Raw genomic sequence first — 50,776 nt, 5'->3', positions numbered from 1 at the left:
GGAGCTGCCGGAGGCATAAGGCCAGCTTGAACGCCTGAAGGTTCAAGGCATGAACTTTGTTTACCACCTATTATTTCCCTACGTTGCCCCGCTTCCCCGGCGGGGCAATTTTAATATCGAAAGGAGCAAGCACATTCATGGAAGAAAAGCTTTTATCCGCCATTTCTACAGTGGGCTTCCCCATCGTTGTCTCCTGCTACCTGCTGGTAAAATTCCAAGCCACGCTGGACAGGTTTTCCAACAAAGTGGATGAGCTGATACTGGAACTGCGCAACGGCTATTATTATTTCAATCGCCCTAACACTGCTGCATAAACAGCAAAAAATTTAAAGCATGAAAAAAACTGGTATTTTCATTAACATATGAAAGTACCAGTTTTTTATTTTCTAGGGCTCAATTACAATTTTTTTAATCTTTTTAATCAGCAGACCTGATCAGCTTCAAAAGCTCCTCCGTCTTTTCCTGCAGCATCATCCTATCCCCCCGTGTCTCCACATTCAGCCTGATGACCGGCTCCGTGTTGGATTTCCTGATGTTGAATCGCCAGTCAGGATACGCTACAGACAATCCATCCGTATAATCCGCCTGCCCGTCAGCATATTTGGCCTGCACAGCACCTATGATTTCCTCAGCCGCCTGAACGCTGTCCACCTTGCTGTTAATCTCACCGCTGCATGGATACATCGCCATGCGCTCTGCCAAAAACGCGGAAAATTTCCGGCTCCCCTGCTGCAAAAGCTCCAGTACCAGCAGCCACGGAATCATGCCGCTGTCACAGTAGGCAAAATCCCTGAAATAATGATGGGCACTCATCTCGCCGCCATATACGGCATCAATCTCCCTCATCTTTGCCTTGATAAAGGAATGTCCGCTGCGGCAGAGCACCGCCTCACCGCCAAGGCTCCGGCAAATATCCCGGGTATTCCAGTACACCCTCGGGTCATGGATAATCCTCGCCTGTGGGAATTTTTTCAAAAATGCCTCTGCCAGAAGCCCCACCATGTAGTAGCCCTCAATCATGCTGCCATTTTCGTCAAACATAAAGCAGCGGTCAAAATCACCATCCCAGGCAATTCCCGCATCTGCCTTGTATGCCACTACCGCATCTGCCGTAGCGGCACGATTTTCCATCAGCAGGGGATTTGGCACCCCATTAGGAAAATTGCCGTCAGGAGTGTTATTTAGCTTGATAAATTCAAAAGGCAGCCTGCCTGCCAGGGCATCAATTACCGGCCCCGCCGCACCGTTGCCAGCATTGACCACGATGCGCAGCCGCCTGCCGCCTTCCTCTGCCCTGCGGCACATACCATCCATATCCACATAACTCAGCAGATGTTCAATATAATCCTGCAAAATATCAGCTTGCTCTACCATGCCTGCCTTCTCAGCAGGAGATTCTTCCTTCTGGTTCTGCTCCGGCTCCGCCCGGCAAAAACGCTCCAGCTCTTTCAGTCCGCTGTCCTTGGAAATAGGCCGTGCCCCGCCGCCTACCAGCTTAAAGCCATTGTAGGATTTGGGATTGTGGCTGGCCGTCACCATGATGCCGCCATCCAGCTTCCCATGGGCGGTGGCAAAATAAATCATCTCCGTGCCGCACTGACCGATATCCACCACATCACAGCCTGCTTCCGTCAGCCCCCTGACCAGTGCTTTCTTCAGTGACGGCCCTGACAGGCGTATATCATGCCCCACGGCAATCCTGAGCTGCCGCTTCTTTTCCCCATCACAGCCATCATTGCCATCTGCACCGCTGTTTATGCCACTGCTTTCGCTGCCATTTACAGCACTATATACATCATGTGCATTGCTATTTGCAGCACCGGCATCACCCTCCCCGGGCAGGGAGAGGATTTTTCTGAAATACCTGCCTATCCTATATGCCAGTTCCTCATTTACCTGAGTTGGGTAGATGCCGCGGATATCGCCACTGCCAAAGCAGCTTGTATCAGGCTCAAAATCATGCTTTATCTTGTCCCCAACGCTGATATCCTGTCCCAGCTGCACCTCCAGAAGCTTCAAGTCCGTGTCGGCAAATACCGTATGCTTGCAGCCGGACGGCAGCTTCACCACATCCCCGGGCTTGATATTCTGCATTTCCCCATCAATCACGGTGCGCCCGTAGCCTGACAGCGCAGTCCAGACCTCATCGCGGCACTGGTGGCTGTGGTAATTCATGCTGTGCCCCTGCTTCAGCATAACCAGCACAGTGAGGCTGCCAGCTTCCACGTGCATTACCCGGTAGCTTCCCCAGCTTTTTTCTGCAAACATCACCTGCTGGCTGATGCCATCCACATACGGCTTGATATAGGCACTCTGCTCCTTGTCGCTGACCAGTATCCCCTCCGGGGAGGCGGACACAACCACATTTTTCAGCCCCATGGCCAGCACCGGCACATCCAGGGCATTGATAACATGCACATTTTCGCAGGTATCATTGGTGATAACCTCGCCGATGGACTGCTCGTCCATAGCTTCCGTCAGTGTATTCCAGGTACCCAAATCCTTCCAGGTGCCTTGAAAGCGCATGACCTGAATCCGGGTCTCCTGCTCCACCACTGCATAGTCAAAGCTGATTTTCCTGAGGCCAGCGTACCTGTCCAGCAAATCACGATAATCCGCAAACTCAATCAGCTCATGAGCCTTGTCCATCAGATACCCCAGCCGGAAGGCAAAGACGCCCCCATTCCACAGCGCCCCCTGGCTGATGTACTCACCGGCAGTTTCCTTATCCGGCTTTTCCTTGAAGGTGCGCACCCTGCTGACCGCCTTGCCGTCCTCCGGGATGATATAGCCATACTTCTCGCTAGGATAGGCAGGCTCAATGCCCATCAGCACCAGATTGGCTTCTCCTGCCAGCACCTGCTCACAAAGCCCTGCAAAAGCGGCAAAATACTCATCCTCCACCAAAGGGTCCACCGGGCAGACCACCACCGGCTCATCCAGAGGCACCTGCCTGACATCTGCCAGATAGGCAGCAGACAAGGCAATAGCCGGAAAGGTATCCCTGCGGCATGGCTCCACGGAAATCCCCACCTTCTCCCCCAGCTGATTCAGTATAGAAGAAACCTGGGATTTCGAGGTAGCAATAGTCACATCCGCCTCAGGCAGAACACGCTTAATCTGTCCATACACCCGCTGCACCATGGATTCATACTGACCGGATTCATTTTTAAAGATTTTTATAAACTGCTTGGAACGGATGTCGTTTGACAAAGGCCACAGCCTCTTGCCCGAACCGCCAGATAATAAAACTATATGCATGCCACAAGCCTCTCATTAAATTAAACTATACTTTCACTATTCCCCTGTCTCATCGCTCCGCCCGGACAGGATTGTGCAAAAAATCCTCATATGCCAACCTGATGCCATCTTCCAGCTCCGTCCGATAAGTCCATCCCAGCTGTGCCGCCTTGGATACATCCAGCAGCTTGCGCGGCGTTCCGTTAGGCCTGGAGGTATCCCACAGGATTTCCCCCTCATAGCCCACTACCTTTGCCACCAGCTCCGTCAGCTCCCTGATGCTGAGTTCCTTGCCGGTACCTGCATTGACGGTCTCGTTGCCGCTGTAATTGTTCATCAGGAACACACAGAGATTGGCCAAATCGTCCACATACAAAAACTCACGCAGGGGGCTGCCGTCACCCCAGCAGGTAACGCTGGCCGCCCGGCTTTCCTTGGCCTCATGGAACCTGCGAATCAGCGCAGGCAGCACATGGCTGTGGGTAGGATGATAATTGTCATTTGGCCCGTAGAGATTGGTGGGCATTACCGAGATATAGTCCGTGCCGTACTGCTTATTCAAGAACTCGCAATATTTCAGGCCGCTGATTTTGGCCAGTGCGTATGCTTCATTGGTCTTTTCCAGCTCACTGGTCAAAAGGCAGCTTTCCTTCATAGGCTGGGGTGCCAGGCGTGGATAGATGCAGGATGAGCCCAGAAATTCCAGTTTCTTGCAGCCATGCTGCCAGGCGGCGTGGATAACGTTCATCTCCAGCATCATATTTTCATACATAAAATCAGCCAGAGCCTCGCTGTTGGCTACAATGCCCCCCACCTTGGCAGCCGCCAGGAAAACATATTCCGGCTTCTCCTCAGCGAAAAACGCCTCCACCTCTGCCTGGCGGCACAAATCCAGCTCCCTGTGGGTGCGGGTAATAATATCCGCATATCCCTGCCGCTTCAGCTCCCTGACAATGGCAGAGCCCACCATGCCCCTGTGACCGGCCACATAAATTTTTGCATTCTTTTCCATCACAAACTGCATCCCCCAATTACCAACACACCATCATTTAATAATGCCTTTTTCCAAAAACTCAGCCAGATTGGCATGCTCCCTGATTCGCTCATCCGCCACCTTTTCCATATCGTGCCTTACCATGATGGCCACAAGCTCCTCAAAAGTGGTCTTCTGGGGATTCCAGCCCAGCACAGTTCTTGCCTTGGTCGGGTCCCCCCAGAGGTTTACCACATCGGTAGGACGATAAAAATCAGGTGACACCTCAATCACCACCCTGCCGGTGGCCTTGTCGATGCCTTTTTCCTCCATGCCGCTGCCGGAAAATTCCAGCTCAATGCCGGCATGATGGAAGGCCAGCTGGCAAAATTCCCTGACGCTGTGCTGCACGCCGGTAGCTATCACAAAATCCTCCGGCTTTTCCTGCTGCAAGATCAGCCACATGCACTCCACATAATCCTTGGCATAGCCCCAGTCACGCAGGCTGTCCAGATTGCCAAGATACAGCTTGTCCTGCTTGCCCTGGGCAATGCGGGCAGCAGCCAGGGTAATCTTTCTGGTAACAAAGGTCTCACCCCTGCGCTCCGATTCATGGTTGAACAAAATGCCGGAGCAGGCATACATGTTATAAGCCTCACGATACTCCTTGGTAATCCAGAAGCCGTACTGCTTGGCAACAGCATAAGGACTGTATGGGTGAAATGGCGTATTTTCATTCTGGGGCACTTCCTCCACCTTGCCATAAAGCTCTGAGGTGGATGCCTGATAAATCCGGCAGGTAGCAGCCAGGCCGCATAGCCTTACTGCCTCCAAAATGCGCAGTACCCCGGTGGCATCCACATCTGCCGTAAACTCAGGCGCATCAAAGCTGACCTGCACATGGCTCTGTGCCGCCAGGTTGTAAATCTCATCAGGGCGCACACTGCTGATCACAGCCATCAGCCCCATGGAATCCCCCATATCCCCATAGTGAAGGTGGAATTTCTCTTTTCCCTCCAAATGAGCAATCCTCTCCCGATAATCCACCGAAGAACGGCGGATTATGCCATGCACATCATATCCCTTCTCCAGCAAAAACTCTGCCAGATAAGAGCCATCCTGGCCGGTAACGCCTGTAATCAACGCTTTCTTCATCCCAATACCTCTTTTCCAATTTTTCCCAAAATCCCGCTGTCCTGGCACTAATAGCACTAATATGGCACTCACATGACACTCACATGACGCTCATAGCAGAAACTCCACCACTAGCCAAAACAGCCGCAACATCATCACAAATTCTTATGAAAATCATTGTAAAAAAATAAATGCCCCGGCAGAAGGGCATTTTTCGATAAGAATTAGCACAATATTGACTTTATGCAGATATAGAAATATTATTTTAGCAAACTCAACACAAACTCATATTTCTGCCAAAGCAAAAAAAGTGCAACCTGTAGTACATCCAGATTACACTTCATGCTTGCATACTATAATATTACCTAGCAATGTTTCTATACATCAATGCTTTTTCAAAAGGTACTGGCGGATTCGGCCCAGATTGTTGAAGATGCGCAGTCCCAGTGCCAGAAGGGCCACATAATAAAGATCAATGCCCAGGTGGTCGCCTACATAGACCAAAAATGCTGCCAGCAAAGCGTTGGAAAAGAAGCCGGAGATAAAAATCCTGTCATCAAAGGTGCCCTCGCTGGCTGCCCTGATACCGCCAAATACCGAGTCAAGGGAGGCCAGCAGGGCAATGGAAAACAGCTTGGAGTACGCCACAGGAATACTCCAAGGGAAAAGAAAGCCCAGCACGATACCCAGGCACAGGCCCACAATTGCTAAAATCATTTTTCTTCCTCCTGCTCTGCTGCTGCCGTGGCATACTTGTAGCGCATGACATTCTTGTATGCCGGTATCCACACCTTGCCGGAGCTGGCCAGCTCCATGTGGATACCCCACACCTTCAGGGTATCAGCCACGCCTCCCCGCATGTTGACGGCATTTTCCAAATCCTTGATGTTGCCGATGGCACGGATCTCAAAAGGCGGTGCCGAGCGCACATTGTTCACCGATACCGTAGGCCCGGCACAGCGTATTTCCGAATTTGCCGTCAATCTCTGGCCATTGAGGGAGATGGCTTCCGCCCCTGCTGCCCGCAGCTCATTGACCACCTTCAGCAAATCCTCATCGTGTACCAGATAGAGATTGGGATCATCTGCCTTTTTCAGCTCCTGGGCGCCCTTGCTGCTGTCATCAATGGTGATAATCACCCCCGGGCCTTCCAGTGCCATGCTGCCGGACATCATCAGCATGTCCTCGCTGAGCTTGCAATCCTTGCCTGCTGCAGTGCTGCCTTTCAGCTCCTGCAGCTCGCTGCGCAAATCCTCGTTTTCACTCTCCAGTGCTTGGAGCCTCTCCGTCAGCACCTCTACGCGCTGCAGGGGTGCGGCAGATTTTATGTCCTGGGTTGTCCGGAACTGAACAGCCAGCATGAAGCCAAGTACCATACATACGCAGGCTATGGAAAGCCGCCCTCTTTCTATATGCATCCCCATCGTCTCCTTCTTACTGACGCAGCCGCACAGAATACACATCAAACCTGGCATCCACATAAGCAATAGGATGCTTCGTCTGCTGCAGCTCGCTAATCACACTCTTGGTAACCTCAATCTTGCTGTCCAGCCTGTCCAGCGCCCCCAGGCGTATCTGCACGGAACCGGCATAGAGCATTACATCCTCCGGGTTGGTGATGTTAATCTCTGACAGGCTCTTGACTGTATTTTCTCCCACGGCATCCAGGAAGGACAGCACCTTGCCTACCTGCTCATCGGCCACCACATCGCCCACGAACAAATCCGCCACCCCGGCGCCGCTGATCATAGGCACCGGCATGTCCCGCAGGGTGCGGTGGGCATCCAGCACGATACCGCCCTTGCCCAGCTCCAGATAACCATAGTCACATTTTATCATAGCAAGCGGGATTCTTTCTGAAATGCTGATATCCAGCTGGCTGGGAAAAGAACGCTGCACTACCGCCTGCTCAATGCGCAAATCCTTGGTCAGGCTGCGCTTGATTTCATCAGTCTGCAGCTGAAAAAGGTTTTCCCCCAGCCTGATGCCTGCAATGCGGATAATATCCTCATCCTGCACGAAGCGGTTGCCCTGAATATTCACGGTCTTCAACACAAATATGGGTGAAAGAGCGCACGCCAATATGCCAAGCACCACGATCAATCCCACCAAAAGGGTTGCCACGGAGCCCTGGGAAATCATTTTATGCTTTTTTCCGTCCACTGCTCATCCATCCTTTTCTGCTATTCTTCTCTGCTCCCCATTTCTGGGAACCTTTCCCGATATCCATCTGCTGGAATCAAGGCTCACAGCCTGCCGTCATCAAGGCTCGTAGCCTGCCATGGCCAAAATCCTGGCACACAGCTCAGGGAACTCAATGCCTGCCGCCCGGCCTGCATCCGGCACCAGGGAAGTCTCTGTCATGCCCGGGATGGTATTCACCTCGATGACATACGGCTGATTGTCCTCCCCCAGCATGAAATCCACTCTTGCCATGCCGCTGCAGCCGCAGACAGCAAAGGCGCGGATGGCAATCTCCTTGACCTTTTTGGTCACTTCCTCCGGCAGCGGTGCCGGGATGATGTGGGTTGAAGCCCCCACCTTGTACTTGGTCACATAGTCATACCTGCCGGTTACAGTAGTAATCTCGATAATCGGCAAAGCCTCCTGCTTTTCCTCGTTGCCCCAGACGGCAACGGTCAACTCCCTGCCCTTGATGAATTCCTCTACCAGCACTTCCCTGTCATACTTGAATGCCTCAGAAAGAGCTGCTTCCAGCTCCTCCGCCTTTTCCACAATGACTACGCCGATGCTGGAGCCCTGGGAAGAAGCCTTGACTACTACAGGCACGCTGAATTCCTGCAAAATCTCGCCTGTCAGGTCGCGCTTTTTAAACTCATATCTGAAATATGTATGTGCTTTCGGGGTAGGAATCCCCTCTGCCATAAAGAACCGCTTGGTTGCCACCTTGTCCATGGTAACGGCTGCTGCCATGACGCCGGAGCCGGTATATGGAATACCCATCATCTCAAGGGTGCCCTGAATGATGCCGTCCTCGCCGAACTTGCCATGGAGGGCGTTAAACACGAACTCCGCGCCGCTGGCCTTTATGTCATTGGCAAAGGTGGCAGGGTTCAGCTCCAATCCCTCTGCATTGTATCCTTTTGCTTTCAGGGCTTCGAGGATTGCGGTGCCGCTGCGGCGTGATACCTCCGCCTCCGTTGATGGGCCGCCCATGACTACTACGATTTTTTTCATAAATATTCTCCTATGCTTTATTTCTGCAATAAATCTACGAGGGTTTCGCCGCACTTGACAATATCACCGGCACCCATGGTCATAATCAAATCTCCCGGCTGGGCGATGGATTTCAGATACCCGGCAATCTCCTTCTTGTCCTGGATATACACCGCCTGCTGGCCGGTCTGCTCCCTGACTTCCTTCACCAGAAGCTCTCCGTCAATGCCCGGAATCGGGTCCTCACCCGCAGAATACACATCTGTCAGCACCAGCACATCACAGCCCTGGAAGCAGCTGCCGTACTCCTTCTGCAAAAGCTGGGTGCGGCTGTAGCGATGAGGCTGGAAAGCACAAATCAGCCGCTTGGGCTGAGTCTGGCGGGCTGCCTTCAATGTAGTGGCAATCTCCGTCGGATGATGGGCATAATCATCCACCACCCAGATGCCGTCAACCTTGCCCTTGGTCTGGAAGCGGCGCTTGGCTCCGTTGAACATAGTCAGGCCTTCCGCCATCTGCGCTACGGTCAGCCCCAGCTGCAAGCCCGTCACCACGGCAGCCATGGCATTGAGTACATTGTGGCGTCCCGGCACATGTAGCTTCACCTTGCCAAGATTTTCTCCCTTGTGGATAACATCAAAGGAAGTCCCCTCCACGGAGCTCTCAATATTTGCAGCCTGATAATCAGCCTCGCCGCACTCAATTGCATAGGAGATAATCCGCGCCCTGAACTTATTGTTATCCTTATTTTCTTTTACAATATTGCGAATATTTTCATTGTCAAAGCACACAACCCCGAAGCCCTCAGGGCGAATCTGGCCGAGGAACTGGGTAAATGCCTTGATGATATTCTCCATGGTGCCATAATGGTCCATGTGGTCATTCTCCACATTGGTCACAATGCCCACATAAGGATAATACTTCAGGAAAGTGCCATCGCTTTCATCTGCCTCGGACACCAGGTAATCGCTCTTGCCCAGCTTGGCGTTGCTGCCCAGGTAATCCACCTCGCCGCCGATGATGATGCTTGGTGATACTCCCTCATAATCAAGGGCCACCCCCAGCATGGAGGTAGTGGTAGTCTTGCCGTGGGCACCTGCTACGGCAATGCCTTTGCAGTTATTGATGAGGTAGGCATTCACATCGGAGCGGTGCAGCCGCCTGAGTCCCAGCTTCTTGGCCTCCACCACCTCGGGATTTTCCTCCCTGATGGCGGTGGAAACCACGATGGCCTCCGCCCCATGCACGTTCTCAGCCTTCTGCCCGATAAATATCCGTGCGCCTAAATCCCGCAGCACACCTGTCATAACAGACTCCTTTACATCGGAGCCGGACACCTGGTAGCCCTTCTCCACCAGGATTTTGGCCAGTGCGCTCATGCCTGCGCCGCCAATGCCTACAAAATGCACTTTATTTATACCATCTAACACGAAAACTCTCTCCTTTACTGCCTGTTTCTCGCCAGTTCCAAAATCATCTCGGCTATGGTATCCGCCGCCTGCGGCCTGCCCAGGGACCTGCTGGCTGCCGCCATTTTGCGCAGGGTGCCCTGGTCTTCCAGCAGGTCATCAATAGTCTCAATCAAAAGCTCCGGGCTGATATCCTTGTTCAGGATAACCCTTGCCGCCCCGGCCTTTTCCACCGCCCGGGCATTGTGCTCCTGATGATTTTCCGCCGCATAAGGATAAGGAATCAAAATCGCCGGAATCCCCTTGGCCGTCAGCTCCGCCAGCCCCGTAGCACCTGCACGGAACACTGCCAGGTCAGCAATGGACATGGCCTGGGGCATGTTGTACAGGTATGGCACCACCTGCAAGTTGCAGGCTTTCTCCAAATCCACCCCGGCTGCCCGGAGGCGGCTCATGATATCCTCGTACTCTCCCTTGCCGGTAGCATGGAGGATCTGCACATCACGACGTCCGGCATAATGCTTCAGCACATCCACCATGGCACGGTTGATGCTCCTGGCACCCCGGCTGCCTCCTGACACCAGGATGGTCTTCCTGCCCGGCAGCAAATCAAATGCCTCATAGTCCCCCTCCTGCCGCGGGGCCATTACCTCTGCGCGGATAGGGTTGCCGGTAAATTCCACCTTGCCAGCCGGAAAATGCTTGCTTGCCTCCTGATAGCCGGTGGCAATCCTATCCACAAATTTGGCCAAGATTTTGTTGGTAATCCCCGGAATGACATTCTGCTCCTGAATCAGGGACGGAATCCCCAAAAGGCCTGCCGCCATCAGCACAGGGCCGCATACATAGCCGCCGGTGCCGATGACCACATCCGGCTGAAATTTTTTCACAATGCCCATGGCCTTGCCTACGCCCTTTATCGCCCTGGCAGCCCTCAGGATATTCTCCGGGCTGAGGCTCCTCTTGAAGCCCTGCAAATCCACCGTTGCAAAGGGTATCCCCTCTTTAGGTATAATATCAGCCTCCAGCCCTGCATGAGTGCCCACATACAGCACTTCCAGCCTGTCAACCTTCTTTTCCAATGTCCGAATCAGTGTCAGGGCCGGATAAATATGACCGCCCGTGCCGCCACCCGAAACAATAATCTTCATCTTCATATACTCCATACAGCAAATAATTAATCACTACTCAAAAAGCTGCCAATGCTTCAATCTATGGCAATCAATTATCTGCCAATGCCTTGACCAGCCGCTTGAAGTCCCTGCCCCTGGCCTCGAAGCCCTCATACATGTCAAAGCTTGCACAGGCAGGAGACAGCAGCACGGTCTGAGGCGGCCCGGCAATGGCATGAGCCGTCTTCACAGCCTCCTCCATGGAGTAGCCGGCCTCATGAATATGCTCTGCCGGATACCCCAGCTTCAGGGCATTCTCCTTGAAGCGTGCCGCAGCATCTCCCACCAGAATCAGCTCATCCACACGCTCCTTCACCAAGGTCATAAAATCCGTCAAGTCAGTCATCTTGTCATCGCCACCGGCAATCAGCACGATGTGTCCGTCAAAGCTTTCCAGTGCCTTGATGGAGGAATCAGTATTGGTAGCCTTGGAATCGTTGTAGTAGGAAACACCGGCAATAGTTGCCACCGGCTCAATACGGTGCTCTACCCCGGCAAATTCCTTCAACACATCAATAATCTTCGGGATCCTGGCCCCTGCCAAAAAGGCGGCAGCAGCCGCAGCCAAAGCGTTTTCCACATTGTGGCCGCCCTTGATTTTCAGCTCATCGGTACGGCAGAGGCGGCAGGTCTGTCCCTTCCAGACGATGGTCAGCCAGCCATCCTGCACAAAAGCACCTTCCTCCAGCTTTTTCAGGCGGCTGAAGAAAAATACCTGTCCCTTGGCACGGTTTGCCATATCACGTGTTTTGTCGTTATCATAATTCAGCACCAGGTAGTCCTCCGGCGTCTGCTGGGAGAACATCTTCTCCTTCATCTGCTGATAAACCTCAAGGCTGCCGTGGCGCACCACATGGTCAGGGGTAACGTTCAGCACCACTGCCACATGAGGCCGGAAATTGGTAGTGGCCTCCATCTGGTAGCTGGAAATCTCCGCCACTACGCAGCTGCCCTCACCGGCCTGTACCGCCTGCTCGCAGAGAGGGATGCCGATATTGCCGCCTACACCGGCATTTTCATACCTGGTCTTCATGAGCTCCCCCAGCAGGGTAACGGTAGTGGTTTTGCCGTTGGTGCCGGTTACTGCCAAAATAGGGGATTTTGCCAGCTCGTATGCTACCTGCACCTCGGTTACAACGCTGATGCTGCGCTTGTACGCCTCCTGCACCAGAGGCACCTTCACAGGTACCGCAGGGGAAAGGATTACCATGTCCACCCCATCCAAGAGGCTCGCAGCCTGAGGGCCAAATACCAGCTCCACACCGGCAGCCCGCACGTCAGACAGGTCATATTTCAAGTCCTTCTCAGCCTTGGCATCGCTCAGGACGACCTTTGCCGCCCCCAGCTTCTTGGCAAGCTTGGCTGCCGCATTGCCGCTGATGCCTACGCCTACCACCAGTACATTCTTATTTGCAAAATCCATCATTTTTGCCAGATCCTTCCTAATAATATCAACTTATAACTTATAAATTTATAAGTTATAAGTTATAAATCATAAATAGTTAATCATTAATGTTCAGCTTCTAATTATCCTATCTGGAAAAGCAGCAGGCCGCAAAGTCCGCCAATCAGCCCTCCCAGCCAGAAACGCCACACAACCTTCTTCTCCGACCAGCCCTTCAGCTCAAAGTGATGGTGAATCGGGCTCATCAAAAATACCCGCTTGCCCCTGGTCTTGAAGGAAGTCACCTGAATAATAACGGACATGGCCTCGCAGACAAAGATAATGCCGATTACCGCCAGCAGCACCTCCGTATGAGTGAGGATGCCCACTGCCGCAATGGCACCGCCCAGGGCCAGGGAGCCGGTATCACCCATAAAAATCTTTGCCGGGTGGTAGTTGTACTTCAAAAAGCCCAGGCAGGCACCTGCCATAGCCCCGCAGAAAACTGCCAGCTCCAGCTTGTCCAGCCACAGGCAGATGAGCATGTAGGAAAGAGCCGCCACAATCACCGTGCCGGAGGCAAGGCCGTCCAAGCCGTCCGTAAGGTTCACTGCGTTGCTGGTTCCCACCAGCACGAACAGCAGCAGGGCATAAAAGCCAATGCCCAGGTCAATATTGCCGGCAAAAGGCACCCACAAATCCGTAGGCAGCCCTGCATAGTACGCCACCAGCACCGCGATGATAATCTGCCCCAAAAGCTTCTGCTTCGCCTTCAGGCCCAGGTTCTGCTTCTTCACCACCTTGATGTAATCATCCAGGAAGCCCAGCAGAAAATGCCCCAGCATAATCCCCAGTGCCAGCGTCAGCTCCAGGGTAAAGGGACAGATGACCAATGAAGCAACCGCAATGGACAGGATAATCATGATGCCCCCCATGGTAGGGGTGCCGCTCTTGGCCTGATGGCTCTTGGGACCCTCCTCCCGGATGCTCTGACCGAATTTCAGCTTGTGGAGCTCAGGGATAAGCCGCGGCGCCATTGCCGTCACCAGCCCTGCCGCCAGGATAACGGCTGCCAGGGGATACGTTATATATTCCATGAAAAAATAATACCTCCAATATTACAGCAAATCTATTATTGTTTCCATCTTCATGCCGCGGGAGCCTTTAAAGAGTATGGTGTCCTCCGGCTGCAAAAGCTCACGGAGCTTTGCTGCGGCTTCCTCATGGGTATCAAAGGAATAGACTGCCTCAAGCCCGGCTTCCCGTGCCCCCCTGGCAATCTCCCTGCCCATTTCCCCCAAGGTAATCAGGCCGCATACACCGGCTGCCGCCGCCTGCTGCCCCACCTTCTGATGGGCAGCCACAGCCACATGCCCCAGCTCCAGCATATCGCCCAGCACAGCGATGGAACGCTTTCCCTTGTCAGCGGCAATCTCCTTCAGGGTAGTGAGGGATGCCTCCATGGACATAGGGCTGGCATTGTAGGCATCATTGATGATGTTATACGCCCCTATGCGCTTGCATTCAAAGCGCATGCCCGTCATCTCAAGGCTCTCCAGCCCCTCGGCAATCTGCTCTGCCGTCAGCCCCAGCACATGGCCTGCTGCCACAGCCGCCAGGGCATTGGATACATTGTGCCTGCCCAGCATCGGGATGGAAAGCTGCTTCTGCTCCCCCTCCCTGCCGATGCGGCACTGGAAAAAGGTCTTGCCTGCATGGCTTATCAGGGCTGCCGCCTTGATGTCCGCATCATTGTCAATGCCAAAGGTCACGATTCTCACGCCAGCCTTTGCCTTGTCCTTCATGGCAGCGGTATAAGGATTGTCGTTGTTCAAAATCACCGTGCCACCGGCAGGAACAGCCTCTACCAGCTCTGCCTTGGCCTTGGCAATATTTTCAATGGAGCCCAGAAGCTCAATATGGGTTTCCCCCACGTTGGTCACAATGCCGATCTCCGGGGCCGCAAAAGGTGCCAGGGCTGCAATCTGCCCCAGGCCCCGCATGCCGATTTCCACCACAGCCGCCCTGTGCATATCGTTCAGCTGCAGCAGGGTATAAGGCATGCCGATTTCGTTGTTGAAATTGCCCTGGGTTTTCAGCACCGGGAACCGGGCTGACAGCACCGCCGCCGTCATGTCCTTGGTAGTGGTCTTGCCGTTGGAGCCGGTAATGGCAATCACAGGAATGTCAAACTTCCTGCGCCAGAAAGCCGCCAGCTGCTGATAGGCCAGCTGGGTATCGGCCACAGCCTTGATAAGGGTTGCCCCGAACTCTCCCGGCTGCTGCTTGTACTCACTGCCCACCAGCACACCGGCTGCCCCCTGCTCTACCGCCTGGGCAGCAAAATCCTCGCCGTTGAACCGCTCCCCCTTCAGTGCCACGAACAGCGCCCCCGGCACAATCTTCCTGGTATCCGTCACAATATCGGTAAACTGCGTCTTTACCTGCTCAAGGACTGCACACCTTTGCAGGGCATGTATCACATCATCCAAAGAAAATGCTGGCATAAAATATCTTACTCCCCTTTGCTCCCGTTTTTCTCCTGCGCCGCCCGGATAGCCTCCAGAGCAACCTCTTTATCGTCAAAATGAATTGTCTTATCCGCCAAAATCTGATAATTCTCATGGCCCTTGCCGGCAATGATGACAATATCATCCTTCTCCGCCAGCTCAACAGCCCGGAAGATTGCCTCCCTGCGGTCAATAATCGCCTCATGAGGCTTGGTGCCGATTTTTTCCTCCACACCGGCCTCCACCATGCCGAGAATCCGCTGTGGATCCTCGCTGCGTGGATTGTCCGAGGTTGCCACCACATAGTCAGACAGCTCTGCCGCAATCCTGCCCATGATAGGCCGCTTGGTGTTGTCCCTGTCACCGCCGCAGCCAAAGACCGTAATAATCCGCTTTTTGGCAATCTGCCGTGCCGTGTGCAGGATATTTTCCAGGCCGTCAGGGGTATGGGCATAATCAACTATCACGGCAAAGTCCTGACCGCCCCGCACCAGCTCAAAGCGTCCCGGCACCGAGGTAAATTCCTCCATGCATGCCTTGATAATAGGGGCAGGCACTCCCTCTGCCATGGCAGCTCCCACAGCCGCCATTACATTGTACACGTTGAAGATGCCGGTAATCTGCAATTTCAGCGGCAGACGGGACTCGCCCACCCTGATGTCAAACTCCGCGCCCCCTGCCAGCACCTGAATATTCTCCGCCTTCAGCACCGCATCCTGATGGATGGCGTAGGTAATATGGCGGCAGTCAGCAGCTGCCAGCATGTCCTGCCCGGCGGCATCATCAACATTCACCACCGCAGTCTTGCCGTTCTTTACCCCCGGCCTGGCTACCAGGTCAAAGAGGATGGTCTTGGCCTTCTTGTAGTTCTCCAAGGTCTTGTGGTAATCCAGATGGTCCTGGGTAAGATTGGTGAACACGGCTGTATCAAACTCGATGCCTGCCACCCGGTTCTGATCCAGGGCGTGGCTGGAAACCTCCATCACCACATAATCCATGTTGGCATCACGCATCATGGCAAGGGTACGCTGCAAATCCACCACATCCGGCGTAGTATTGTGAATAGGCAGCACCTCATCCTCAATCATAATCTGAATGGTGCCGATAAGCCCCACACGACAGCCCATGCGCCGCAGCATGGCCCGGAGCATATAGCTGATGGAGGTCTTGCCATTGGTGCCGGTAATGCCTATCACCCGCATGCTGCGAGCCGGATAATCGTGAAAATACGGCACAATGGCATGCAGTGCCTGCTTCAGATCCGGCACCCGGAGCACCGCCATTCCCTCCGGGGCTTCCATCTCACGCTCCGTAATAATCGCCACAGCACCCTTTTCCCGTGCCTGGGGGATAAATTTGTGCCCATCCACATGAACGCCCTCCATGCAGACAAACAACGCCCCCTCACTAATCTTGCGGGAATCATGCTCTATATCCTTGATTTCCAAATCCTGATTGCCAATAATCTCAGCCCCGGCTGCCAGGGCAGCCAGCTGGCCCAATGTCTTTGCCATAAAAGCTTTACCTCCATATAACATTTCAGATAGCATTTCAGCATACGAGTTAGATTTTAACTTATATATTATATAACCATTTCCCGTTGCTGTGAAGCTTTATTTGCCACAAAAAAGCTGGATACTGCACATCAGCCCTTACTGACGTACAACATCCAGCTTTTCATAAGCCAAAAAACAAATCATTTTACCCTCTGCCCGGCAGCATCCTGCCACCAGCACGATAACCTGCCGCCATCACTTGCCCTCGGCAAAATAAACCTGCTCGGACACGCCCATGCCCAGCTTCTGCTCCGCAATCTCCTTGACACGGGTGGGATTCTTCAGCTGCGCATTGGCAATCCTCAGCCTGGCATTCTCCGCCTCCAGCTTCGCCGCCTCGGTACGCATCTGGACAATCTCAAAGCCCCTGCCTGCAATCACGCTGCTGCGTGCCGTAATAAACACCGCCAGCACCGATACCACTATCAGCAGGATAGCCATCCTGCTGCGGAGGTTATTACGCTTTACAATCCTCCGCCTGATAAGCCGATTCTGCTCATACTGCCGATGCTGCCGATGAGCAGTCACCTGCTGCCGGGGAAGCTCCTCGTAATATTCTTCCTCCTCAAGCTGTCTTGCCAGCATAAGACAACCTCCTTCCCTAAAACTTCCTTGCAATAATCCCTAAAAAACTAACACCAAAACATCAAACCTAAACTATTCTTAGAAGCACTGCCCCTAAAACACCGCTTCCCAAAAATATCCTCATCAGAGCTTTTCCGCAATTCTCAGCTTGGCACTCTTGGAGCGGGAATTACGCTCCAGCTCATCCCTTGAGGCTGCCGTGCCCTTCACCAGAAGCTTTACCTCCGGCTTGTGACCGCAGGTGCACACTGGCAGCCGGGGCGGACAGATACATCCCCTGGCCATTTCCTTCAGCACATTCTTGGCAATCCTGTCTTCCAAAGAATGAAAGGTGATAATGGCAATCCTGCCCCCGGGCTTCAGATGGGAAACCGCAGCGCGGAAGGAATTTTCCAGAATCCCCAGCTCATCATTCACCTCGATGCGCACTGCCTGAAAAATCCTTTTGGCCGGGTGCCCTCCCTTGGCATTCCTCACTGCCGCCGGAACAGCCCTCTTGATGATATCCACCAGCTCACCGGTAGTCTCCACCGGCTTTTCCCTGCGGGCTGCTACAATAAACTCAGCAATCCGCTTTGACCAGCGTTCCTCGCCGTACTCCCTAAATATACGGTTCAGCTCATCTGCATCGTAGCCGTTCACCACATCATAGGCACTAAACTCTGCCTGCTGGTTCATGCGCATATCCAGCGGGGCATCCTGCATATAGGAAAATCCCCTGTCAGCCGTATCCAGCTGATGGGAGGAAACCCCCAGATCAAACAGCACACCATCCACCTTGTCAATGCCCAGCTCCGCCAGCACATTCTCCAGCCTGCTAAAATTGCTTTTAACAATATCCACGCGGCACCTGCAATCAGCCAGCCTTTCCCTGGCTGTCTCAATGGCGGCCGTGTCCTGGTCTATGCCCACCAGCCTTCCCTCTGCCATGAGCATATCCGCTATCAGCCGGGAATGACCGGCACCGCCCAGCGTACAGTCCACATAGATGCCTTCCCTGCTGGTCACCAGCCCGGAGACGGTCTCCTCCGGCATTACGCTAATATGATGAAACTCCATGCGAACTCCTTATATTCCCAAATCCGCCAATGTTTCCGCAATGCTGGAAACGGACGGCGTGATTTCCTCGTTGTACTTGAGCCATTCTTCCTTGCCCCACAGCTCTATGCGGCTGGAGACGCCAATCAGCACAACTTCCTTCTGCAAGCCGGCATAGGCGCGCAAAGTGGCAGGAACCAGAAAACGCCCCTGCTTGTCACATTCCAGCTGCCGTGCCCCGGAAAAAAAGAAGCGGACAAAAGCCCGCGCCTCCGCCTTGGCAAGAGGAAGCTGCTTCAGCTTGTTGGACAGGTTCTCCCATTCCGAGGTGGTGTAGAGGAACAGGCAGTTGTCCAACCCTTTGGTGATAATGAAGCTCTCGCCTAATTCCGAGCGAAAATCAGCAGGCAGTATAACCCTGCCCTTGGCATCAATAGAATGCATATACTCGCCCATAAGCATACTTCCTCACCACCTTCATGGATATGTTACCACATTCCACCACTTTTTGCCACTTTTTTGGTAGTTCATGCAGCAATTATTCATTTTTTACTGCAAAATGAGTACAATCTCCTAGAAAAATACATCTTTTTCTCTATGAAAGCATCAATAAATATACAGTGCTGCCTGATGAAAAGAATCCCATAGCATAGCATGGGATAGCACAGAATAGCATGAGATGAGATGAGATAACATAGCACAGCATGGGATAGCAGCCCATCATCCAGCAAAATAACCATAATCAAAAGAGGCTGCCTGACGGTCAGCCTCCAAAAGAAACAAGCAGATATGAAATTGCATTGCTAGCTATGAAACTTCGTTATGCTGCCTCAGGGGCAGACTCTGCCTCCTCCCTCTGCTGATAAGGAGCCTTGCTGTCAGATACCAGCACAAAGGCACCAAACAGGGTAAAGGAGCCCACCACTGCTCCCAGGAACAGATAGGTGCTAGGGAAGCCGATGCTGTCATAGAAGGAGCCTACAACCGGCGAAAGGATAGCAGCCCCCAGCTGATTGGACAGCTGATAGCCTACCAGATACATTACAGAAGCCAGGCGGTTGTCAAAGTTTTTGGCAATGTACTTGAACACAGCTACCAGCAGCAAAGACAGCTCTACGGCATGCAAAAGCTTGATAGCAGAAATGCCGATGGTATTTACCACCACGCCGGAGCCTACCATACGGCAGGTCATAATGGTACCGGCAAGAATCAGGCTGCGCTTTGCTCCCAGCTTGTTGACAAAATACGGTGCCGCAAACATGGCAGCAGCCTCCAAAAATACCTGGAAGGAATTCAGGTAGCCAAAAGCCTCGTTGCCCTCTGCCTCAGTAGGAAACAGGGAAGCATAATAGATGGCAAACTGCTGGTCAAACACGCTGTACACGCAGGCAGAGCCCAGAATGAAAATCATGAACAGCCACACATTCTTAATCTTGAACAGTGCCTTGACATCTGCCAGAGAAATATTGTTCTTCTGTGCAATCTCCAAATCAGCTGCCTTCAGCCGGGTGGTATAGAGAATAGCTGCCAGCGGCAGGGACATGATGGATGCCAGGATAAAGATATAGCTAGGATTGAGATTGAACACCAGCCCGGCAGCAAAAATACCTACCGCTGCACCTAGGGAGCCCCAGCAGCGGGCGCGGCCAAACTCAAAATCATTGCTGCGTCCTGCCTTCTCCACAAAGGACTCAATAGCTGCCACGCCTGCATTGTAGGCAATAGCCATGAACAGGGCGCCAGCCACTACGCCGGCAAAGAAGAAGCTTTCCAAAAGGGGCTGATAAACCAGCAGGAAAAAGGGTGCTGTCATAGCCACGCAGAAGTTAATAAAGCCCAAAAGATGCTTCCTAAGGCCGATGCGGTCAGAAATATAGCCGTATATAGGCTGGAATGTCATAGCAGCAATGGCGTTGGCAGCATAAATCGTGCCAATCTGGGCACCGCTCAGATGCAGCACCTGCTTGAACCAAATAGGCATAAAGGCAAGAAAGACCAGCCAGCAGAAGAAAAAGGTAAACAAAAAGCTGCTCAGGCGCAGGTATACAGAATTTTTCATTTTTATAACCCCTCTATTACATTATATACATATTATATGCAAAACTTGTGCCAAACTTAAATGATTTTCCATCAAAACCCCACAAAGAAAAATCACATGTCAGCCAGCTGATAGAAAGTACCCCGCTCCATCAGCACAGAGCCCCCCTGAGGCTCAAAAATCACTGCCCTGTCCTCCATCTGCGGATAATACCTGGTGCTGAACACCAAATCACCATCATTGATGAAGAACTCAAGGGAAGAATTATCCTTGAACACCCGCAGGGAAATATGCTTCGTGCCGTCTGCCAGCTGCCCCCTGCGCTCCTCGCTTCTGCCGCTCATAGGAGACTTTCTGGTAAGGCGGACGCTGCCGCTTGCCTTCTCAATCAACAGGCTCACAGCGATGGACGCGCCATCACAAAAATGCACAGCCAGCCCCTCTGCGGAGGTCAAATCGAAATCCGCGCACAGCTCCCCTGCCGGCAGATTCCAGCGTTCAAAGGAACATTCCTCACTAAAGGCGCAGGCATTCTCCACATAAGCCTCCTGCCGCAAGGACTCCAGCTCCGCTGCCGGCGTGGATACAACCCTGCCCTCCCGGTAGTGCAGCTCCCTCGGCACGGTCATCTGACATGCCCAGTTATCCGCCTGCTCCGGCATGGCGCTTTCCCACATTGCCAGCCAGCCAAACATCAGGCAGCGTCCATCAGGTGCCTGTGCCACCTGAGGTGCATAAAAATCAAAGCCGTGATCCAAAAGCTGGAACTCATCCCGATAGAACCTGCCGGACTCATAATCCATTGCCCCCAGCATGGCTACAGACTGATGAAGATTCATAAAGCGATAGCCCTCAGGCTTTACCCCCTGAGGTGACATAATCAGTGCCTCATGCCCGTCAAACTCCGCAAAATTCGGGCATTCCCACATGAAGCCCTCATTGCCCCTGGCTCTTGACATCACGTTGACAAAATCCCACTGTACCAGATCCCGGGACTTGAACAGCAGCACCTGCCCTGTCTCCTCCTCAGTCTGGGCCCCCACCACCGTGTAATAAGTGCCCTCATGCTCCCACACCTTCGGGTCACGGAAATGATGATCCTCTGCCTTGGAGACATTTTCCGGCAAGGCGATGACAGGATTCTGTTCCAGCTTGGCAAAATTGATGCCATCTTCACTGACAGCCAGGCACTGGCTCTCAATCCTGTCCGGCTGTCCCGGCTTCTTCAGCAAATCCACATGACCGGTATACAGGAGATACAGCCTGCCGTCCTTCTCGATGCCGCTGCCCGTAAAGCAGCCGTCCACATCGTATGGCTTGTCAGGGCAGAGGGCAGTCTTCTCATGCTGCCAATGAACCAAATCCTTGCTGGTGACATGTCCCCAGTGCATAGGCCCCCACTTTGGCTCATAAGGATAAAACTGATAGAAAAAGTGCCAGGTACCCTGATAATAGCAAAAGCCGTTCGGGTCGTTGCACCAGCCCACAGGCGGTGCGATGTGGAACCTCGGATACCAGCGCTTGCTTACCTTGCCAGCGTTGGCAGCAATAAACTCATCAGCTTTTACAAGACCATTTTCAGTTGTCATTTGCATACCCCTCCATGCAATAATGCTTATAAATACATCCTTAAAATAAATAGAATTAAACCTTTTTCCTGCAACCGCTTTCTCGAACCGGTTTGATGGACGAGTAAAAAAAATGGAAGAACTGAGGGAACCAATAGCAGCTAACAAGGGAATGGAAGACTGTACCCAATAGCTATTGGCGCGATTACTCATCCATCAAATCGGTTCGAGACGTATTTCCAAGAAAGCGAAATGGCAACCCCTGACACATCCGGCAGCTGGTTAAATCACCCTTTTCTATTCCAGCCGCTTGTATCGAACCGTTTCGATAGTTAGAGTATATAGCAAATCAGCCCTGCTGTCAATCAATTTTTTCAGCACACAAAACTATTTTTTATGCTAAAATAACCACATAAGCATTTCAAAAAATCCCTGAAAGGAAACCGACTTCTATGGCAAAAATCAAAGATGTGGCAAAGCTGGCAAACGTAAGCCCCAGCACAGTGTCCCTGGTTCTCAACAATAAAGGCTATGTATCAGAGGCCACCCGGGCCAAGGTCCAGGCTGCCGTGAAGGAGCTGAATTATGTGCCCAGCGAGGTGGCACGGAACCTGTCCCTGAACCGCACCAATATCATCGGTGTCATCATCCCTGACATAGCCCACCCTTTCTTTGCAGCCCTGCTGCACGAAATCGAAATCGCCCTGTACCGCTACGGCTACAAGACCATGATTTGCTCCACCGGCGAAAAGGAAAACTCCGAGCTGGTCTTTCTGGATATGCTGCGCCGCCACACCATGGACGGGCTGATTGTAGGAGCCCATGCCCTGCATCTGGAAAGCTACAGGGATATTGACCTGCCCATTGTGGCATTTGACAGATTCATCAACGACAGTATTCCCATCGTCAGGGCAGACCACAATCAGGGAGGCACCATGGCAGCCAAGGCACTGCTGGCGAGAAAACCAAAGCATGTGGTGCAAATCACCGGCCATCCCAGCGTCCACACCCCGGCACATGAGCATGAGGATGTGTTTAGCCGCTGCATCCAGGAGGCAGGCATACAGCTGGACAGCGTAGTAATGTCTGCCAATGCCCTGCGGCCGGAGGACTTTGCCCGTGCCGCCAAAAAAGTATTTGACCGTTACCCTGATGTGGATGCCATTTCCAGCACCGACCTGGGTGCCATCGCCGCCCTCCGGGAAGCATCCCTGCGCAGGCGCCGGGTGCCGGAGGAGCTGTCCATCGTCGCCTATGACGGCACATATATCTCCCGCCTGCCTTCCCTGATGCTGACAGCTATCCTCCAGCCCATCTCAGAGCTGGGCAAAAAAGCGGCTGACACCATCATAGCCATGATCCGCCACGAGCCTTTGCCTGATCTGACTCCCCTGCCTATGAAATTCCAGCAGGGTGAAACCTGCTAAGGCGAGGGCAATTGCCATTGTGGCACAAAAAAACGTACAGAAGCGGTCCATCGCACCACCGCCCATGTACGTTTTTTTTTAGCGATTTAATTATAATGTTTTCGTGAATTTTTGACAAGCCAGACCAAACTACCATAAAGCTATTAATCATATCTGCCAGCATAGCAATTAGCTCATCACAATAATCTATATATTTGGACTGACACATTGTTGTCCCAAAAACCACTTATCTCTGACACATTGTACATGCATCATTCCCTGCCCTATACCCCTGCTGCCTGTTATGATAAAATAACATTGAAGAAGTATAGAAAGGGGTTATGCAATATGTATACTGATTATCACATTCACACGGAGTTCAGCGATGACAGCCTGGAGAGAATGGAAACCCATATTGAGCGTGCCATGGAGCTGGGCATGGACGAACTCTGCTTTACTGACCATGTTGACTACGGCATCAAGCCGGACTGGGATGAATGGGACAAGCCCTTTGAAATTCATGAAGGCAAGTATCATATCCTGAATGTCAACTATCCGGAGTATTTTGCCAAGCTGCTCCGCATGCGCCGCATTTATCAGGGCAAGATGGTTATCAAGGCTGGCCTGGAATTTGGGGTGCAGAGCCACACTATCCCTCAGTACAAAAAGCTGATTAAGCAGTACGGCAGCCAGCTGGATTTTGTCCTGCTGTCCATTCATGAGGTGGATGACACGGAATTCTGGACGGGGGATTTTCAGAAGGGGCGCACCCAGGAGGAATACAACATGCGCTACTATGAGGAAATGCTGGCGGTGGTGGAAAAGTTCCACGACTACAGCGTGCTGGCCCATGTGGATTTGATTTCCCGCTATGATAAAGCCGGATTATATCCGTTTGAGAAAATCAAGCCGATTCTCACCAAGATTTTCCAGACTGCCATTGCTGACGGCAAGGGCATCGAGCTGAATACCTCCAGCACCCACTACAAGCTGAAGGACACTACCCCATCCCGCGATATTTTGCGGCTCTACCATGACCTGGGAGGACGCATCATCACCATCGGCAGCGATGCCCACAACGTCAAGCGGCTGGCAGAATACGTGCCTGAGTCCATGCAGGTTCTCAGGGAATTGGGATTTACCGAATTCTGCACCTTTGAAAAAATGGAGCCAATCTTCCACAAATTATGAAATTTCAGTTTATCGTCGTGAAGGTACGAGACTTTTAGAACATTAACGGATGAGTTTTGTTAGTTTGTGGATTCTGTTCAGATTAAAAATGGGCTGAGCGGGACAGCTACCCATAGAAAACACGCTCGCGCTCCTAGTTGTGCCTCGTTACTAACATTCATCTATCGCCTGCGGCTCTGATGAATGAAGTAACGAGGCACAACAAAGGTTTTCTATGGGTACTGTCCTCACTCATCCCTTTCTTTGTCTGAACAGATATAAACAAAATGACAGAACCACATACATTATTTGTTACCATAGTGCCCCATACAGCTTTACGAATAAGCCTGAAATAGGGGGGCTAGGAGCTGACGAAGCCTGATACTGCCAACAACTATGCAAGGCAACCTGCTCTTATAAACAGGTTTGTTGACATGTCACTATATTCTTATGCCAAGGTTAGCAGTCTATCCTATGCAACTTATGTAGCTGGACTAAAGAATTGTTTGATTGCACTATACGTTATACAACGGTTGACAGTTGCAGGCTTCGTCAGCTTCCCGGCTCCCCTTTTCAGCTTTTTCGTGAAGTTAGATTAATTGCTACAATATCATACTGATTGAATGTAATTGGATTATTTTGTTGTATCTGTTCAGACAAAAAGAGGGACAGGTGCGGCATGTACCCAAAGAAAACCTTGAGTGCAGCCTCGCTTCTTAGCGAGTGCGAGCGTAAGCGACGCAGGAGCTTAGAAGCGCGAGGCTGTGCTAAGAGCGAGAGCGAGTTTTCTATGGGTACTGCCGCTACCTGTCCCTTTTAAAGGTCTGAACAGAGTCCACGAACTAACAAACTATATCAATTCATATATGCTCGTAGTGACAATCAAGCACCACGATAAACTGAAATCTATCTTAGCATTCTTTGAAGCCTTGGGCAGAAATATAATCATAAACCACGCCATACTGCAGCCAGTAATCCACGCACTTGATAATCACATTCATCATATTGTGGGTACTCATGGCAAAATTACTGATATCGCAGATCAGCTTTACCTCCCCGCGCTTTACATGCTGAAACTGAACGGTAACGCTATACCTGTTAATCGACAGGTGATACACATTGTCAGTAGCCTTCTCCGCCAGCACGAACTTGGTGGGATTATCAGGGTCAGGCTGCATGAACCCAAACTCCTTCAGCCGCTCAATCAGCTGCGGCTTGGTAGTCCTGTGAAATTCCTCATTCACCTTGTCACGCTCACGTTCCAATTCCTCAAACAAAGGGAAGCTTCTCATAATCATACACTCCTTTTTTATAACACAAAAAAGACATGCAGCAAAAGCAAATATGCCTCGTTGCATGTCTTGCGTTAATTTTATAACTTTCCCTTGCAAATGTCAAGCTGTACTTATGTGCCTATGCAGCTGCACATTTTGCACAAGCAAACAGCCAGTTATACTTCCTGCTTGTCCACAGGCACAGTATGCAGCTCCAAATCAGGATTATTATCCGTAATCCACCCCAGGGCCCATTCATTGCTCACCAGAAGCACAGGGTTATTGCGGCGGTCATACACAAACATGCCCCTGTCCGCACCACGAAGCCCTGCCGGGGTAACCTCCCTGCCATCAGCATAGGTCATCCAGCGAGCCACCTCATAAGGCTGCATGGTCATGACAATATCCACGCCATACTCGTTCTTCAGCCTGTACTCCAGCACCTCGAACTGCAAAGTACCCACCGTGCCCACAATATAGGACTCCGTACCTGCACCTGCCTGCTGGAACAGCTGGATAGCCCCCTCCTGGGTAAGCTGCTCCACGCCCTTCACAAACTGCTTGCGCTTCATGGTGTCCTTTGCCTGCACCCGGGCAAATTTCTCCGGCGGGAACACAGGGAAATCCTCATAGCTGAACTTATGGGAGGCATCGCACAGTGTATCGCCGATACCGAAAATCCCCGGGTCAAAGAGTCCCACAATATCCCCCGGATATGCCTCGTCCACAATCTGCCTGTCCTGAGCCAGGAACTGCTGCGGCTGCGCCAGCTTGATAGGTTTGCCGCTGCGGCTGTGGTACACGCTCATGCCCCGCTCAAACTTGCCGGAACAGATGCGGATAAAGGCCAGGCGGTCACGATGGGCAGGATTCATATTTGCCTGAATCTTGAACACAAAGGCAGAAAACTTCTCATCATCAGGCTCAATAACGCCCTCCGTGGACTTCCTGCCCACAGGCTCCGGAGCCAGCTTCAAATATTCCTCCAGAAAGTTCTGCACGCCGAAGTTGGTCATGGCAGAACCGAAGAACATCGGCGTCAGCTCTCCCCGTGCCACCTTCTCAAGGTCAAACTCCTCACCGGCAGTATCCAGAAGGTCAATATCATCAACCAAGGTCTGATGAGCCTCCGCCCCCAGCATCTCCACAAACTCGGCATCCTCCAAAGAGCCGGTCACAGATGCCCTGGCATTCTGGCCATGGGAGGTATCATCATCAAAAAGCTCAATCTGCTTCTTCTGCCTGTCATACACGCCAAAATAATTGCCGTCTGTGCCAATCGGCCAATTCATCGGATAAGAGCGGATGCCCAGCACATTTTCCAGCTCATCCATCAAATCCAGAGGAGCCTTGCCGAAGCGGTCCAGCTTGTTGACAAAGGTAAAGATAGGAATCCCCCGCTGCTTGCAGACCTTGAACAGCTTCTTGGTCTGAGCCTCCACACCCTTTGCCACATCGATAATCATGACGGCACTATCCACCGCCATCAGGGTGCGGTAGGTGTCCTCAGAAAAGTCCTGATGGCCCGGCGTATCAAGGATATTGATGCAATAGCCATTATAATTAAACTGCAAAACAGACGAGGTAACAGAAATACCGCGCTGCTTCTCTATCTCCATCCAGTCAGACACAGCGTGGTGCTGGGTTTTTCTCGACTTGATGGAACCAGCCAGATGGATAGCACCGCCGTACAGCAGCAGCTTCTCCGTCAGGGTAGTCTTACCTGCATCCGGATGGGAAATAATCGCAAAGGTGCGACGCTTCCGGATTTCTTCTTTAAAATCAGCCAAAATCCTTCCTCCTGAAAAAATATTTAACTTCTTACATATACCACAAAAAGCCCGTCCTGACAAGCAAAAAATCACTCCATAGCCGGGGAAAATATATCCATAAGCAAAAATCAGCCTATAGCTGATAAAAAAATATCCGCAAGCAAAAAGCGGCATCTGCCATCGGGAACAAAAACTCCATCCCCGGCAGCTTCATGCCGCTTCCCGCAAATAACCAGCCCTGCAAATCCTTACAGCTTGTTCTTGAGCTCATCCAGGCTGCCGATAACAGTAGCCGAAAGTGCCGACAGCTCCTCCGTCAGATTATCCACCAGCTTCTTGTTTTTCCCATGGTAGGCATCAATAGCCTCCGCGCAGCAGGCATGGAACCTGGCATGATCCCGCTCCAGCTTCTGGAACTCAGGCTGACTGCCAAAGAGCTCCCTGCCCTTGGTGGCATACCACCTGCCCAGCCGGCATGTAGTATGGTCGCGGACATTAGAAGCATCCAGGTCGATATTGCCCCACAGCATCTGGCTGATGCGGGCACGCCACAAAAGATGATCAGTCTTGGCAAGCTCCACATTTTCCTTGTCGGTAATATCCAGATCCAGCCCTGCCAGGGTTGTGCGCATCTGGCTGGAGGCCTTCAGTGCCTCGTACACAAAGCGGTTGCAATTCCTGGTGGAATCATTCTGCCGGTGCACATCATCCATGGTGGTGCGCAGGGAGGCAGTCATCTCCTGGAAAGCCGCCGACTGCTCCTCCGCCAGCGGTGCCAGAATGTTCACCGCATTGTCAATGCCATCAAAGACACCTGTCAGCTTCTGGGTATGGGAGCTGGCCTCCTGCACTGCCGCAGTATTGTTTTTGAAGGCAGCATCCATCTGGGTAAACTCATCCGTAATTTCCTGAGATGTGCCCTTGATGCTGGACAAATGCTCATTGATTTCACTAACGGACAGCTTGGACTGCTCCGCCAGCTTCCTTACCTCCTCGGCAACAACCGCAAAGCCCCTGCCATGCTCACCGGCACGGGCTGCCTCAATGGAGGCATTCAGAGCCAGCAGGTTGGTCTGGTCAGCTATGCCCCGCACCGTCTCCACCAGATTGTTGATATTCACGGTATCCTTCTGCAGCTGGACAACACTGCCATGCATGCTCTGCAGGCTTTCCTCTGCCGCCGCAGTCTCCTTGGAAACCGTATCAATACTGTTCTCAGTGTTGCGCATTGCCTCCATGCCCTGCCGTGTCTGGTCAGAGGTCTCCGTGGCAGTACCTGCTAGACCCATAATCTCATTGGCCAGGGACTCCACAACCTTGTGCATCTCATCAATCCGGGCGGAAACGTGGATATTCTCCGTCACGATGGCATTCAACGCCTCGGAAACCTCGGTGGAATCGTACACTGACTCATTCAAGGTCATCAGCATGGAACGCAGATCATCCCGCTGCTTCTGCAAAAGCTGCTCCATTTTCCTGCCCAGACGCTGCATTTCCGGCGAATGAGCCTGAGGTGCCCTGGCAGTATAATCTCCATCTATCACCTGCTGCAGGAACCTGTCCATCCCATCCACATCACGCTTCATCTGACTGCAATCCTCACCACGCATTGCAGGCTTTTTATCTTCCTTACTTGAGCCAAATAAAAACATATCCGTACCCCCTAATGGCAACCCTATCGCAAATACTTCTCCTTTTAAAATCTAATATTCGCCACAAAAAGGCAAAATCCTCTTTTTGACTGGAAAAATATTCACATATTTAGCTAATTTTCTAATAAATACCATAATATTGCAGGCTTACAGCTTCACCTGTCCCACCAGCTGGGAAACATGCTCCAGCCCCCTGGCAGCCAGATAGGCATCAATATCCTCTGCCACCCTGACTACCGCATCAGGATGCACGAAGTTCTCCGCCCCTACCGCCACGGCACTGGCACCTGCCAGCAAAAATTCCACTGCATCCTCGCCGCAGGTAATGCCTCCCAGTCCGAGAATCGGAATCTTCACTGCCTGAGCCGCCTGCCACACCATGCGGACGGCAATAGGCTTCACAGCAGGGCCGGAAAGCCCCCCTGTAATATTGCCCAGGAGAGGCTGCCAGGTACGGGTATCAATCACCATGCCCGTCAGGGTATTAATCAGGGCGATGGCATCCGCCCCTGCCTCCTCCACAGCCCTTGCCATGAGGGCAATATCCGTCACATTTGGGGACAGCTTCACAATCACCGGCTTTTTCGTGTTTTTCTTCACCGCCTCCGTAACGGCTGCCGCCGCCCGCGGGTCCGTGCCGAAGACGATGCCCCCTTCCTTCACATTAGGGCAGGAGATATTCACCTCCACGCCGTCTACGCCATCCACGTCCAGCCTGGCAGCCATCATGCCATAGTCCTCCACCGTACCGGCAGAAAAATTGGCAATAAAGGCCGTATCAGCGGCCTCCTGCCTTACCTTCGGCAGAATGTCACGCAAAAATCCCTCAATGCCGGGATTTTCCAGGCCGATGCAGTTCAGCATGCCCCCCGGGGTTTCCGCCACACGCACCCCGTTGTTGCCAGGCCGCGGCAGAGGTGTCAGCCCCTTGCTGATAATCGCCCCCACATCACCCAGATTTAGAAAATCCTTGTATTCAATGCCAAAGCCAAAGGTGCCGGACGCCCCCATCACAGGGGTTTTCAGCTTAATTCCGGCAAAATCCGTCGCCAGTCTCTCAAAATTCATTTCTCAAAAACCTCCTCCGCAGGGAATACAGGGCCGTCATGGCAGATCTTCCAGCGCTTGCCGCTGACCTTGCCCTCAAAGGTGCAGCCCAGGCACACGCCGATGCCGCAGGCCATGCGCTTCTCCAAGGAAACCTGGCACTCTATGCCCCGCTCCATGGCCAGCTTCGCCAGCCCCTCCATCATAATGGTAGGGCCGCAAATCTTGATGTGCCTGATGTCATGAGCAGCCAGAATATCCGGCAGGGCATCAATGGCAAAGCCCTTTTTGCCGGCGGAGCCGTCATTGGTAGTCACGATAATTTCCTCCGTGAACTCCTTCAGGTAGTCCTGCCAGAAAAGCTCCTCCGCGCTCCTTACGCCAAGCAAAAACAACGGCTTGTTCTCAGGCTCCCTCTCGGCCAGATAGCGTGCCGTATAAATAAGGGGTGCCACGCCTACGCCACCGCCGATAAGCAATGTCCTGCCGTCCTCTTTCCCGGAGTAAGCACCGCCAGAAACCTCACCAAACCTGAAGCCGCCCCCCAGAGGGCCCTCCACGCTGATTTCCATGGTAGGCTCCAGCCCCGCCAGCTCCCGGGTGCCCTTGCCGGCCACCCGATAAATCAGGAGCAGCCTGCCCTGCTCCCTGTCCACATCGGCAACGCCGAAGGGACGGCGCAGGAACGTGCTGCCGCTCTCATTCTTCACCATGACAAACTGCCCCGGCTCCGCCTGGGCTGCCACCCGAGGTGCCTGAATCACCATAGCACGCACATCATCCGACAGGATATTGTTCTCCACCACGGAACCCATTTCCACCAACATACTCAAAACCAACACCACCCAATCCTTTATACAAAATATTCAACATACAACATACAACGTTACAATATCTGCTGGGCCAGCCAGTAGGTCACCAGCCCCGTAATAATGCTATAGGGCAGGGACTTGGTGGCAGCTGCCACAGGCAGCACCACAATAGATGCCACCAGCTCCTTGTTTTCCCAGGAAAAGCGGAAGCCTTCCGCACCGCTGCCAAAAATCGAGGTAAAAATCAATGCCCCGAACACCGCTGTAGGCACATACTGCAGCCACAGGTGGAAAAACCTGGGCAGCTCCCTGTTCCCCAGCAAGGCAAAGGGCAGCACCCTCGGAATATATGATACCAGAAAAAGCCCGAAAATACACAGCAAAATTTCATCGTAGCTCATTCCTCTGCCCCCTTTTCAGCCATTGCCCTATACGCAGCTGCCACCGCAGCCGCAATAATCGTAGCCGCCACCACGTTCAGCATGTGGTCCAGCCAGAAGGACAGCACCAGGGCGAGAATCCCCCCCAGCACCCCCGTCAGTACCAGGCTGGGGCTGACGAAATGAAAGGACCACAGCCCGATGAACATGGCAATCAAGGCATAGCTCACCAGGGCCGTATCGATGTAAATCGTGTTCCCCAGGAAAAGCCCTGCCACCGTGGCCAAAATCCAGGAAACATGCCCCACAAAATTCACGCCAAGGGCATTGCTGCCCGTCCATTCCTTCCCCAGCCGGGCAAACTGGGTATGGTTGACCGCAAAGGTCTCATCCACGATTTCCTGGGCGTAAAAAGCCTTGTACAGCCGGGACTGACCGGCAATATACTGATTCAAAATCAAGGCATACAGCAAATGCCTGAGATTGACAATGCACACCGTCATCACCACCGGTATAATGGTACTGCCGCTGCCAATCATGGCAAGGGCGATGAACTGGCCGCTGCCGGCAAAGAGAAATGTAGACATCATCAACATCTGGAACCAGTCAAAGCCGGTCTTCTGCGCCAGGATGCCGCATGCCATCCCCAGCGGTATATAGCCAAAGGCAATAGGCCACGCTGCCTTCAGCACTTTTTTATTGATAAATCCATCCAATCTTCTGCATCTCCGAATTATTATATTTTATGCTATGGCAAAATTGCCATCCTTAAAGACCTGCACCCGGCTGCCATCAGCCCTGATACCCTCAATGGCCAGGTCAGCGGTGCCAATCATAAAGTCCTCATGCACCAGGGAGTCATTTACCCCGTGCTGCAAAAGCTCCACGGAATCCATCTTCTCCCCCCCCTGCAAGCAGGTAGGATATGCCTTGCCAAAGGCCAGATGGCAGGCGGCATTCTCGTCAAAGAGGGTGTTGTAAAACAGGATGCCGCTATTGGAAATTGGCGAATCGTACTGCACCAGCGCCACTTCCCCCAGATAGCTGGCACCCTCATCCACAGCCAGGAGCTTGTCCAGGATTTCCTGCCCCCTGGCAGCCTCTGCCCTGACCACCTTGCCAGCGGCAAATTCCAGCCGCATCTCCTCAATGAGGTTGCCATTGTAATTCAGTGGCTTGGAGGCATAGACCACCCCATCAACGCCATTCCTGTCAGGCAGGGTGTAGATTTCCTCCGTAGGCATATTGGCTACAAAGCGCACGCCGTCACCGGCAATCTCCGCACCCCCTGCCCAGATATGCCCCTTGGGCAGCTTCACCGTCAGGTCAGTCCCCAGCCCGTTGGTGTAGTGCAGGGCGGCAAACTGCTGCTCATTCATGAAGCGGCACGCCCTCTGCAAAAAGTCCACATGCTGCTGCCATGCCTCCACTGGGTCAGCACCCTCCTGCTCAGCATCAATCCGCACCGCCCGGAAGATAGCCTGCCACAGCCGTGCCACAGCCTGTTCCCCCTCCTCGCCTGCAAAGACCTTCTTCGCCCAGCTCTCCGTAGGAATGGACACCACGCACCAGCGCAGCTCGTTATTCATCATGGCCTGGCGGTACTCAAGGAGTGCCTTGCCTGCCGCCCGCTGGCTCCGCAGCATCTTGTCAGGCTCCACATGCTGGAAAATCATCGGATCCGAGGCATGGATAGAAACCACAGCCGCCCCCTTCGCCTTGAAGTCCATGAACATATCCCTGCGCCAGTCAGGAAACTCATCAAAGACCTCTGCCGCAGCCTCCTCCAGCCGGATGCGGGCAAACTGCTCATCAGACCAGTTCACCTTCACGTCCCTTGCCCCGGCAGTAAAAGCCGCCCCGGCAATCCGCCTGGCAAAATCAGCGCACTCTATCGGCGCATTCACCACCAGCAGCTGCCCCTTTTGTAGATTGACACCTGTGCAGACCACCAGCTTCGCGTATTTGTCCAAAAGCTTCTCCATAGTACCGCTATCCATACTGCCGCCGGCTACGTTGCCATGCTCCATATTGCCTTGCTCCACAAGCTTCTCCATAAAAAACCTCCTGGGAATATTTTACTAACTTTGTTTTTTTATTTGCTTCTAAGCAATTTTTAATTTGAAATATCCTCGTACATATATTATCATATATTCATACCACACGCATTAATAGAATGAAAATTTATTTACTGATTATTTCATGGAGGAAAAAATGTTTAATGTAAAGAAAAATCTTGCAAAAATAATTATCACCAGCCTGGCAGCCGGCATGCCGCTGGCAACCATGCCGTCCCAGGCTGATGCCAGCGTGCTGGGCTCTGTTATTGCCGCAGGCATACAGATGGCAGAGACCAACCACCAGCTCAGCCAGCTCAACGACACTGAGGAAGGCCGTCAGGCCCTCTTTCAGGAGATGAAGAACAAGCAGGGGGTCAACAACGATCCGTATCTGAACAGCCGGGTGGATACCATCATGGCCAACCTCTCCGCCGGTGTTGCCAAGGTGGACCCTTCCATCAACGATATGCCGTACAACTACTACATCAACCCTGACACCAGCTTCAATGCTGCCTGCTCCCTGGGCCACAACATGACCATCAACACCGGCATCTTTGACCTGCTGGTTACTGATGACGAAATCGCCGTCGTGCTGGGGCATGAGATGGCACACGGCCAGAAGAACCACGTGCTGAAGGGCTACCAGCAGCAGATTCCTGTCACCCTGCTGGGCACTGCGGCAGCAGCCGGTGGCGGCACTGCGGCAGCTATCGGTGCCAGCGTGGCAGTAAACTACATCGATTCCGTGCACATCACCAAGCCACAGGAGCGTGAGGCTGACAAGCTGGCCTTTGAGTACATAGCCAACACCAGCTACAACATCGGTGCCACTGCTGCCGTATGGCAGAAGGTTATCGAGAAGTACGGTGAAAGCTCCAGCAGCTTTGCCGGTGAAATCTTCAACCCGTCCGACCATCCGGGCCACGAGGAGCGCCGGGATACCTACGCCAAGCAGATCAGCGAGTATTCCAACAAGGTTGTCACCGTGGCAAACGGCGTTGTAAAAATCCACGGCAAGGAGTTCGTTGCCCCTGCTTCCACCGCTTCCATGAGCGGTGCCGAGCGTTCCTACTTCGTAGCAGGCAACCTGGCACGCTATTACCACAAGGGCACCAGGAACATTGCCCAGGCATACGTTCAGAACGGCACCGTCTACCTGGAGGATCAGGCTATCATAACGCCTGCTGCCGGTGACCTTTCCGCCCAGGAGCTGGCTGACCGCCTCAACGCATTGCAGAAGTAACCGGCTTCAGCCAATCCGCTTTTGGCTGGCTATTTACCTGGAAAGCATGCCTTATTCAGGACCTGCTTTCCGGTATTTCGTACCCCCGGGGCTGCCCCGTCAATGGCAGCCCCATTTCTTGTTTTATATTGGAGATGATGCCCATGTGGGAAAACCACAAAACCTCGATAATTATCGGCGCAGCTATCATTGCCCTGCTGCTGGCCTTTTGGTACATGCAGGCCTTTGCCTTTGTCTTTTTCCTGTCCATACTGCTGACACTGCTGCTTCTGGACCCGGTGGACAAGCTCAGCCTCAAGATGCCAAGGGGATTGGCTTCCCTGCTGGTGCTGGGTGGCTTCCTTGTCATCTTTCTGGGACTGATAACCATTGTGTCCAGCAACTTTATCCCTACCCTCTCCCGCTTCACTGATGAGCTGCCAACCCTGGCCACCAATATCCAGCAGCTGAACGGGCTGACGGAGACAGGGCTTTTCCAAAAGGGAGTGGACGAAGCATGGGCGGAGCTTACCGCCATCAGCACCAAGGCCATCAAGTCCTCCCTGCTGATAGCCTTTTCCCTGTTCAACAAGCTGATAGATTTCGTCATCATTCTTTTCCTGACCTTCTACCTGCTGATGGACGGGGACAAAATCAAGCTGTATGTGGCACATCTTTTCCCGGACAAGGACAAGAAACGCATTGTCAGCCTGCTGGATGAAATCCTGCTGGCACTGCGCACCTACATCCGCAGCCAGCTGGTCATCTGCTTCATCACCGGCTTTATCGTCTACGGGTACTTTACCATCATGGATTTGCCTTATGCCTCCGTCTTCGCTGTGGCATCGGCTCTCAGCGAGTTCATCCCGGTGCTGGGGCCTACGGTGGCCTCCGGCTTCGGCATTCTCATGACAGCTATCCACACCCCGGGGCTGACCATCCAGACGGCAGTCTTTTACCTGATCATGACGCAGATAAACCACAACCTGGTCTACCCTGCCATCGTGGGCAAGTCCCTGCACCTGCACCCTGTTGCCGTCATCCTGGGCATCATCCTGGGGGGTGAGCTCCTTGATGCGGCAGGCATGTTCCTGGCAGTGCCTTTCATGGTAGTCATCAAGCACGTTATTGAGGACATCAACGAGCACAGCCATCTCATGTAAAATACTATAGTAAGCAAACATCCCGGTTTCGCAAGAAGCCGGGATGTTCACATTTTGGTTATGATATTTATTTCTAATATCTGCTTGTGATATTTACCGTGGAACAGGATACTCCTCTCACGCACCTTTACCTTCTTCGTCCCCGTGATGACGCACCGAATTTCAGCATGCCGATGATTCTCTCCCGGCGGCGCCTGCGATACTCCTTGCGCATGACTTCCAGGACATCCATACCAAGACCGTCATTAATCAGAAAGAAATCCACCGCAGCGGCAAAATCTGAATTTGGCAATTCTGATAAAACTCCTGACTTAACCATGCGCGTAAAGTTCTCGTTTACCTTCTTCTCAAAGTCCTCATCCAGAATATCTACAGGCTGCAAATTTTCATCATAGGTTCCGCAGCCATCCTCATCATACGCATCCATGTAGTCAATACCGCTCATATCGCTCATGAAATCATCCCGCAAATCCTTCAATTCAAGCAGCTCCTCATCCAGAACCAGCTTAATATCCAGCCTGCGGCACAGCTTTTTGAAAAACTTTTCCGTCCTTTTGGTACGCACCAGAATCTGGCGCGGCCTGCCATTGGACAGGATAACGCTGCACAGCTTGTCCAGAATAACCTCATAATCTGCATCTTCACTACTGCTTTCCATCATGACAATAGAGCCGGTTGCATCATCCAGCACAACCAGGTTCTCAGGATAAAAAGGCGCATGCTCAGGATGCTCCCCCTCTGCCAGCTCGTCCCCGCCTTCGGCAATGCACTGCATCATCAGGAAGCACTCCGCCAGCCATACGCTACTGGTTTTCTTGACCTTTTTCAGCCGTGCTGCCTGCAAATCATTCCAATCCGGGCTGCTGTATTCCAACTCACGGTAGCGAGGCAGCTGCATGGTGCCAAGCCTGAAGCTGCCGTCCTCATTTTCGACAAAAACAGGCACTGCAATCTTTTCATCAAATCTCTCCAGCGTGCCCCCGCCATTCTGCCAGACAAAATCATCGTCCATTTGCCCAAAAACCCGCATTACTGCCGTCACAATCCGCAGATCAGCCTCCGTCTCCAGCTTCCATGGTATATGATGAGGGCGCAAAACCTTGATCATCGGATAAAAATTCTTGCCTCTTGCCCTGATTTTTTTTCGCTTGCAATAATCCAAAGTCCCTGCCCCAACTGGATCTTCTGTGATCGAGCTTTTGGAAGCAAATCCTATTATATAGCCATAATGAGACAAAACCAGCTCTAACTGCTCATATATTTCGCGTCCTTCATCCAACTCCAAATCCATTATCTGACGCAGGACGCTTACACCACTCTGCTCATCATATACGCATATCCCATTTCGGTAACCATACTCATCTACCATCAGGGTACAAAACCAGGTACCATCATGCATGGTTCTGACAGCCACAATCTCCCGGTCATCCAGCATACGCCATGCCTTCGCCTTTTTCAGCCTGAAAGCTTCATCATACATAATATCATACAGCTCGTTATTAGAAATCATACCATGTCGTTTCCTTTCAAAAGATACATGATATTATAACATAAAAAACAGGTTTTTGATACACGCATAAAAATTTATTTTGCAGGTCCAGCGGAAAATTATATGCTCACCATGTGCTCACGGCACTTTTCCAGGCAGAATTTCATAAAAAAAGACCTTGCAGAAACCTCTGCAAGGCCAGTATCTTCAATGGTGCCGAAGGCCGGACTCGAACCGGCACGTAGGGTAACTACGCTTGATTTTGAGTCAAGTGCGTCTGCCAATTCCGCCACTTCGGCAATGGTTGCTAAGTAAGGCATCTAGTGCCAAGCAACAATAATATATTATCACATCAGCACTATCATGTCAACAACTTTTTAGCAACTTTTCAATAATTTTTCAGCAAGTGTATTAATTTTAATTATAACGCTCGTCAATGACGCGCTTGGTCTTTTTCTCGCTGCGAGGCAGCAGGCCGATTTCTACTACCTTTACCAGCGGCGTGAAGCCAATCCTGCTCTTTACGCGGCTTGCCACCCGCTTTGCCATATCCAAAAAGTCCACGGAGCCGTTGGTCTCCACATAGATGCGCATGGTGTCCTTTCCGTCCAGATGGGAGATGCGGATCTGGTACTCGCTGGAAAGCTCAGGGAACTGCTGGAGGATTTCCTCAATCTGCTTAGGGAATACATTGACGCCCTTGATTTTCATCATGTCATCAGTACGCCCGGCAATCACATCGATGCGAGGATACCTGCTGCCGCACTGGCACTCACCCGGGATAATCCTGGACATATCGTGGGTACGGTAGCGGATCAGCGGCGCCCCTTCCTTCACCAGGGTGGTGATGACAATCTCGCCCCACTCCCCGTCAGCCACCGGCTGCAGGGTAACAGGGTCGATGATTTCCAGATAAATATAATCATCCCAGTAATGCATGCCGTTGTCGTATTTGCAGCTGATGCCGATACCCGGGCCATAAATCTCCGTCAGGCCGTAAATGTCGTACAGCTCGATGCCCAGCTCGCTGGAAATACGGTCACGCATCTTCTGGCCCCACCGCTCGGAGCCGATGACGCCCTTTTTCAGGTAAATCTTATCACGGATGCCGCGTTTCTGGATTTCCTCTGCCAGAAGCAGGGCGTAGGATGATGTGGCACAGAGCACCGTGCTCTGCATGTCCTGCATCATCTGCAGCTGCTTGTCAGTGTTGCCCGGCCCCATAGGCACTACCATGGCACCCAGCCTTTCCGCACCTGCCTGAAAGCCGATGCCGGCAGTCCACAAGCCGTAGCCCGGCGTAATCTGCACCCTGTCCTTCTTGGTCAGCCCTGCCATCTCATAGCAGCGGGCAAACATCAATGCCCAGTCATCCACATCCTTCTGGGTATAAGGAATGATGACAGGCAGCCCCGTGGTGCCTGAGGATGAGTGAATACGCACAATATCTTCCTCAGGAGCTGTTCTCAGCCCCAGGGGATATGCCTCCCGCAAATCATTTTTCTCAGAAAAAGGCAGCTTGAGAAAATCCTCTGCCGTCTCAATCTTTTCTATGCCTGCTTCCTCCAGCTTCTTGCCGTAGAAGCTCTCCGCCCTGACCAATGCCTGGATGCGGTCATTGACCAGCTTTATCTGTGCTTCTGAAATCTGCATACCTTGCTTTGCCTCCTGTCCTTCTTACCTGCAATCATATCAGCATATTATTGCGCCAGCTTTTCTGCATACTCCAATGCCCGGAAGTTCAGCTCATGGAATTTGGCCGGCACTTTCAGCTTCACCGCCTGCCTGATATCCTCGACAGTGAGCCCTAGCTGGCCGCTGGCGGCAGCCACTCCCAGGAGCAGCAGGTTCACGATTTTGCCTGAGCCCAGCTCACGGCATGCCTTTTCCGTATCGACCACCACAACCCTGCCAGCCTTTGCTCGGAGGTACTCTATCATGGCTGCGCCGTTGTAGTTAGAGCCAGCCAGGGCCGCCGTCACCGGCATCACAGGACGGGAGCTGACCACCACCATGCCGCCCTTTTTCAGATACGGCAGCATCCGCACCGTTTCCCCCGGCTCAAAGCCCAGGATAATATCTGCCGTGCCTGCGGCATTCATAGGGCACTGGGCACCACTGCCCAGGCGGATATGGCTGAACACGGAGCCGCCCCGCTGAGCCATGCCGATGGTCTCGGCACTGCGCACCTCCATGCCCTTGGCCATGGAGGCAGCCGAAATCAGCTTGGAGGCAAGGATGGTTCCCTGGCCGCCTACGCCGCACAGCACAATATTCCTGCTTTCATCATTGCCTTTTTTCTCCTGACCTTTACTCATGGCTGGCACCTCCTATCGCCTGTACCGGGCAGACCTGGCTGCAAAGGCCGCAGCCTGTGCACAGAGTTTCATCGATTACAACCTGATTGTCACGGATAATCAAAGCAGGGCAGCCCAGTTCCCTGATGCACTTGCGGCAGTTGATGCACTTGCTGCTGTCCACTGCCATGCACCCCTCAGGCTTTTCGATGGCAATGCACGGATATTTAAAGATAATCGCCTTGACGCCTGGCAGGCCTGCCGCCTTTTTCACGGCAGCTATGGAAGCCTGCAAATCAAGAGGATTCACTGTTTCCACAGACTCCAGCCCGATGCCCCGTAAAATCCCCTCAATGCTGACCTTGTTCACCACATCCCCCATCATGGTACGCCCGGTGCCAGGATGAGGCTGATGGCCTGTCATGGCGGTAGTGGAATTGTCCAGCACAATCAAGGTCATTTCCGCCTGATTGTACACAGCATTTATCACGCTGGGAATGGCCGCCGCAAAGAAGGTAGAGTCACCCACAAAGGCGAAGCAGCTGGTATCAGGCTCCATGTGGTTCACCCCCTGGGCGATGCCCAGCCCTGCCCCCATGCAGAGGCAGGTGTCCACCATGTCGAGGGGCATGGCGTTGCCCATGGTGTAGCAGCCAATATCGCCGCAGAAGATGGTCTTTTTCCCCTTCATGGCCTGCTTCACTGCATAGAAGGATGCCCGGTGCGGGCAGCCTGCGCACAGCACCGGCGGCCGTACCGGCAGCTCCGGCATATCTGACAGCTCCTCTGCCGTCAGGGCTCCCTGCTGCGGCACTGCCCTGCCCATGAAGGAAGCAAGGTTCTCCATGACGCTGTCACGGGTATTTTCCCCGGAATTTTTCACATCATGGGTAAGCTTGCCCAGTATCTTCACCGGCAGGTGATGCTTGCCGCAGATATAGGTCAGCTCCCGCTCAAGCACAGGGTCCAGCTCCTCTACGCAGAGCACCTCATCCAGTCCCTGCAAAAACTCCACTGCCAAATCCTCAGGAAAAGGATGAGGGGTGGAGACCTTCAGTTCCCGGAGCTGCCCCAGCTCCGCCATGGCCTCGTTGACATAGGTGAAGCTGAAACCGCCTGTGGCAACACCCCTGCGGCACAAAACACTGTCACTGCTGACCTGTGCATCGGCAGGGATGATGAAGTTCCGCCCATAGCCTGAAAACACCTTGCCCAGCTTTTCATTGCGGGCCTCGATATTGATATGTGCCTGATAGCTGAGGCGCGGGAAAATCACCCAGCGCTTCGTATCCTTCACAAAGCCCTCCGGCACTACCTGCCTGTATTCCTCCCGGTCCTTGACCTCTATAGAGGCATAACCGTGGGACACACGGGTAGTGCTGCGGAAAAATACCGGCGTGCCGTACTTCTCAGAATACTCAAAGGCCTCCTGTACCATCTCGTAGGCTTCCTGCACCGTAGACGGGTCAAAGCAGGGCAGCTTGGCAAAGCGGGAAAAATGCCTGGTATCCTGCTCCGTCTGGGAGGAAATAGGCCCCGGATCATCTGCCACCAGCACCACCATGCCCCCTTTGACGCCTATGTACTCAAGGCACATGAGGGGATCCGCCGCTACATTCAGCCCTACCTGCTTCATGGTAACCAGCACCCTGGCTCCGCCATAGGCAGCACCTGCCCCCACTTCCATGGCAGTCTTTTCGTTGATTGACCACTCCACATAGGTCTCAGGCAGGCGGTGCTTTGCCACCGTCTCCAGCACCTCCGTAGAAGGAGTGCCCGGATAGCCTGCCACCAGCCTTACCCCGGCTGCCAGAGCTCCTAGGGCAATGGCCTCGTTGCCCATCAAAAATTCCTTATGCATCGATACATCTCCCATAAATAAAATCACACATATTAAGCATATCTTATATAATACTACATTGCTTTAATAAATAAAAGTGAATTTATCACTTTTTCCTGTAGACGCCAATGGTCCACTGATTGAGCCGCGGAAACCTCTCCCCCAGCCTGCGCATACAGACGGCAGCTGCCAGTGTCAGCAGCACCACCGCCAGATAAAAGCCCAGGGCAAGAGGTGCCGTCATAATCCTGCCACTTTTGGCAAGCAGGATGCCCAGATAGGTAATGGCCACAGGATGTGCCAGATAGACAAAATAGGAATGCCTGCCCAGCATGGACAGCACCGGCCGCAAAAAGTCCGGCAGCCGCCAGATGGTAAAAATCGCAAAGAAGAACAAACTTGCCGCCAATGTGTAGACAATCCCGGCCGGGCAAAGCTGCTGTGCCGTGTTAATCCCCTCCAATGGCGTATATCCCTTGGTAAAAATCAGCCAGTAATAATATCCCAAAAGCCCCCCCAGGGACAGCCAGAAAAAGACAACCAGGCTTCTCCTGCGCCGTGCCATGAAAGCCATAAAGCCATCAATATGCACCGCAAAATAACCTCCCAGCACAAAGATAAAGATATAATGCATCACCCAGTAGTTCAGCCGGTAGTCAATCAAAGACTTCAAAAAGAAATTGTCCACCCCGGCGGAGTTCAGGCTGAAGCAGGACCAGTAATCAAATGCCACCTGAAAGGCAAAGAGCCCTGCCAGCATCCAGCCCTTCAGCCTCCTGACCAGCCATGCCCACACCGGCATCATCAGGTAAAACCACAGCAGAATCACCATGAAATAAAGCTGATAGCCAGCCGTGCCGAAAAACAGGCTGAAAGCCATATAAAAAGGACTCAGCACGCTGAAGTCCCCCCACAGCACCGCATAGTGAACAAGGTAAAACAGCGACCACACCACATAGGGAACCAGCACCGTCCTGATGCGCCGCCGCAGAAAGCTCCTGTAGTCAAAGGGCTGCGCCATATCTAGGTTGTAAAACATGCCAAAGGCCGAAATAAAGAAGAAAATCGGCACGCTGAACCTGGTTGCCACCTCGAAAAGCGCCACCAGATGCATATTGGCAGCAGGGTTGGCCAGATACTGGGAGCCCGTATGAATGCCCACCACCCCCAGCATGGAGATACCCCGGATATACTCTATGGCCGCCAGCCGCGGCTTACTGATACTCAAAAAAACTCATCCTCCCATAAAATCACATATAACACATATAAAAAACACATAAAATTATAACATATGAAAAAACAAATCACTGAACCATTATACCACATAAAAGAGGATGTCACACAGGTCTTTCCACAATCAGGGGCACAAACGCACCTCACGATTGACAGAAAGCCCTGCACGGCATCCTCTCTTACTTGGGAAAATGGTTATTAAAATGAACTGGGAAGCTAATTAAAAATAAATATCAGGCAAATCACTGAATCTGAAAATCAATATGCACATCAGCGTTTACCTCTACAGTCCCGGCACTAACCGGCGTATCAGCAGCTGCCCCGCCGTCCAGCTTGGCAAGCCGGGCATTCGCCACCTCATAGCGGGCGAAATTGCCGCCGTCTTCCTTCACATTCTGAATGCCCACAATCTTCACGCCCAGGGCTGCGGCAATAGCATCCGCCTTGCTCCTGGCGTCCTGCACAGCCATCTGCAGCGCAGTATTGCGGACAGACCTGGCATCCTTCAGGCCGAAGCTGAGGCCGTTCACATCGGTAGCACCGCTTTTCAGGGCGGTATCGATTACCTGGCCGGTCTTGGCCACATCATTGACAGTGACAGTGACGGTATTGCTGGCACGATAGCCAGCAGTCTTCCTGTAGTCACCCTTTTCATAAACCGGGCTCATGGTGTAATGTGTCTGGATATCCTTGCTGAAAATCCCCAGCTGCCCCAGGGCAGCGGTTACATCACTGGCAACCTTGGCATTCTCCGCCTGTGCCAGCTGGGCAGTCTTGCCCGTAGTGACAATGCCGATATTGACAACAGCCATATCAGGAGCCACATCAGCCCTGCCCTGGCCGCTGACAGAAATCACAGCAGGACCGGGACCCGGTGCCGCCATCGCCACACTGCTCATGCCCAGGCACAACAGCATTGCCATCAGCACCGCCCACAAATTTTTCTTTAGCATCTTACGATACCTCCTCCGTATTAAGTGATTTCATTATAGCCAGCCAAAATGAAAAAATACTGATAAGGAGATTAAGATTGCATTAGAAAAATTACCATTCCATAATATTTACCACTCATCAAAATGAACCCTGTCACCCTCGTACAGGTTGCGCTCCGTCAAATCCGGCTCCGCCGCATAACCCAGTGCCAGGATGGAATGAGGCACAATATTCTCAGGCAGCCTGAACAACTCCTTGATTTCCTGCACCCTGTCCTCCATCGGCCAGCAGCCCAGCCACACGCTGCCAATGCCCAGGTCATGAGCTGCCAGCACCATGTTCTGTGCCGCAATGGAGGCATCAATCACCCAATAATCAGGCGCCTCAGGCAGTGCCCTGTCCAGATCGCCGCACACCAGGATGCCAATAGCTGCACGCCTTACCGGGCTGGCATCCAGGCCGTTTGCCACAGCCATCTTGCCCAGGGTTTCCTTGTTGCGCACCACGATAAAGGACCACATGCGCTTGTTCTCACAGGTAGGGCCGCTCATGCCTGCCGTCAGGATGGTCTTGATATCCTCGAAGGTAAGCCCCTCATCTGTAAATTCCCGTACACTTTTCCTCGTAGCCAATGCCTTTAAAGTATCCATAGTCCAACCTCATCTTCCGTTCAAAAAACCATCGGCAATAAATCATTTGCCGTTAAAATACCAATTTCTTGTGCCAGTCAAATACATCCTGACGGCTCATGCCGTTCAGCTCGAACAACGGCAAAAGCTTCACCGGCTTGTCCCTGAAGTACTCCTGCAGCTTCTTCTCCGTCTCCCTGCGGCCGCTGCCGCCGGAGGTAGCAAAAGGCACCAGTGTCTTGCCCTGCAGACTGAAGCTTTCCAGGAAGGTGTAGATGATCTTCGGTGCATCAAACATCCAGATAGGAAAACCGAAAAATATCGTATCATAATCACCAGCGTTAGCAAGTGGCACCGCCATTTTCGGGCGGCAGAAATAGTCCTTCTGCTCAATGGTCACGCGGGATGTCTTGCTGAGCCACTCCATATCCCCCGGCTTATAAGGCACTGACGGCACAATCTCAAACAAATCGGCATGCTCCACGCCTGCCACCATCTTCGCAACCTTGGCAGTCTCCTGCCCTACAGAAAAATATGCAACTAAAGCCTTTCCCATCATCATCACTCCTAATTAACAGCCTAATTAAAGACAAATTCAGCTAGTTCTAAAGTCACAATACATGATATATATAAAGTATACCACAATCAGCGCAAAAATAAAATCCCAACTGCTCAGAAATGATAAATATCAATATCGCAGTTGGGATTAAATCTTAAATTTTATTTATAATGCCAATATATCCAATATATTACTTAACGCTGGCAAGCATCGCATCTGCTGTACAGCTGCGCAGGCGGAAGCCCTTTACCGACTCCTGCAAAAGCTCTGCCTGGGCGCTGAGCTGCTGGCTGGCAGAAGCGCTTTCCTCCGCCGTGGCAGAATTTGCCTGCACCACATTGGCAACCTGCTTCACGCCCTTATCAAGCATATCCATGGCTCTCTGCTGGCGCTCTGAGGACTCAGCTATCTCCTGCACCAGCCCTGCCACCTGGTCAATCTCCTGATTGATGGTCTGCAGGGCGGCTGCCGTCTCGTTGGCCAGCCTGGTGCCTGCCTCCACCCGGTGCAGGGATTCCTCAATAATCTCCGTGGTTTCCCGTGCCGCCTTGGCGGAACGTCCTGCCAGATTGCGCACTTCCTCCGCCACCACTGCAAAGCCCTTGCCGTGCTGGCCTGCCCTGGCAGCCTCTACTGCCGCATTCAGGGAGAGGATATTGGTCTGGAAGGCTATCTCGTCAATGGTCTTGATAATCTTGGAGATATCCTTGGAGGAGGTCTCAATGTTCTCCATGGCTGCCACCATCTGCGCCATCTTTTCATTGCCCTGCTGGGAATTGTTCCTGACCTCCGCAGTTACCCCGGCAGCACAGCCGGCATTGCCGGCCATGGTGCCAATCTGGGCATTGATTTCCGCAATGGAGGCGGAAAGCTCCTCCACCGAGGATGCCTGCCGTGCCGCACCATCCGCCAGGGTGTTGCCGGAGTCGGCAATGTTCCGGGAGCCGCTAGCCACCTGCTGGGAAGCTGTGGAAATCTTTCTCAGCAGGTCATTGAGCTGTGCCGACATATCGTTAAAGGCACCAGCCACAGCACCTATCTCATCCTGGCTGTCAGCCTGCAAGGACACGGATAAATCACCCCCTGCTATGCGCCTGGCTCCTGCCTGCAGCTCTGACAATGGCTTCAGGAGCCGTCCACTGAGGATACTGCCGCAGGCCGCCCCGGCAAGGAGCGTCAGCAGCATGCCGATGCCGATCATCAGCACCAGGAAGCGGGAGGCACTGTCCACCTCCGCCTTTGGCACGGTAACCACATACTTCATGCCGTTGGCCAGCACCGAGTACCCTGCCACATAGTCTTCCCCATCACGGCTGTAAACAATAATGCCCTGAGGATTTTCACTGCCCACATAGGCATTCAGCTCCTGGCTGACAGACTTCAGGTCAGCAGTCTTGTCCCCTTCCCATCCGGCAAGAATCTGATTCTCGCTGTTCACCAGCATGGCATAGCCCGTCTCATATAGCTTCACCCCGGCTATCTGCTGCTGAATGCCGGTAAAATCCACATCCATGCCTGCTATGCCTGCGGAGGTTCCATCAGGCAGGAACAAAGGCACCACATAGGAAATCATGTACACGTTGATATTGGCGTTCATATAAGGATTCATCCAGGTAGGCTTGCCCCGGTTGACAGGGATATAGTACCAGCCTACATGCTCCATATCGTTCTTGTCATACATGCTGATGTCCGTGCAGGGCACCACCTGAAATGGCTCATTCTGGCTGTTCCTGACGCCAAAAAGCCCTGATGTAGGATAGCTGTAGTCAGGATTAAAGCGCACATAGTAGGACATGGCTCCATCCACGTTCCTGCCGCAGTTCAGCCCCACCTGCCTAAGATTTGCCGCGCACAGCTCCACATAGTTCTTGTCCGTCTTGAAGCGGCCTATGTCCTTTACCTCGTCATTGGCGGCAGCTGCCAGGGTATTCACCCCGGTCTCTATGCATGCCAGTGTCTTTTCCAGCTCCCCTGCCCTCATCTGGCTGGCCAGCAGGATTTCCTTCCTGGCATTTTCCTCCGAGGCCTCCAGTGAGTAATAAATCGAAATGCCTCCCACCAGCAGCACAGCAAAAAGTATGCATCCCATGATTACCATGGAGATTTTTGCCCGCAACGATTTTCCCCTAAAAATCAGATTGCCCATTATATATCCCTCCGAATAAAATTTTTCCAGCAGCAGCGCTATCTATGCCATATCCTCAAAATCCAGCCAGGCCGCCACACCCTTTTCCCGTCAAATCCTTATAGGGTATATTTCGCTGCCCGTCAGAATAATCCTGCCAGGAAAAGAAAATTTTAGAAAAAATTTGCAGATTTCTTACAAAAAACTACTTGCCTTACAAAAAAAAAACTGCTGATGAATAAACCGAATGCTTATCCATCAGCAGTAAAATACCTGTCAACGCAGCTTGGAATCACACCATCAGGCCATCAGAAAGGAATATCCCCATCTACCGGCTGGCCAAAGCCCTCGCTGGTGCCAAAGGCGGAACCGCCAGCAGGTGCCCCGCTGCCACCGGCAGGCGCACCGAAGCCGCTGCCACCGTCGAAGCCGCCAGCCGCCGGAGCATTGCCTGCATCGTTCTTGCTGCCGCAGAACTCAAAGTTCTCCACAATGACCTCTGTCACATAACGCTTGGCGCCGGTCTTGTCATCATAGCTGCGCACCTGCATGCGCCCCTCTACCAGCACCTCACGGCCCTTGTAGAGATACCTGGCAAAAGTCTCTGCCTGCTGTCCCCAGATAACCAGCGGAATGAAATCCGCCGGCTGGTCCTTGCCCCAGCGATCCACCGCAATAGTAGCCTGAGCCACGGATTTGCCGCTTGGCGTGGTACGCAAATCTACATCACGGGCCAGGCGCCCCTTCAAAATAACCTTGTTCATTTGCTCAATCCCCCAATCAAAATACAAATACAGCCCGGCAGCCCCGCCTGCACTACGTCAGGCAGCTGCCGTCGCCTCAACAAAATTTCTGTACCTATCATACCAAAAAATCAGCTTCATTGCCAGCTTTTTTGCTAAAAAATCGAAAAAATATTCGTTATATATCTATATATAAATATATATTTATATATAGATATATAAGGCATGGAGAAGATTTCAAAATCAGCTTCTGCCCTTCTTGTCAGCATACATCTGCTGGTCAGCCTGCTTCACCACATTCTGCACGGACAGGCCGCCGTCATATATGGCATGCCCCATGGACACGGCAGGCATCAGGGGCTCATGCCGCCTGTACATCTCCAGATGCCTGTCCAGGGCGCGGCGCAGCAGCCCGAAGTCCACCTTGTCCAGATACCCCTTGCGCAAAATCAGGCAGAACTCGTCACCCCCCAGCCGATAGAGATAGCCCAGCCTGCCGAAGGTTCTCCGCAGGCAGATTGCTACGTGCTGCAGCACGATATCACCCTTTTCATGGCCATAGGTATCATTGATGTACTTGAACTTGTCCACATCAAACATGACCACAGCCGTAGGGTAGTCAATCTTTTTCAGATGGCTGTCATAGCAGCGGCGGTTCAAAAGCTTCGTCATAGGATCCGTCTGGATGCCGATATCCATAAAGTACACATAAAACATGGTAGCAGCTATGGACACCGCAAGGAAGGTGGTGTGGCACTCGCCTCCGAACTCATTCTCCCCCACCCCGATGGTCAGGGACAGAATACTCATAAACAGCATCCAGCCGTTCCTATTCTGGTATATCCAGCTGCACCTGTACACCTCCCGGTACATGACGAAAATACCTATGGAATAAATCAGCACATACACCCGGAACCATTCGCCCCGGACGAAGTTGTTGGCAGCGTCAATATAAAAAATCCACTCCGTAAAGCCGCTGGTAAACTGCAAAAGGCCGTTGAAGGCCAGCAGCGGCACCAAAAAGCTGTTGCGCTCAATGGCACCCATCACGCCAATCAAAAATAGCACCACCACCGGTGCCAGGGTATATTCCAGGCTGACAACGGCACCGTGCAGCCATACAGGCACCAGCTGGGAGCCATTCAGCTCCACCCGTGTCCAGTCCAGCACAGCGCAGAACAGTATGATAGCAAAGCCGTGGAGAAACGCCCTGCGCAGCCGTCCGTCAATCGAGTCAGATGTATATGTCTGAACCAGCATAGTCAGCATCAGGAGACAGGTGATACTGACTACGGAAGTATGAGCATCCATGCAATCAATCCTTTTCAGCAAAATAATTACATGTGATTATATCATAAATACGACTTCTGCACTAGGCATTTACAAAAAAATACCCTGCCGGAACACAAAATTCCGGCAGGGTATTATTCTATAGCTTATTCCTTATCTTCCTTGACCTTCTTCTTCACATGAGTACGGATGGACAGCTCCTTCAGCTGCTTCTCATCCACCTCGGAAGGTGCCTGGGACATAACATCGGAAGCACTCTGGGTCTTCGGGAAGGCGATAACGTCGCGGATGGACTTCCTCTTGGCCATCAGCATAATCAGGCGGTCAAGGCCGAAGGCCAAGCCCCCATGAGGCGGAGCACCGTACTTGAAGGCATCCAGCATAAAGCCGAACTTGCTGTGAGCAGCCTCGGCAGTCAGGCCGATAGCCTCAAATACCTTCTCCTGAATATCGTTCTGATAGATACGCAGGGAACCGCCGCCAATCTCCACGCCGTTGAGAACCATATCGTAGGCAATAGCCTTGACACGGCCAGGGTCGGAGATAAGATACTGCACATCCTCGTCACGAGGCGCGGTAAACGGATGATGCATAGCCTTCCAGCGCTTGTCTTCCTCGCTGTACTCGAACATAGGGAAGTCAACAACCCACAGGAAGCTGAGCTTGTCCGGGTCAATCAAGCCGCGGCGGCGTGCCATCTCCAGGCGCAACTCGCCCAGGGCCTGAGCTACAACCAGCGGCTTATCAGCAATAACCAGCAGCAAATCGCCGGTCTTGGCACCGGTTGCCTGCTTGATGTTCTCAAAGGTCTCATCAGAGTAGAACTTCTTGAACGGAGACTTGATGCCTTCCTCGGTGTACTGAATCCATGCCAGCCCCTTGGCACCGTACCCCTGTACATACTGTACCAGGCCGTCCAGCTCGCGGCGCGGAATATTGGCATAACCCTCAACATTGATAACCTTTACCTGTCCGCCATTTTCCAGCACGGACTTGAACACCTTGAAGTCAGAACCCTGTACATGCTCGGAAATATCCATCAGCTCCATGCCAAAGCGCAGGTCAGGCTTGTCAGAGCCGTAACGCTCCATGGCCTCGTCCCAGGTCATGCGCAGGAACTTCTCAGGGATTTTCCTGTCCAGGGCCTTATCAAAAATCTCACCCATCATGCCTTCCATCATGGTCAGGATGGTCTCCTGGTCGATGAAGGACATCTCAATATCCAGCTGGGTAAACTCAGGCTGGCGGTCAGCACGCAAATCCTCATCGCGGAAGCAGCGGACAATCTGGAAATACTTCTCCATGCCGGAGAGCATCAGAATCTGCTTGTAAATCTGCGGAGACTGCGGCAATGCGTAGAACTCCCCAGGATTCAGGCGGCTAGGCACCAGGAAGTCACGGGCACCCTCAGGGGTGGACTTGCAGAGCATAGGAGTCTCAATCTCCAGGAAGCCGTTCCTGTCAAAGTAATCACGCATAATCTTGGTAACGCGATGGCGCAGCATGAGATTCTTCTGCATCTCAGGGCGGCGCAAATCAAGATAGCGGTACTTCAGGCGCAGCATCTCATCCACCTCGATGCCATCCTGGATGTAGAACGGAGGAGTCTTTGCCTTGTTAAGGATGCGCAGCTCCTCTACTACCACCTCTATCATGCCGGTAGCCATGTTAGGATTTACGGTTTCCTGGGAACGGGCGCGCACGCTGCCCCGGACAGCCACAACGAACTCGTTGCGGATAGTCTCAGCCTTGTGGAATGCCTCCTCGCCGATGGCAGCCTCGTCAATTACCACCTGCACCAGACCGGAGCGGTCACGCAGGTCAACAAAAATCAGTCCGCCATGGTCACGGCGGCGGGAAACCCAGCCGCAAAGGACAACCTCACTGCCTACATGG

Annotated in this window: 43 protein-coding genes, 1 tRNA gene and 1 pseudogene (1 of these 45 running past the window's edge); 5 read left to right on the top strand and 40 right to left on the bottom strand. The window is 52.6% G+C overall.

Features of this window, described 5'->3' with window-relative positions:
* Nucleotides 1-137: 137 nt before the first annotated feature.
* On the top strand, nucleotides 138-314 hold the full coding sequence (locus FYJ84_RS05530; RefSeq protein WP_154406593.1) for a YvrJ family protein: 177 nt from the start codon (nucleotides 138-140) through the stop codon (nucleotides 312-314).
* 103 nt (nucleotides 315-417) lie between these two features.
* Here FYJ84_RS05530 and FYJ84_RS05525 read toward each other — a convergent pair whose 3' ends face one another.
* The 19 genes and pseudogenes from FYJ84_RS05525 to FYJ84_RS05435 form a co-directional block, all read right to left on the bottom strand.
* On the bottom strand, nucleotides 418-1,968 hold the full coding sequence (locus tag FYJ84_RS05525) for a phosphohexomutase domain-containing protein (RefSeq protein ID WP_407060740.1): 1,551 nt from the start codon (nucleotides 1,966-1,968) through the stop codon (nucleotides 418-420).
* 15 nt (nucleotides 1,969-1,983) lie between these two features.
* Nucleotides 1,984-3,261: pseudogene (locus FYJ84_RS05520) on the bottom strand (sugar phosphate nucleotidyltransferase); the annotation flags it as partial.
* 49 nt (nucleotides 3,262-3,310) lie between these two features.
* A complete protein-coding gene (locus tag FYJ84_RS05515) occupies nucleotides 3,311-4,255 on the bottom strand; it encodes a GDP-L-fucose synthase family protein (protein ID WP_328596340.1) in 945 nt (314 codons plus the stop codon).
* Between the two features lie 30 nt (nucleotides 4,256-4,285).
* Nucleotides 4,286-5,368 carry a GDP-mannose 4,6-dehydratase gene (gene gmd, locus FYJ84_RS05510; protein ID WP_154406592.1) on the bottom strand — a complete coding sequence of 361 codons (1,083 nt, stop codon included), beginning with the start codon at nucleotides 5,366-5,368 and terminating at the stop codon, nucleotides 4,286-4,288.
* Between the two features lie 363 nt (nucleotides 5,369-5,731).
* Nucleotides 5,732-6,064 carry a small basic family protein gene (locus FYJ84_RS05505; protein WP_154406591.1) on the bottom strand — a complete coding sequence of 111 codons (333 nt, stop codon included), beginning with the start codon at nucleotides 6,062-6,064 and terminating at the stop codon, nucleotides 5,732-5,734.
* Nucleotides 6,061-6,765: a DUF881 domain-containing protein gene (locus FYJ84_RS05500; RefSeq protein WP_154406590.1), complete on the bottom strand. Its 705-nt coding sequence runs from the start codon at nucleotides 6,763-6,765 to the stop codon at nucleotides 6,061-6,063. Before FYJ84_RS05500 ends, FYJ84_RS05505 begins: the two co-directional genes overlap by 4 nt.
* Before the next feature lie 16 nt (nucleotides 6,766-6,781).
* Complete coding sequence (locus tag FYJ84_RS05495) at nucleotides 6,782-7,510, bottom strand: cell division protein FtsQ/DivIB (RefSeq protein WP_154406589.1); 729 nt, start codon at nucleotides 7,508-7,510, stop codon at nucleotides 6,782-6,784.
* 99 nt (nucleotides 7,511-7,609) lie between these two features.
* Nucleotides 7,610-8,545: a D-alanine--D-alanine ligase family protein gene (locus FYJ84_RS05490; protein WP_154406588.1), complete on the bottom strand. Its 936-nt coding sequence runs from the start codon at nucleotides 8,543-8,545 to the stop codon at nucleotides 7,610-7,612.
* Nucleotides 8,546-8,562: 17 nt separating this feature from the next.
* The gene (gene murC, locus FYJ84_RS05485) at nucleotides 8,563-9,954 is read right to left on the bottom strand and encodes a UDP-N-acetylmuramate--L-alanine ligase (RefSeq protein ID WP_277008066.1); all 1,392 of its coding nucleotides are present in this window, start codon (nucleotides 9,952-9,954) and stop codon (nucleotides 8,563-8,565) included.
* A 14-nt stretch (nucleotides 9,955-9,968) separates the two neighbouring features.
* Entirely contained in the window at nucleotides 9,969-11,084 is a 1,116-nt protein-coding gene (murG, locus tag FYJ84_RS05480; protein ID WP_154406587.1) for an undecaprenyldiphospho-muramoylpentapeptide beta-N-acetylglucosaminyltransferase, read from the bottom strand.
* Between the two features lie 70 nt (nucleotides 11,085-11,154).
* Nucleotides 11,155-12,528 (bottom strand): UDP-N-acetylmuramoyl-L-alanine--D-glutamate ligase, encoded by a 1,374-nt coding sequence (gene murD / locus FYJ84_RS05475; RefSeq protein WP_154406600.1) that lies wholly within the window; start codon nucleotides 12,526-12,528, stop codon nucleotides 11,155-11,157.
* A 104-nt stretch (nucleotides 12,529-12,632) separates the two neighbouring features.
* A complete protein-coding gene (mraY, locus tag FYJ84_RS05470) occupies nucleotides 12,633-13,586 on the bottom strand; it encodes a phospho-N-acetylmuramoyl-pentapeptide-transferase (protein WP_154406586.1) in 954 nt (317 codons plus the stop codon).
* A gap of 21 nt (nucleotides 13,587-13,607) precedes the next feature.
* Nucleotides 13,608-14,996, bottom strand: coding sequence for a UDP-N-acetylmuramoyl-tripeptide--D-alanyl-D-alanine ligase (locus FYJ84_RS05465; protein WP_154406585.1), 1,389 nt, complete (start codon nucleotides 14,994-14,996; stop codon nucleotides 13,608-13,610).
* An 8-nt stretch (nucleotides 14,997-15,004) separates the two neighbouring features.
* Complete coding sequence (locus FYJ84_RS05460) at nucleotides 15,005-16,513, bottom strand: UDP-N-acetylmuramoyl-L-alanyl-D-glutamate--2,6-diaminopimelate ligase (RefSeq protein WP_154406584.1); 1,509 nt, start codon at nucleotides 16,511-16,513, stop codon at nucleotides 15,005-15,007.
* 237 nt (nucleotides 16,514-16,750) lie between these two features.
* Complete coding sequence (locus FYJ84_RS05455; RefSeq protein WP_154406583.1) at nucleotides 16,751-17,140, bottom strand: cell division protein FtsL; 390 nt, start codon at nucleotides 17,138-17,140, stop codon at nucleotides 16,751-16,753.
* 123 nt (nucleotides 17,141-17,263) lie between these two features.
* Nucleotides 17,264-18,199 carry a 16S rRNA (cytosine(1402)-N(4))-methyltransferase RsmH gene (gene rsmH, locus FYJ84_RS05450; RefSeq protein WP_154406582.1) on the bottom strand — a complete coding sequence of 312 codons (936 nt, stop codon included), beginning with the start codon at nucleotides 18,197-18,199 and terminating at the stop codon, nucleotides 17,264-17,266.
* A 9-nt stretch (nucleotides 18,200-18,208) separates the two neighbouring features.
* Entirely contained in the window at nucleotides 18,209-18,640 is a 432-nt protein-coding gene (gene mraZ / locus FYJ84_RS05445; RefSeq protein ID WP_154406581.1) for a division/cell wall cluster transcriptional repressor MraZ, read from the bottom strand.
* A 358-nt stretch (nucleotides 18,641-18,998) separates the two neighbouring features.
* A complete protein-coding gene (locus tag FYJ84_RS05440; RefSeq protein WP_154406580.1) occupies nucleotides 18,999-20,237 on the bottom strand; it encodes an oligosaccharide MFS transporter in 1,239 nt (412 codons plus the stop codon).
* 92 nt (nucleotides 20,238-20,329) lie between these two features.
* Nucleotides 20,330-21,805, bottom strand: a complete 1,476-nt coding sequence (locus FYJ84_RS05435) for a glycoside hydrolase family 32 protein (protein ID WP_154406579.1) — start codon at nucleotides 21,803-21,805, stop codon at nucleotides 20,330-20,332.
* A 431-nt stretch (nucleotides 21,806-22,236) separates the two neighbouring features.
* On the opposite strand from FYJ84_RS05435, the gene FYJ84_RS05430 reads away from it, so the two are divergent.
* Together FYJ84_RS05430 and FYJ84_RS05425 are read left to right on the top strand one after the other, a co-directional pair.
* A complete protein-coding gene (locus FYJ84_RS05430; RefSeq protein WP_154406578.1) occupies nucleotides 22,237-23,211 on the top strand; it encodes a LacI family DNA-binding transcriptional regulator in 975 nt (324 codons plus the stop codon).
* 327 nt (nucleotides 23,212-23,538) lie between these two features.
* Nucleotides 23,539-24,381 (top strand): histidinol-phosphatase HisJ family protein, encoded by an 843-nt coding sequence (locus tag FYJ84_RS05425; RefSeq protein ID WP_154406577.1) that lies wholly within the window; start codon nucleotides 23,539-23,541, stop codon nucleotides 24,379-24,381.
* Between the two features lie 890 nt (nucleotides 24,382-25,271).
* Here FYJ84_RS05425 and FYJ84_RS05420 read toward each other — a convergent pair.
* The 8 genes from FYJ84_RS05420 to FYJ84_RS05385 form a co-directional block, all read right to left on the bottom strand.
* Complete coding sequence (locus tag FYJ84_RS05420) at nucleotides 25,272-25,652, bottom strand: addiction module toxin RelE (RefSeq protein ID WP_154406576.1); 381 nt, start codon at nucleotides 25,650-25,652, stop codon at nucleotides 25,272-25,274.
* A 158-nt stretch (nucleotides 25,653-25,810) separates the two neighbouring features.
* The gene (locus FYJ84_RS05415; RefSeq protein ID WP_235901361.1) at nucleotides 25,811-27,424 is read right to left on the bottom strand and encodes a peptide chain release factor 3; all 1,614 of its coding nucleotides are present in this window, start codon (nucleotides 27,422-27,424) and stop codon (nucleotides 25,811-25,813) included.
* A gap of 230 nt (nucleotides 27,425-27,654) precedes the next feature.
* On the bottom strand, nucleotides 27,655-29,058 hold the full coding sequence (locus FYJ84_RS05410; protein ID WP_154406574.1) for a methyl-accepting chemotaxis protein: 1,404 nt from the start codon (nucleotides 29,056-29,058) through the stop codon (nucleotides 27,655-27,657).
* 147 nt (nucleotides 29,059-29,205) lie between these two features.
* Entirely contained in the window at nucleotides 29,206-30,126 is a 921-nt protein-coding gene (locus FYJ84_RS05405; protein WP_154406573.1) for a dihydroorotate dehydrogenase, read from the bottom strand.
* The gene (locus FYJ84_RS05400; protein ID WP_205764111.1) at nucleotides 30,123-30,932 is read right to left on the bottom strand and encodes a dihydroorotate dehydrogenase electron transfer subunit; all 810 of its coding nucleotides are present in this window, start codon (nucleotides 30,930-30,932) and stop codon (nucleotides 30,123-30,125) included. The genes FYJ84_RS05405 and FYJ84_RS05400 overlap by 4 nt, the downstream gene beginning before the upstream one ends.
* A 59-nt stretch (nucleotides 30,933-30,991) precedes the next feature.
* Nucleotides 30,992-31,318 carry an AzlD domain-containing protein gene (locus FYJ84_RS05395; RefSeq protein ID WP_154406571.1) on the bottom strand — a complete coding sequence of 109 codons (327 nt, stop codon included), beginning with the start codon at nucleotides 31,316-31,318 and terminating at the stop codon, nucleotides 30,992-30,994.
* Nucleotides 31,315-32,013: an AzlC family ABC transporter permease gene (locus tag FYJ84_RS05390; protein WP_154406570.1), complete on the bottom strand. Its 699-nt coding sequence runs from the start codon at nucleotides 32,011-32,013 to the stop codon at nucleotides 31,315-31,317. Before FYJ84_RS05390 ends, FYJ84_RS05395 begins: the two co-directional genes overlap by 4 nt.
* 27 nt (nucleotides 32,014-32,040) lie before the next feature.
* Nucleotides 32,041-33,282: an aminopeptidase gene (locus tag FYJ84_RS05385; protein WP_154406599.1), complete on the bottom strand. Its 1,242-nt coding sequence runs from the start codon at nucleotides 33,280-33,282 to the stop codon at nucleotides 32,041-32,043.
* Between the two features lie 229 nt (nucleotides 33,283-33,511).
* On the opposite strand from FYJ84_RS05385, the gene FYJ84_RS05380 reads away from it, so the two are divergent.
* Together FYJ84_RS05380 and FYJ84_RS05375 are read left to right on the top strand one after the other, a co-directional pair.
* Nucleotides 33,512-34,600: a M48 family metallopeptidase gene (locus tag FYJ84_RS05380; RefSeq protein WP_154406569.1), complete on the top strand. Its 1,089-nt coding sequence runs from the start codon at nucleotides 33,512-33,514 to the stop codon at nucleotides 34,598-34,600.
* Nucleotides 34,601-34,743: 143 nt separating this feature from the next.
* The gene (locus FYJ84_RS05375; protein ID WP_328596339.1) at nucleotides 34,744-35,742 is read left to right on the top strand and encodes an AI-2E family transporter; all 999 of its coding nucleotides are present in this window, start codon (nucleotides 34,744-34,746) and stop codon (nucleotides 35,740-35,742) included.
* Nucleotides 35,743-35,869: 127 nt separating this feature from the next.
* Here FYJ84_RS05375 and FYJ84_RS05370 read toward each other — a convergent pair whose 3' ends face one another.
* From FYJ84_RS05370 to aspS, 13 genes are all read right to left on the bottom strand, one after another.
* Nucleotides 35,870-37,252, bottom strand: a complete 1,383-nt coding sequence (locus FYJ84_RS05370) for a DUF6930 domain-containing protein (protein ID WP_154406567.1) — start codon at nucleotides 37,250-37,252, stop codon at nucleotides 35,870-35,872.
* Nucleotides 37,253-37,442: 190 nt separating this feature from the next.
* Nucleotides 37,443-37,530 (bottom strand) — tRNA-Leu (locus FYJ84_RS05365).
* 118 nt (nucleotides 37,531-37,648) lie between these two features.
* Nucleotides 37,649-38,884 carry a phenylacetate--CoA ligase family protein gene (locus FYJ84_RS05360; RefSeq protein WP_154406566.1) on the bottom strand — a complete coding sequence of 412 codons (1,236 nt, stop codon included), beginning with the start codon at nucleotides 38,882-38,884 and terminating at the stop codon, nucleotides 37,649-37,651.
* Between the two features lie 47 nt (nucleotides 38,885-38,931).
* Entirely contained in the window at nucleotides 38,932-39,549 is a 618-nt protein-coding gene (locus FYJ84_RS05355) for an indolepyruvate oxidoreductase subunit beta (RefSeq protein WP_154406565.1), read from the bottom strand.
* Nucleotides 39,542-41,389: an indolepyruvate ferredoxin oxidoreductase subunit alpha gene (iorA, locus tag FYJ84_RS05350; protein ID WP_154406564.1), complete on the bottom strand. Its 1,848-nt coding sequence runs from the start codon at nucleotides 41,387-41,389 to the stop codon at nucleotides 39,542-39,544. Before iorA ends, FYJ84_RS05355 begins: the two co-directional genes overlap by 8 nt.
* Nucleotides 41,390-41,474: 85 nt before the next feature.
* A complete protein-coding gene (locus tag FYJ84_RS05345; protein WP_154406563.1) occupies nucleotides 41,475-42,596 on the bottom strand; it encodes an acyltransferase in 1,122 nt (373 codons plus the stop codon).
* A 247-nt stretch (nucleotides 42,597-42,843) separates the two neighbouring features.
* Nucleotides 42,844-43,554: an SIMPL domain-containing protein gene (locus FYJ84_RS05340; protein WP_154406562.1), complete on the bottom strand. Its 711-nt coding sequence runs from the start codon at nucleotides 43,552-43,554 to the stop codon at nucleotides 42,844-42,846.
* A 108-nt stretch (nucleotides 43,555-43,662) separates the two neighbouring features.
* Complete coding sequence (locus FYJ84_RS05335) at nucleotides 43,663-44,184, bottom strand: nitroreductase family protein (RefSeq protein WP_154406561.1); 522 nt, start codon at nucleotides 44,182-44,184, stop codon at nucleotides 43,663-43,665.
* Nucleotides 44,185-44,236: 52 nt separating this feature from the next.
* The gene (locus FYJ84_RS05330; protein WP_205764110.1) at nucleotides 44,237-44,719 is read right to left on the bottom strand and encodes a flavodoxin; all 483 of its coding nucleotides are present in this window, start codon (nucleotides 44,717-44,719) and stop codon (nucleotides 44,237-44,239) included.
* 193 nt (nucleotides 44,720-44,912) lie between these two features.
* On the bottom strand, nucleotides 44,913-46,868 hold the full coding sequence (locus FYJ84_RS05325; RefSeq protein ID WP_154406559.1) for a methyl-accepting chemotaxis protein: 1,956 nt from the start codon (nucleotides 46,866-46,868) through the stop codon (nucleotides 44,913-44,915).
* 287 nt (nucleotides 46,869-47,155) lie between these two features.
* Entirely contained in the window at nucleotides 47,156-47,611 is a 456-nt protein-coding gene (locus tag FYJ84_RS05320) for a single-stranded DNA-binding protein (RefSeq protein ID WP_154406558.1), read from the bottom strand.
* A gap of 222 nt (nucleotides 47,612-47,833) precedes the next feature.
* A complete protein-coding gene (locus FYJ84_RS05315) occupies nucleotides 47,834-48,901 on the bottom strand; it encodes a GGDEF domain-containing protein (RefSeq protein ID WP_154406557.1) in 1,068 nt (355 codons plus the stop codon).
* 125 nt (nucleotides 48,902-49,026) lie between these two features.
* On the bottom strand, nucleotides 49,027-50,776 hold the 3' portion of the coding sequence (gene aspS, locus FYJ84_RS05310) for an aspartate--tRNA ligase (RefSeq protein ID WP_154406556.1). It continues 56 nt past the right edge of the window; only the last 1,750 of its 1,806 coding nucleotides appear in the window; its start codon lies beyond the right edge, outside the window — the gene reads right to left on this strand; its stop codon occupies nucleotides 49,027-49,029.

This window comes from Anaerovibrio slackiae (genome assembly GCF_009695585.1).
Taxonomy (GTDB): domain Bacteria; phylum Bacillota; class Negativicutes; order Selenomonadales; family Selenomonadaceae; genus Anaerovibrio; species Anaerovibrio slackiae.
This window is presented reverse-complemented; position numbering and strand designations above follow the sequence as displayed.

Coding starts and splice junctions, on each gene's coding strand:
- FYJ84_RS05530 (WP_154406593.1), top strand. CDS start 138: ATGGAAGAAAAGCTTTTATCCGCCATTTCTACAGTGGGCTTCCCCATC.
- gmd (WP_154406592.1), bottom strand. CDS start 5,368: ATGAAGAAAGCGTTGATTACAGGCGTTACCGGCCAGGATGGCTCTTAT.
- FYJ84_RS05505 (WP_154406591.1), bottom strand. CDS start 6,064: ATGATTTTAGCAATTGTGGGCCTGTGCCTGGGTATCGTGCTGGGCTTT.
- FYJ84_RS05500 (WP_154406590.1), bottom strand. CDS start 6,765: ATGCATATAGAAAGAGGGCGGCTTTCCATAGCCTGCGTATGTATGGTA.
- FYJ84_RS05490 (WP_154406588.1), bottom strand. CDS start 8,545: ATGAAAAAAATCGTAGTAGTCATGGGCGGCCCATCAACGGAGGCGGAG.
- murG (WP_154406587.1), bottom strand. CDS start 11,084: ATGAAGATTATTGTTTCGGGTGGCGGCACGGGCGGTCATATTTATCCG.
- murD (WP_154406600.1), bottom strand. CDS start 12,528: ATGGATTTTGCAAATAAGAATGTACTGGTGGTAGGCGTAGGCATCAGC.
- mraY (WP_154406586.1), bottom strand. CDS start 13,586: ATGGAATATATAACGTATCCCCTGGCAGCCGTTATCCTGGCGGCAGGG.
- FYJ84_RS05465 (WP_154406585.1), bottom strand. CDS start 14,996: ATGCCAGCATTTTCTTTGGATGATGTGATACATGCCCTGCAAAGGTGT.
- FYJ84_RS05460 (WP_154406584.1), bottom strand. CDS start 16,513: ATGGCAAAGACATTGGGCCAGCTGGCTGCCCTGGCAGCCGGGGCTGAG.
- FYJ84_RS05455 (WP_154406583.1), bottom strand. CDS start 17,140: ATGCTGGCAAGACAGCTTGAGGAGGAAGAATATTACGAGGAGCTTCCC.
- rsmH (WP_154406582.1), bottom strand. CDS start 18,199: ATGGAGTTTCATCATATTAGCGTAATGCCGGAGGAGACCGTCTCCGGG.
- mraZ (WP_154406581.1), bottom strand. CDS start 18,640: ATGCTTATGGGCGAGTATATGCATTCTATTGATGCCAAGGGCAGGGTT.
- FYJ84_RS05440 (WP_154406580.1), bottom strand. CDS start 20,237: ATGAAAAATTCTGTATACCTGCGCCTGAGCAGCTTTTTGTTTACCTTT.
- FYJ84_RS05435 (WP_154406579.1), bottom strand. CDS start 21,805: ATGACAACTGAAAATGGTCTTGTAAAAGCTGATGAGTTTATTGCTGCC.
- FYJ84_RS05430 (WP_154406578.1), top strand. CDS start 22,237: ATGGCAAAAATCAAAGATGTGGCAAAGCTGGCAAACGTAAGCCCCAGC.
- FYJ84_RS05425 (WP_154406577.1), top strand. CDS start 23,539: ATGTATACTGATTATCACATTCACACGGAGTTCAGCGATGACAGCCTG.
- FYJ84_RS05420 (WP_154406576.1), bottom strand. CDS start 25,652: ATGAGAAGCTTCCCTTTGTTTGAGGAATTGGAACGTGAGCGTGACAAG.
- FYJ84_RS05410 (WP_154406574.1), bottom strand. CDS start 29,058: ATGTTTTTATTTGGCTCAAGTAAGGAAGATAAAAAGCCTGCAATGCGT.
- FYJ84_RS05405 (WP_154406573.1), bottom strand. CDS start 30,126: ATGAATTTTGAGAGACTGGCGACGGATTTTGCCGGAATTAAGCTGAAA.
- FYJ84_RS05400 (WP_205764111.1), bottom strand. CDS start 30,932: ATGTTGGTGGAAATGGGTTCCGTGGTGGAGAACAATATCCTGTCGGAT.
- FYJ84_RS05395 (WP_154406571.1), bottom strand. CDS start 31,318: ATGAGCTACGATGAAATTTTGCTGTGTATTTTCGGGCTTTTTCTGGTA.
- FYJ84_RS05385 (WP_154406599.1), bottom strand. CDS start 33,282: ATGGAGAAGCTTTTGGACAAATACGCGAAGCTGGTGGTCTGCACAGGT.
- FYJ84_RS05380 (WP_154406569.1), top strand. CDS start 33,512: ATGTTTAATGTAAAGAAAAATCTTGCAAAAATAATTATCACCAGCCTG.
- FYJ84_RS05375 (WP_328596339.1), top strand. CDS start 34,744: ATGTGGGAAAACCACAAAACCTCGATAATTATCGGCGCAGCTATCATT.
- FYJ84_RS05370 (WP_154406567.1), bottom strand. CDS start 37,252: ATGATTTCTAATAACGAGCTGTATGATATTATGTATGATGAAGCTTTC.
- FYJ84_RS05360 (WP_154406566.1), bottom strand. CDS start 38,884: ATGCAGATTTCAGAAGCACAGATAAAGCTGGTCAATGACCGCATCCAG.
- FYJ84_RS05355 (WP_154406565.1), bottom strand. CDS start 39,549: ATGAGTAAAGGTCAGGAGAAAAAAGGCAATGATGAAAGCAGGAATATT.
- iorA (WP_154406564.1), bottom strand. CDS start 41,389: ATGCATAAGGAATTTTTGATGGGCAACGAGGCCATTGCCCTAGGAGCT.
- FYJ84_RS05340 (WP_154406562.1), bottom strand. CDS start 43,554: ATGCTAAAGAAAAATTTGTGGGCGGTGCTGATGGCAATGCTGTTGTGC.
- FYJ84_RS05335 (WP_154406561.1), bottom strand. CDS start 44,184: ATGGATACTTTAAAGGCATTGGCTACGAGGAAAAGTGTACGGGAATTT.
- FYJ84_RS05330 (WP_205764110.1), bottom strand. CDS start 44,719: ATGGGAAAGGCTTTAGTTGCATATTTTTCTGTAGGGCAGGAGACTGCC.
- FYJ84_RS05325 (WP_154406559.1), bottom strand. CDS start 46,868: ATGGGCAATCTGATTTTTAGGGGAAAATCGTTGCGGGCAAAAATCTCC.
- FYJ84_RS05320 (WP_154406558.1), bottom strand. CDS start 47,611: ATGAACAAGGTTATTTTGAAGGGGCGCCTGGCCCGTGATGTAGATTTG.
- FYJ84_RS05315 (WP_154406557.1), bottom strand. CDS start 48,901: ATGGATGCTCATACTTCCGTAGTCAGTATCACCTGTCTCCTGATGCTG.